Raw genomic sequence first — 40596 nt, 5'->3', positions numbered from 1 at the left:
ATTATATTTCGATCTATGAATATTTCAGGTTTAAATCTATTTATTAGACTATATCCAGAAAAACATTAAAAGTCAATGAGAAAAAAGAAAGTGAACGAAGCAAATCGATAGGCATTGATATTTAAGCGGGATGGAGGCGGGATCTCAATCCCGCAGGAATCCTGCTTATAGTTCAATGCCTGATTTGCGGAGTTGTCCTAAGGCTCGGCGGGAAAAAGAAGTGAACGAAACGATTTGCTAGTTTTGAAAAAAACAAGCGGTATGGAAACGAGTTCTTGCGGCTAGTTTGTGCCACAAGAATCGACAACGTACAGAGAATGGAAACTTTCGGAACGAAAGGAGTGAACAAAAGTTACCCTAAAAATTCAGCTGAAAGTTGACATTTATTATCCAAATAGAACAACAAAGAATTTATTCATAATCATGGTATAATGTAAAAAATTATTGAGAAGGAAGGTTTTCATAATTGAACAAACATTGTTAATTGAAGATCTATCTTCTGTGGGCTCGGTATCTTTAAGTATTGCAATGCCAATAATGACGGCGTTTGGAGAGCAACCGGCAATCATGCCTTCAATGATTTTATCAACACACACGGGTGGGTTTGGACAACCGGCAACGATTTCGATGGCGAAAAACTTACCCAGTTTTTTCGCCCACTGGCATAAAGCAAATGTGACATTTTCCAATGTTTTGATAGGTTACCTTGGAAGTGAACTGAAAGTTTATGAGGAGATTAGTTCGTTTTTAAAGGAAGATCCCACGAAACTAGTCTTGCTTGATCCAGCATTTGCCGATCATGGTAAATTGTATTCTGGAATGTCAACTGCAGTGGTAACCCGTTATTTGAAGCTGTGCCAAAATGCACAAATATTATTACCTAACTTAACTGAGGCATGTTTTTTGCTTGAACAAAATGTTTCGGATACAATCAACAGACATTACTTAACAAGTATTTTGAAAAAATTGTCGCAAAAAACTGGGATTGATAATGTCGCAATTACTGGTATTGAATTAGATAATCAAATTGGGACAGCTTTTTTAACTGCTGATGAATTTCATTATGTCAGTTCAGAAAAAGTGGTGGGCGATTTTTTTGGAACTGGCGATCTATTTTCAAGTTTAGTTTTGGGCTTTCTTCTCAATAAAGAAACCTTTCAAACGGCATTAAAACTCGCAAATAAATGGACGAGTGAGGCTGTGTTGGAGACAGCTGAACAAGGTCAGCGAGATTCACGCATGGGAATTACATTATCATCTGTTTTATCAAATATTTTGGCATATAAGGGGAGTTAGCATTATGCGTAATAGTCAACTAAGAAAAATTATTGTCACAGCATTGTTTGCAGCCATTATTTTTATCGGAATTTCTGTATTTCAAATTCCCATTCCAGCGTTAATAGGACGACCGTTCGTTCACTTTGGTAATGCATTGACCGCATTGGCCATTATGTTTCTGGGGTTTGGTTACGGGACATTAGCGGGAGCCATTGGATTAGGCTTGTTTGATGTCACACATGGGTATGCTAGCACGGCATATTTAACGGTATTGGAAGTTGTTATCGTGGCAGCTGTTGTGACACTTGTTTTTCGTTTACTACGAAGAGATGATACTAAAAAGTGGCATATTGTCATTGTGGCATTTGTGGCAGGATTTACTAAAATTTTTACTTCATTTGGGAATTCGGTTATTGAAGGTGTTGCCTATCAAGGGATGCAGTGGCATGCGGCTGTGGTTGGTGCAATTGCAAGTGAACCGGCAACAATTGTGAATTCAATTACGACATTCGTATTGGTGATGATTCTTTACTATCCATTAAAGAAAGTTTTGAATCGATCAGGCTTAATTTAAAAAAACTAGGACACTAACCGTTGTAATCTGTGAAGATACGAGGTTGTGTTCTAGTTTTTTAATTGCTTAAGCATCCTGCAAATTTTCTTGAATAGCCATAATTGTTTTTAAATTGTGAACAGCAGATTCAATTGTAATGCCAGTCGCTTCAAAGGCAGGGTTCGTCTTATCGTTAGCGATAAAAACTTGTTTTTCTGTATCGAGTGCAATGGTGAACCAATTATTACTGTATTTTTCAAAGGTCATAATGATAACCCTCCTCGTTTTTATTTTTAAGTTGAAAAGATTTCAGAAAATTAAAGAAATCGCTTACATTTAACTTTATTTTTTTATTCTACAGCATGTTACAATAAAAGACAAATGAAATAATCATGGAGTGGAAAAAGGATGAATAAAATTATCGTAATTACTGGTGCGACAGGTACTGGTAAAACAACTGTGAGTGACTATTTGAAAACTTATTATCATGTTCCGCAAGTTATTACCCATACAACGCGCCCGGCTCGCAAAGGCGAAATTAGTGGCAAAGATTACTATTTTGAAACGGAACGCAGCTTTTTTAATAATCACTATCTTGAAAATGTGGTCTATTCGGGCTATCATTATGGTTCCTCATATGAAGGATTGGAACGTGGGTGGCAACGAAACACACTTGTCAGTATCGTTTTGGATACCAAAGGTGCAGTAACCTATGAACAACAGTTAGGTGAACAGGTAGTCATTTTATATTTAACGGTTTCTAATCATGAAAAATTAGTCAAACGGTTGAAAAAGCGTGGAGATGACACTGAAATGGTTCGTCAACGTATTGCTAGTGAAGAATATCAGCGTGATTTACAATTGCCAGCAGAGTTAAAAACTAAAGCTCATGTGATTTTGAATGATGATTGGCAAACAGCGCGAAAACAAATTGACCAAATTATGCAGAGATTAACGAATTCTGTTGCCAATCAATAATCTGTCATGTTTTGCCTAATTATGATAAACTTTTAAAGAGTAATTGTTACTATTTAATGTTAGGGGAACAAATATGGATACAAAAGTAGCACAAGCAATTGAAATTTTACAACAAAATCATTTTAAAATAACCAAGCAACGACAAACGTTAATTGAAATTATGTCTCAACATGAAAATAATTATGTGGATGTGACCCAAGTTGATAGTCAAATGCGTGCCAATTATCCCAAGATGAGCCATAATACGGTTTATCGAAATTTAAAGGAATTTGAACAAATCGGATTAGTGGAACAAATTATTAAGGATGAGCATGCTCAAGTTAAGTATCAATGCGATGTGACTCAACAGCATCACCATCATTTTATTTGTACCAACTGTGGCAAGGTAGAAGAAGTTGAAATGTGTCCGTTAGATTTCTTCGAACGGCAGTTACCCGGTTACGAAATTTCCGGTCATCGATTTGAATTGTATGGATTATGTGCAGATTGTGCCAAAAAAGCGCATACGGTTTAACGCGCAACTAATAAATTTAAAGAATTAATATGGTTTTAATGTTTGGCCTTTAAAATAACAGTCAGTTTGGTAAGATTTAACTAACCATTTAAGAAAAGGGGAGGAGAAGCGGTTATGGCATATCGTACGCCACCATTTATCACACCATTTGCAATTGTCAGTGTTTTGATTGCACTTAGCGCCACCAATGTTGTGGTGAATAAGGTGACCGGCACAACAGACGGCGGTTCTGTACGGACACAGACGGAATCGACCACCAAAACTTCGGCATCAACAGATTCAAGTAAAAATTCTTCTAAAAAAGATAGCTCGAACAGTAGTAGTAAAGATAGCAGTTCAAGCTCAGATGACTCCAGCAGTTCGTCAATGGACAGCAGCTCATCTAGTTCAGATGACACACAAAGTAGTTCAACTGACAGTTCAACGACACCAGCTAGTTCAAGTAGCACTTATTCTAGCAGTGCATCGACAGCTAAAAAAGCAAGCAGTTCAAGTGCTGCAACCCAATCATCTAGTGCAGCAAGCTCGGCTACTAAGACTAGTGCGTCAAGTAGCAGTGCAACTACGACGCAGGATGATACGACTAATTAATTGCGAAAGGAGTGAAGAGTTTTGTTTACAGTTATTGATATGATCAATCACTATTTGGGCTATATTAATGTAAATGTAAAACTGAAAAACCGCATTTATACGATCATTGGGTTTGTCGGTAATTTCTATATGCTGTATCTAGCTTTCCGTTTCTTCGAGAATGGTCGCTGGGTGCGGGGCTTAGGCTTCATTGCCGTTTTTCTGATTTTTCTTTACTTTTTGATCATGAATATTTATTTTTATTTCACGACTAAAAAAGCACCATTTGATATCTCACCAAAAATCGAAAAATTACTAGGTGGAAAACCTCGTGAAGTTGCGGAAAATGAAAATTTACGTCAACGTTTGAGTCAAAGAGAACGTGGTCATCGCGCAATTGTTCCTTCAACTGGAATTTTTGAAAAAAATACAATTCTACCGGCGACCATTAAATCTAGTCAACGAGAGATCCATAATATTAATCAGTTAGCAGAGCAAATGATTCAAAATAATTTTGCGATGGCAGATTATGAAGGCCTTTCAGATGATGAAATTCTGGCACACTTACAGGAGTCTAATGAAACTGAATTGTACGCCATTGGACAAGGAATCCCGTTCCCTTATTTTGAACTTCGAGAAGAAAACGGCGAGGCTAATATATATGCCGGGATGAATCAGATGAATCTGTATCGAATTGGTCAGGTGGCAAGTGTGGGCCTATCTAATTATTTTGAAGTAAAACAACAATACCAGCTTTATCTGGCGCAGGCTGTTTTGATTGGCGGTCAACGAAAATTTGCCGGTCGTTCAAGTTTAATGACTGAAGATTCGCCATATAGTGCGAAAATTCAAATGGCATATCAAAAACGCGACGATACGCCAACGCAAACGCGACGCAGATCATACTAGACAAAACCTTATTGTTTGATAAATATGAGAAGGAACCTATCAAAATCATTAAAATTTTGACAGGTTCTTTTTTGTACTTTAAAATTGATATAATGGATATACGTATAACGCTTTATTGACTTAAAAATGATTATAAAAGTCACTGGTATTCCCAGCATAGAGTGCTAACGTAATACATAGAAAGAAAAAAGAGGTAAGACTTATGTCAATGATTGAATTTCACGATGTTGAAAAGTACTACGGAAAATTTCATGCGCTGCACAATATTAATTTGACGATTGAAGCCGGTGAAACTGTAGTTTTAATCGGTCCTTCTGGTTCTGGTAAGAGTACTTTGATTCGTACAGTTAATGGTTTGGAACTCATTAATAGTGGTCAGTTAATCGTTGATGGGTTTGATTTAGCCGATAAGAAGACGGATATGAATAAGATCCGTAAAAATGTGGGAATGGTTTTCCAGCATTTTAACCTCTATCAAAATAAAACGGTGCTTGAAAATATCATGATTGCACCGCGAATTGTTTTAAAACGAGACGAAACTGAAAATAAGAAAGTTGCTATGGAACTTCTTGATCGTGTGGGTTTGGCAGATAAGGCTGGAAGCTATCCAGCACAGCTTTCTGGTGGCCAATCACAACGAATTGCGATTGCAAGAAGTTTGGCAATGCACCCAAAGTGTATTTTATTTGATGAGCCGACTTCCGCACTGGATCCTGAAATGATTGATGATGTTTTGAATGTTATGAAAGATATTGCCCGTGATTCAAGTATGACAATGTTAGTGGTAACTCATGAAATGGGCTTTGCTCGTGAAGTGGGTGACCGGGTTATTTTTATGGCTGATGGACGAATTTTGGAAGACGATACCAAAGAAAGTTTCTTTGACGGACAGCCGACAAATGAGCGTGCTCGTCAATTCCTTAGCAAAATTATTAAGCACTAGAGGAGGAGAAGCATGAAAAAAATAATTCGATATTTAGGATTGCTGACCTCACTGTGTTTACTTGTCATGGTTCTCAGCAGTTGTGGAAGTAAAAAGGCTTCTGATCAAAGCGTATTAAGCCGGGCCAAACAAACGAACACGATTGTTTGGGGTGTTAAGGCGGATACCAAGTTGTTTGGATTAATGGATGTTAAAGATTCACAAATTAAAGGATTTGATGTGGATATGGCTAAAGCATTGACTAAACAAATTCTTGGTCCTACTGGTAAAGCAAGTTTTATTCAAGTTTCTAGTCAGACACGAATTCCACTTCTAAAAAACGGTAATATTGATGCCGTTATTGCCACAATGACAATAACTCCTGATCGTCAAAAAGTAGTTGATTTTTCGAATCATTATTTTAATGCTGGACAATCTTTACTGGTTAAAAAAGGCAGTCCGATTAAGAGTGTCAAGGATCTAAACAAGAGTGGCACCCAGGTTCTGGCGGTCACAGGAGCTAATTCGGTAGCTAATTTTCAAAAGGTCGCTCCAAAGGCAAAGGTCTTGGAATTACAGGATTATGCACAGGCCTTACAAGCTTTGAAATCCGGTCAAGGTAAAGCTCTAACAACTGATAATGGTATTTTGCTTGGGATGGCTGTTGAAAATCCTGGCTATAAAGTTGTCGGTGGTGCGTTTACGAAAGAGCCTTATGGAATTGCTGTGAATAAGGGTCAAAAGACATTTGTTAAGAAAATTAATCAAGCCTTAAAACAACTTCGAGCTAATGGCGAATATGACAAAATTGTTAAGAAGTGGTTTGGCAATATTTCAGGATTTGACTATAAGGAGGCAGAAAAATGATTAGTATTATCACAAATCATTGGCAAGACCTTCTCTATGGTTTAGGCCAAACTTTATTGTGTAGTATTTTAGCGTTGTTCTTTAGTTTAATCATTGGGTCATTCTTCGCCATTTTTGAAGTTGTCCCAAGTAAAACTTTACGAATTATTGCCCGTGTTTATATCGAGATTTTCCGAAATATTCCTTTACTAGTTATTACCATGTTTTTCTATGTGGTAATTCCGATGTTCTTTGTGAAGGTGAACGGGTTTACAGCTGGTACGATTGGGCTCACGATTTACACCTCTGCGTTTATTGCAGAAACCGTTCGTTCAGGAATTCAATCCGTGGATCCCGGCCAAATGGAAGGTTCACGTGCTAACGGAATGACATTTTCACAAGCTATGCGGTATGTGGTTTTACCACAGGCTTTTCGAATTGTGATCCCACCATTGGGAAATCAATTTATTAACTTGGTCAAAAACTCGTCTGTTTTGGCCTTTGTGGCTGGTTTTGATTTGATGTATCAAGGAAATACCATCGCTTCAACCAGTTTTGATACGCTTAATGCTTATTTTGTGGTTGGTGTCTTGTATCTAATTATTACAATGCCGTTGAGCTATTACATGCGTTATCTTGAAAAACGTTTGAACTAAGGAGGTGAAGAAAAATGCAAAACTTTGTTAATGCGTATTCGTGGATTAATTTTCGTTACCTGTTAGAGGGCCTTTGGATTACCATTGAAGTGTCTGTGGTTTCCATCGTGTTTAGTTATATCTTAGGCGCAATTCTAGGATTAATTCGGTATATTAAAGTAAAATACCTTTCTGCCACTGTCGGTTTTATTATTGATTTAATTCGAAATTTACCGTTACTGTTAATCATTTTCTTCACCTACTTTGGTCTGCCAAACATCGGCATTCGGTTGAATCCGATCTGGTCGTCAATTCTTGCAATGAGTATTTTTGAATCAGCTATGCTGGCTGAAATTATTCGAAGCGGGATTGGGGCGGTTGATCCTGGTCAAATGGAAGGTGCACGAGCTAATGGACTGTCCTATTGGCAAGCCATGTGGCATATTATGCTTCCTCAAGCTCAGAAAAAAATGATTCCCACAATTGTTAGTCAATTTATTTCCTTGATCAAGGATACTTCGTTGGCCACAATTATTGTTTTGCCTGATTTGATGTATCATGCCCAAATTATTTACGGACAGAATAGTAATTATATTTTGCCAATGTTCTTGGCATTAGCTGTGATGTATTTTGTGGTTTGTTACTTACTTTCGATTTTGTCGCATTATTTGGAACGACGGTTAGCTTAATAAAAATATTATTAATTTATGATAGAAAAACTCGTAATGTTAATTCATTATGAGCTTTTTTATTTTCTTTTAAAACATTGAACACAATGCATAGAAAACGCTTACCACATTTTTAAAAATGCAATTGTTATCTAAATTAAACCTTGCATTTTAATGTAACAGCACTATAATATTATCAAATCTTAATTTTCTTAATCAATTTTTAATTTGTTGCTAGAACGGGGGAAGTGTTCAATATGGGAGAAGAACTTTTAACGATTGATCATCTACACACGTCATTTAAACGAGGTACTAAATATTATGACGCTGTGGATGATGTTTCTTTAAAAATACATAAAGATGAAATTCTGGCAATTGTCGGTGAATCTGGTTGTGGAAAGACAACTTTAGCAAAAAGTATTATTGGCTTACATGATTTAAAACGAACAAAAATCAGTGGTCATATTGGATTTGAAAATCAGGAATTAGTAGGAGCGTCACCTGAAAAGTTTGATAAGTTACGCGGTAGTGAAATGGGGATGATTTTTCAGGATCCATTAGCAGCTTTAAATCCACTAATGAGAATTGAAGATCAAATTCAAGAAGTTTTGGATTACCACACAGATTATTCAAAGAGTAAGAAACACAAAATTGTTTTGGAACTTTTGGATCAAGTTGGCTTGGAGAACCCAGAACGAGTTGCACGTCAATTTCCACATGAATTATCTGGTGGTATGCGACAACGAATTATTATTGCAATTGCGATTGCATGTAAACCGGAATTAATTATTGCTGATGAACCTACCACTGCTTTGGATGTAACCATTCAGGCACAAATCCTAGATCTGTTAAGAAGCATTCAAGCACAAAATCATGCCGGAATTATTTTAATCACCCATGATCTTGGGGTAGTTGCAGATACAGCAGATGAAGTTGTGGTGATGTACGCTGGACAGGTTGTTGAACGTGGAAGTGTTTCACAAATTTTTAATCATCCATTGCATCCGTATACTCGTTCACTATTGAAATCAATTCCACAAGCTGATCGTGCAGGTGATCGTTTATATGCGATCGAAGGTTCGGTACCGCCATTAACGAAAATGCCACATGATGGCTGCCGTTTTGCGCCCCGAATTCCATGGGTACCAGAGAGTGCTCATGAAAAAAAGCCGACCATGCATGAACCAGAAAAAGGACATTTCGTATTGTGCACCTGTTATCAAACGTTTGAATTTGAGAATGGGGAGGTCGTTTAATGAGTTTAGTTGAAGTCAAAGATTTAAAAGTACATTATCCAATTCGATCGGGATTCTTTAATCGAATTCACGATTATGTCTACGCAGTGGATGGTGTGAATTTTGAAATTGAACCTGGTCAAACATATGGTTTGATTGGTGAAACTGGATCGGGAAAAACAACGATTGGCCGTTCGATCATTGGACTGGAAAAAATCACTTCCGGTAAGATTCTGTTCGATGGCCACGACGTTTCTACTAAAAAAGAACGTAATGCATTACATTACAATCGAGATGTCCAAATGATTTTTCAGGATTCCTTATCTAGTTTGAATCCTAAAAAAAGAATTTACGATATCATTGCGGAGCCATTAAGAAATTTTGAAAAGTTGAGTGATACTGAAGAAAAACATCGTGTACGTGAATTGTTAGATACAGTCGGTTTAGGCGACGACGATCTATTTAAATATCCATTTGAATTTTCAGGTGGTCAACGGCAACGAATTGGAGTTGCGCGGGCAATTAGTACCAATCCTAAATTAGTGATTGCTGATGAACCAGTTTCTGCATTGGATCTTTCCGTGCAAGCCCAAGTCTTGAATTATATGCAAGAAATTCAAAAACAATTTAACATTAGTTATCTTTTTATCTCACACGACTTAGGAGTGGTTCGTCATATGTGTGACAGTATGGCGATTATGCATCGAGGACGTTTTGTTGAATTAGGAACGCGGGATGATATTTATAACCATCCGCAACATATTTATACGAAACGTTTATTAGCAGCGATTCCAGATGTGAACGTTGATGAACGGGATGCTCATCGTAAGCATCGAAAAGAAGTTGAAAAGGTGTTTGATACAGAACAAAGTCGTTATTACGACAAGAACGGACGAGTTTTACCACTACAGAAAGTTTCTGAAACACATTCGGTAGCTCTGCCAGAAGATCAAGTGAAGGGGGAGTGAGCTTATGTGGAAAACGATTTTACGGCGGATTATTATTATGATTCCGCAAATCATCATTTTGAGTTTATTAGTTTTTATCTTAGCAAAGTTCATGCCGGGTGATCCCTTTACAGGGTCAATCACACCACAAACTGATGCGTCACAATTACATGCTTTAAAGGTTCAAGCAGGACTATACGATCCTTGGTACACACAATATGCTCATTGGGTTGTCAATATGTTCCATGGTAACTTCGGAACAAGTTATCAGTTTAAGGAATCGGTTATGACAGTTATCGGTGGTCGAGCGATTAATACTTTATGGCTATCACTGTTTACGGTTATTTTAACTTACTTAATTGCTATTCCCTTAGGCTTACTTGCCGGACGTTATGAAGACACAAATTTAGATCGTGGAATTATGTTTTTTAACTATGTTACCTATGCGATTCCACTATTTGTTTTCTTAGTTTTAGGACTCTGGTTGTTTGGATATGTATTAGGTTGGTTTCCAAGTGGCGGTTCTGTTTCACTTAGTGCAAGTGGGGCTTTTGGAAATATATTGAGTAGGCTTTACCATATGATTTTACCCGGAGTTTTAACAGCGCTGTTATCCACCACAAGCACTGTTCAATATTTGAGAAGTGAAATTGTTGATCAAAAACATCAAGATATGGTTGCAACTGCACGTGCCAAAGGAGTTCCGGAGCGTAAAGTGTTTTCACGCCATATTTTACGAAATTCGCTTTTACCAATTGCAGCATTTATGGGATATTCGATCACGGGTTTATTGGGAGGATCAGTCTTTGTTGAACAAATCTTTACTTACCCTGGAATGGGACAACTGTTTCTAAATTCTATCAGTAATCGTGATTTTTCAGTGATTACTGCATTGGTTATGATTTATGGTATTTTAGCGTTATTTGGAACTTTGTTATCAGATATTATTATGAGTATTGTCGATCCACGAATTCGGATAAAATAGGAGGGAGTAAAAATGACAAATTCAAAGGAAACAACAGCCGTTAAAACTCCCTCAAATTTGAAGGTGATTTGGCAAGAGTTTAGACATGATCGTTTAGCAATGTTTTCGTTAATTTTTACAATTGTTCTAATTTTAGTGATTTTTGTTTATGCAGCTAGTTTAAATCTTGAAAAAGTTACAAATGTTAATATCTTTGCTCAATATGACAAGCCAGGACAAGATGGTTTTATTCTTGGGGCAGATGAAGGCGGCCGTGATGGTTTAAAAATGCTAGTCATTGGTGCTCGAAATTCAATTATGATTGGCTTTGCAGTAACGGTAATTTCTTCGCTTTTTGGAATCATATATGGAATGATTTCAGGATTTTACGGTGGATGGTTGGATAATGGTATGATGAGAATTTATGATTTTATTAATATTTTACCAGAGATTATGATCATCATCGTTTTAGTTACAATTATTCCTAAATATAATGCTTGGAACTTTATTGTTATTATGTCGTGCTTTATGTGGTTAAGCACGGCTCGCTTAATTCGAAGTAAAGCTTTGGCAGAGTCAAAACGAGATTATGTTTCTGCATCACGAACTTCGGGTACAAACGATTTTATGATTCTATTTCGTGAAGTCTTACCTAATTTAAGTTCGATCATTATTGTAGATACTACTCTAAGTTTTGCCGGTAATATAGGTATTGAAACAGGGTTAAGTTTCTTGGGATTTGGGCTACCTGATAGCACTCCTAGCTTAGGAACATTGATTAGTTATGCGCAGGATCCAGACGTCATTGGAAGCAAGCCATGGGTTTGGTTGCCAGCTGCAATAGTTATTTTAGTTTTAACTTTAAGTATTAGTTATATTGGTCAAGCGTTACGTAGAGCAGGAGATGCTCAACAAAGACGGGGTTAGAAAATATAAAAGCAGCGAGAGAAGGGATGCTTAAATTAGAGACAATTGAATGATACTGGCACCAAAGAATGATGTATTTAAATTATTACATAAAAGGGGAGATACGTATGAGTAAAAAATGGAGCGTTGGAGCAGTGGCTGTTTTAGCAGCATTGACACTAGCAGCTTGTGGAAATAGTAAATCAGCATCAAGTACTAGTTCAAGCAAACCCACATTACCGCTTACCTATTCATCAAAAAAATCGGCAATTAAAGGTGGTACTTTAAAAGTTGCTGAAGTTAATACGGCCGCATTTAAAGGAATCTGGGATAATGCTTTAACAACTAATGCTGAAGACGCTGATATGATGCAGTTTGGTAACGAAGGACTATTTGCAACAGACAAGAATTTTAAGATTGTTAAGGGTGGTGCAGCTAACCTAACACTTAACCAGAAGTCTAAGACGGCAACTATTAAAATTAATCCAAAAGTTAAATGGTCTGATGGAAAACCTCTAGTTGCTCAAGATGTTGCTTATGCTTATAAAGTTCTGGCAAATAAAGGTACTGCTTCACAGTACTATACTGGTAGTATTGCAAATATCAAAGGTATTGCTGCTTATCATGCGGGCAAGGCAAAAGATATTTCTGGAGTTCAAATTAAAAATAAACGTACAGTTGTTATTCACTTCAAAGTAATGAAACCTGGAATGAAAACTTCTGGGAATGGTTACTTCTGGGAGAATGCTGAACCTTATCACTACATCAAAAATGTGTCATTCAAGAAACTTGCAAGTTCTGATCAAATTCGTAAACATCCCCTATTTTATGGACCATATAAGCTTTCCAAGGAAGTTTCTGGAGAGTCGGTAAAATGGGTACCTAATACCTATTATTACAAGGGAACTCCTAAGTTGAAAGAGATTGACGTTCAAGTAGTTTCACCTGATTCAATTGCTGCAGCACTAAAAGCACATAAGTACGATGTCACTTATGGTCTTGGTTCATCTACCTATGCCAAAGTTAAAAATGTTTCCGGTTATACTATGACTGGTAAAAAGGCATTGGCGTATGATTATCTTGGCTTTAATCTAGGTAAATATGACGCTAAAACTGGAAAAAATGTTATGAACAAAAATGCTAAGATGGCGAATCCAAGTCTCCGTAAAGCAATTGCCTACGCCATGAATATTGATGCCGTTGAAAAGAAATTTAGTTATGGTTTAGGTAGTCGAATGACGACTCTCATCCCATCTGCTTTCTCTAAGTATCAAGACAAGAGTGCTAAAGGATTTCCTCTAAATCTTAAGAAGGCTAATGCACTTTTGAATAAAGCTGGATACAAAAAAGGAAAAGATGGATATCGTACTGATCCAAACGGTAAAAAGTTAACAATTCATCTTGCTGAAATGCAAGGGAATTCTAATACCCAAGCTATTGTTAAGAACTATATTCAACAATGGAAGAAGATTGGCCTTCGTGTGACATTAACTAATGGTCGTTTTTTAGATATGAATAATTTCTATGAAAAGGTTCAGGCTAATTCAAGTGATGTTGATATGTTTGAAGCAGCTTGGTCACTTTCAAGTGAACCTTCACCAATGGATTTGTATAGTGAAAATGCACCGTTTAACATGGGACGTTTTGTTTCAAAAGAAAATACAAAACTATTGAATGATATTGATTCACAAAAAGCTTTCAATACAAGTTACCGTGTTAATGCATTTAAAAAATGGCAAGATTATATGAATAAGGAAGCCGCTTACGTTCCTGAAATTGAAGTTGTTCAATCATATGCGGTCAATAACCGTGTAAAGAATTGGAGCTTAAGTAATGCTTCTAAAGACTTTAACTGGGCTAAGGTTCAGGTTACATCTAACAGTTTATCGAAGTAAGTTTAGCCAACCCCTGAACCACACAACTGTTAGATGAAAAATAAATAACCCATCAAAGATTAACTTGATCTTTGATGGGTTATTTTATATGCAAAAAATAAAAAACATCTCATTAAAATGGATGTTTTGAAAGCTTGATTTATATTGAATGATGATTATGCAAATAAATAATTAGGATTAGCATCAAGACACCTGTAAGAACAAGTGAAGCTAACCAGGCTAACGAGCCGTCAACTAATGGTAAATGCATATTCATGCCATAAAAGCCACTGACAATCGGTGGAACAGCCAATAAGAGTGACCAAATTGTGAGAAAACGCATAATTTCGTTTAAGTTATTATTAATCAGACGATCAAAGGTATTACTTAGTTGTTCCACGCTTTCAGAGATTAAACCGATCATGCGATCAGCCTGATTAGTTTCCAATTGAACGTTGTGCAGTTTTCGATAACATTTTTTATCAAATGAAATGTCAGTATCTTGTGAAATAGATTTGATCTCCTCAAAACAACTTGAGTTTTCTTGGATTGCTGATCGTAAATAAATGGCATCTTGATTAATTAGAGTTAAATCATCAAGATGTTTGGCCCGACTATGAACGCTCAGATTTCCTTGAATTTGATCGGCTTGATATTCTAGTCTGGAAACTCGACCAATGTATTTACGAACAATTGGTAAAATGAGATCTAGAAGAAAAGCCATTCGTTTTTCATAGGTGTTTTGCCAAAGATCTTGAATGGTTTCATTGATAACTTCCATTGTAGAACTTGTAAAAATAAAGAGTTTTTCGTCGTAGAAAATTACAGATACTGGTTCGGAGTGGGACGTTCCTTTAACTGGTGCCCAAAATACTAAAAGGACATACTTCCCGTCCACACCAATTTCAATTCGTGCTGGTTCGTCTTTATCGTCTACATATTCAAGTAAAGTAGCAGGAATACCAAATTTTGCGACTAGTTGCTGTTTTTCAGAGTTGCTACAGTCTTTGACATGAGTTAAATCGAATTTATGTTTTTGATCTGCCAAGTAGCTATTGATCAAAATGAGAACCTCCAGTATTAGATCTGATTTCGATAATGATGTTTACAATAATAATATACTGGAAATCCAACTAAAACAAATACAAAGGAAAACAAAACCCCCACGAGATCAGATTGGATTTCACTGACGATCACGAATAAAGAACCTAAGATGGCTACAATTGGCGTAAAGGGAAACAGTGGTGTGCTAAATGGACGTTTTAAATCTGGATTTCGTTTGCGTAATAGAAAAGCACCTACAAAGGTCATAACATAAAAACAGTAAACTGTAAAAATACATAATTCAGACAACCGATCGGCATTAAAAAAGAGAATCATAATAGCGGAAATTGAAACGGTTGTTAAAACAGAAATAATGGGTGTCTGAGTGTTGCGGTTTAAGTAGGAAAGCTGTTTGGCAAAGGGTAATTCATGATCACGTGCCATTGCATACATGATCCGTGGGAACGTCATGATTTTTCCGTTCATGCAGCCGACGATGGAAATGATGATGCCGATACTTAAAACTTTTCCACCAATTGCGCCGAAGTCCTTTTCGGCCATATAAGGAATTGCGCCAATACCTAGTTTGTGAATCAAGGTAGCTGGCATACTGCGAAAGACGCCAAAGCTTACCAACATATAAATGGCAAGAACTAAAACGATTCCTAAAGTAATGGCTTGTGGCAGCCGTTTTTCTGGATTTTTAATTTCGTCGCCTAAATTAGCTACCAAGATCCAGCCGTCAAATGCAAAAAGGGTGGCAAGAATGGCAACACCAAAATTACCGGCTGATTGATTAGCTGTGGAAAAAGTTTGAGCAAACGCATTTTCTTTACCATAGAATAAACCAAACCAGATAAGTGCGATTACGGGAACCAACTTACAGATTGTGGTGATAATTGCAAAGGTTGCGCCATAGCGATTGGATAGTAAGTTGAGTCCAGCGACAAGAACAACGGCAATAAGTGCAATGGGCACGGTCCAACTTTGAGGCATGTCGAAGAAATCGACTAAGAGGATGCCAAGATAGGCTGCTAATGAAGCGATCATTGCGGGACCATAGATGATGATTTGCATCCAACCAGCTAAGAATCCCCAAACTTTACCGTAAATTTTTTCCATATAATAGTAGAGACCACCGGTTTTGGGCATTTGGGAGGCAATCTCAGCGATGGTTAACCCGGCGGTCAAGGTGATGATACCACCTGCAAGCCAGGCTAACATGGCGTTGGTGGTGGAACCAGCATCGTCTAAGACGGCTGCTTGACGAACGAAGACGCCGGAGCCAATGATGGTGCCGATGACGAGTGCAAGTGCGGACCAAAGACCAAGTGAGCGATTGAGGGTCACTTGGTCGGTTTCATTGTTCATAAGAATACCTCCCTAAAATTGTTAAGTAGTATTGTAACGTAAAAAAGTGAACGGAGCAAATCGGTAGTCCTTCAAATGTAAGACAGGTGTAGGCGGGATCGCAATCCCGCAGAAACCTGTCTTACATTTGAAGGACTGATTTGGGTAGTTGTCCTAAGAAAAAAATGAGTAAAAATGTTTTGAAATGCAAGTGCGCTGTATGTGAGATGCAGTCTCGCAGTAAGCGTGCTTAGGTCGATGACTCTGGTTTGCCGAACCGTCCTAAAAAGTGAACGGAGCAAATCGGGTAGTCCTTCAAATGTAAGACAGGTGTAGGCGGGATCGTAATCTCGCAGGAATCTGACTTACATTTGAAGGACTGATTTGCATAGTTGTCCTAAAAAGTGAACGGAACAAATCTAGCCTACCGAACTGTTTAAAAACAGCATTTATTGATATTCTATAACCTATTTTTAAATTAATATGAATAAATATTCACAAAACTATTGATATATTCACAGTGCGTGTATATAATGAGTCTTGTTAATTTAAAAAGAGGAGCGGAAACTATGAAAAAACAAGAAAAATTAAAGGTGTCAGGGACTGCGGTCCTGATTGCTTTAACTTTAGCAGGATGCGGTCAGACAAAGGCAGCTAGTAAGAAGACGATTAGTATGCCAACTGGTACAGAAATTACCACATTAGATTCTTCTAAGGCCATTGACGATACCAGTTTGACACAGATTTCAAACTTTAATGAGGGGCTTTATCGAATTGGCAATAATAGCAAAATCCTACCAGGAATTGCGACGCATGTAACAGAAGCAAAAAATGGTAAAAAATACGTATTTACACTCAGAAAGAATGCTAAGTGGAGTAATGGTGATGCTGTAGTTGCACAGGATTTTGTGTATGCTTGGCAACGAACAGTTAGTCCCAAGACAGCTTCTGAGTTTGCTTATTTATATTCGGGTATTCATAACGCTGATAAGATTTCCGCTGGAAAGGCACCAGTAAAGACGCTTGGAATCAAAGCAACTGGCAAGTATAAGCTAACTGTTACACTTGATACACCAATTCCATATTTCAAATTGCTAATGGGTTTTCCTAGTTTCTTTCCACAGAATAAAAAGACGGTTGATAAGTATGGAAGTAAGTACGGCTCTACTTCTAAAGACATGGTTTATGATGGTCCCTTTGTTCAGAAAGGATGGACTGGTAGTAATTTAAGTTGGAAACTAGTTAAAAATTCAAATTATTGGGATAAATCAGATGTTAAACTTGATCAAATGAATTTTCAGGTTATCAAAGATACAACCACTGGTTTGAATTTATATAATAGTAAAAAACTAGACACCGTGACACTTTCTGGAAGTCAGGTAGCGCAATACCAATTAAACAAAAGCTTTGTAAGTCGTAAATTAGCACAATCTTCTTACATAGAATTTAACCAGTCTAAGAACAAGGTTTTGCAGAATAAGAAAATCCGTCAGGCACTTTCATTAGCGGTTGATCGAGAGCAGCTTACTAAAAAAGTACTTGCAGATGGATCAGAACCACTAAAAGGGTATGTTTCAAGTGGCTTAGCAAAGGATCCAACTAGCGGGAAAGACTTTGCCACAGAAGCTTCAGTCCCTTCTGCTGTATCTTATAATTTAAAACAGGCCAAAAAACTTTTGGCTGAAGGCTTGAAAGAAGAACATAAAACATCTCTAAATTTGGATTTACTAAATAATGATAGTGACATTGGTAAAAAGACTTCAGAATTTTTACAAACAGAATGGCAGAAATTGCCCGGCGTTAAGATTTCATTAACTAATATTCCCTACAAATCATTTTTAACCGACGAAGCAAATAAGAAATTTGATTTAGCCTTATCCGGTTGGGCAGCTGATTTCTCTGATCCAATTTCATTTTTACAGATTTTAACATCGAACAATGCACAAAATAATGGTGGTTGGAAAAATAGTCAGTTTGATGCCGCAATTAAAAAAGCCGACACCGCTGATGCAACAAATCCTGAAAAACGATTTGCAGATATGGTTCAAGCTGAGAAAATCTTAATGAAGGATCAAGGTGTAGCACCAATTTATCAAAGCACGCAGGCTCAACTTTGGAAATCAAATATCAAAGGACTTGTGTATAATTCAGCGGGGATTTATTACGATTACAAAAATCTTAATGTGACAAAATAAGTGACAAACTAAAAATTGTTAATTAGTTAAGTTGGTTTTTACCAATTTGATAGTTAACAATTTTTTTGCAAAAAAAAACAACTATCACGAAAATTCGTAGTAGTTGTCTGTAAATGTTTGTTAATTTTCAACCTCAGCCACCAAGTAATCATGGAAACGTTGATAATCTTCACTGCTAAGTTCAGCAGTAATCTCGGTACCTTCAGCTTTGTAATCAGTTTTTAAGACATTTGTGTGTTGATTTAAATAATCAACAATTTGACCCTTATCAAATGGTATGAGGAAAGTAGCTTCACGATAACCAGTAAATACCTTTTGTTTGATCATATTGGTTAACAGAACGAGTGATCGCTTATCCTTAGCGGAATAAGTAATTTCTGCATTGCCTTCCAGAGTTGGAAATTCAACACCTGCAATGTCAGCCTTGTTAAATGCGACAATCATAGGGACCTTAGTCACACCGATTTCTTGCAAAGTTTCGTTTGTGGTTTGAATCATTTCACGAAAATGTGGATCGGAGACGTCTACCACTTGAACTAATAAATCAGCTTGTGCAGCTTCTGCTAATGTGGAACGAAACGCCTTGATTAGCTGATGGGGAAGGTGACTTACGAAGCCGACAGTATCACTAAGCAATAACTGCTTTTGATCAGGAAATGTTAGCTGGCGAACACTTGTATCTAATGTGGCAAAGAGCATGTTCTTTTCAAATACTTGTTTGTCATCACTTTTGCCATACATGTGAACTAAACCATTCATAGTGGTAGATTTACCAGCATTAGTGTAACCAACTAATGCAACACTAGGAATACCAGTCTGATCACGTTTTTGTCGTTGAACGGCAGTTGACGTGGTCATCTCTTTCAATTCATGATTTAAATTGTTAATCCGTTGTTGAATTGTGCGTCGGTTCATTTCCAGTTTAGTTTCACCGGCACCACGGTTTGTATAACCACCGCCAGCATCACCAGCAGATTGCTGATCAAGTCGTTGCGATGAACTGGTTCGTAATCTTGGCATTTGGTAATTTAATTTGGCGATTTCTACTTGCAGTTTTGCTTCTCGTGATTGGGCACGATTGGCAAAAATCTCTAAAATTAAACCCGTTCGATCAATTACTGAAAGTTTTGATTCCTGCTCTAAGTTTCTAATTTGGCTGGGAGAAAGCTCAGCGTTAACGATTAAGGTATGCACATCAATGCTGGTACCTAACTCATGTAACTCAGTAACTTTACCACTACCAAAGTAAGTTGCAGGATTTGGACGATCTAATTTTTGAATAACCTTTTCGGTTGCTTCCATGTTATTTGCTTCAACTAAAGCCGCTAGTTCTTGCATAGCATAATCAATGTTTTGATTAGGCAACTCAAGACCGGCAATAATAACTTTTTCGGTCATAATGAACACCTCGAATTCTTTAATGCCTCCAGTATAGCATAGGTGTACGTTTTCATAGATTAATCAGCATTGTTAGTAATGAAATAACAAACAACTTATATTCTTATTAATGAGATTATCATTAAAAATATTATTTTTGTAACATTATGAAACCAAACGCTAGTATTAAACGAATGTAAGGGCTTTTTGGCTTAAAAGCATTTGTCAACATTAAAAATAAATTAGTATTTAATATTGTATTTCATTTTTCTTTAACCTATAATGAAGTCGCTTTTAAAAAAGAGCACTAAAAACAGCATAAATGCTAGAAAGAAAGATGAATTTTATGAAAGTAAAATCAGTCGTAAAATTGAGCGCAGTTGCGTTGGCTTCCACATTTGTCCTGGCCGCATGTGGGGCTAAGAGCAGTTCAGCAAAGAAACAATCAGTTAATTTTATGGAGTCAGCTGAAATTTCCACTATGGATACCTCTAAGGCCGATGATGTGGTCAGCATGACCCAATTATCAAACACCGAGGAAGGTTTGTATAGATTAGGTAAGAACAGTTCAGTACATAATGCTTTAGCTACTAGCACCAAAGAGTCAAAAGATGGTAAAACATGGACCTTTACCATTCGTAAAGGGGCTAAATGGAGTAATGGTGATAAGGTGACCGCCAAAGACTTTGTTTATTCTTGGCAACGGACTGTTAATCCAAAGACAGCTTCTGAATATGCATACCTATTTTCAGGAGTCAAAAACGCGGATCAAATCATGGCAGGAAAAGTTAACTATAAGAAACTTGGAATTAAGGCCGATGGCAACTATAAGTTGACAGTAACACTTGATCGTCCAATTCCATACTTCAAGTTGTTAATGGGCTTCTCAGTATTCTTCCCACAAGATCAAAAAGCGGTTGAAAAGTACGGATCTAAATATGGAACAGCTTCAAACAAACTGGTTTATAACGGTCCTTACAAACAGGTTGGATGGAAAGGAACTAACTTAAGCTGGAAGTTAGTTAAGAACCCTGAGTATTGGAATAAGAAGAACGTTAAGATGAATACGATTAAGTATCAGGTTGTAAAGGATTCATCAACAGCTTTAAACTTATATAATAGTAAGAAACTCGATGTAACCACTATTAGTGGTACGCAGGTTGCGCAATACAAGAACAACAAAGCTTATGTATTACGTAAAGAAGCTTCAACCTTCTATCTACAATTAAATGAGAAGAGAAAGATCTTCAAGAATAAGAAGATTCGTCAAGCAATCTCAATGTCAATTGATCGAAGTCAGTTGACTGGAAAAGTCTTAGCCGATGGTTCACAAAATGTGAGTGGACTCGTTTCAAACGGTTTAGCTAAGAATCCTTCAACCGGTGAAGATTTTGCTAAAGAATCAGCAGTAAAATCTGCTTCAACTCAAAACTTAACTGAAGCTAAAAAGCTTTTGAAAGAAGGATTGAAAGAAGAAGGATTGACCAGTTTGAAGTTCACCTTGATGGCTGATGATACAACTGCAGGAAAAGCCACAAATGAATTCTTACAGTCACAAATTGAAAAATTAGGCAGTAACGTTAAGGTTACCGTTCAAAACATTCCATTTAAGACACGTTTAACAGATTCAAGTAATGGTAAGTTTGATGCTGTTGTTTCTGGCTGGGGTGCTGACTTCTCAGATCCAATTTCATTCTTACAACTCTTTGTCACAGGTAATGCACAGAACAATGGGGGTTACAGTAGTAAAGAATATGATGCTTTGATCAAGAAGTCTAATACTACTGATGCTACTCATCCACAAAAACGTTGGAATGACATGGTTAAGGCAGAAAAGATTCTTATGAATGATCAAGGAATTGTACCTCTTTATCAACAAGCAACTTCACAACTTTGGAATACAAAACTGAAGGGTGTGGTTTATAACACTGCTGGTAATGAGTACGATTATTCAAAACTCAACCTTACAAAATAATTGAATCATTATTTTCACACAAAAGATATCGAATATAAAGTTCGATATCTTTTTTTATGTGAATTAAATTAAAATAAATTAGAACTTATTAATTACTTATTTTTATATTAAACACGGGCACACACGACTTTTTAGATAATTTTTTTTTAAAAAACAGATGAAATATTAAAATAAAATAAGTTTTTCTATTGTATTTAATCTTAATTTAATGTAAGATGATATCAGCTTTTAAAAAGAGTAAAAACAGGACAAAAAGGAAATGGAGTTGTAAGTTATGAAAGTCAAATCAGCAGTTAAGCTTGGCGCTGTCGCGTTAGCCTCAACATTTGTACTAGCTGCGTGTGGTTCAAGCAATAGCAGTAGTAGCTCGAAGAAACAATCCGTTAATTTTATGGTGGCTTCTGAAATTCCTACTATGGATACCTCAAAGGTAACAGACACAATTGGTTTAACTCAGTTAGCTAATACTGAGGAAGGTCTTTATCGCTTAGGTAAAAACAGTTCAGTGCATAATGCTTTGGCAACCAAGACTGTTGTTTCAAAGGATAAGAAAACTTATACATTCACTTTACGTAAGAATGCTAAATGGAGTAACGGCGACAAAGTAACCGCTAAAGATTTTGTTTATTCTTGGCAACGTACTGTAAATCCTAAGACAGCTTCTGAATATGCATACTTGTTCTCAGGAATTAAGAATGCTGACAAGATCTCGGCTGGAAAAGTTAACTACAAGCAATTGGGAGTTAAGGCTGAAGGTAATTACAAGTTAGTCGTTACTTTGGATCGTCCAGTTCCTTACTTTAAGTTGTTAATGGGATTTGCACTCTTCTTCCCACAAAACCAAAAAGCAGTTGAAAAGTATGGTTCTAAATACGGAACGGCTTCTAACAAGTTGGTTTATAACGGACCATACAAGTCAGTTGGTTGGACTGGAACTAACTTGAAGTGGAAGTTAGTTAAGAACAAAGATTACTGGAATAAGAAGAATATCAAGATGGATACAATTAACTATCAAGTAGTTAAGGACTCATCTACTGCATTAAACCTATATAATAGTAAGAAACTTGATGTGACAACCATTACTGGTAGCCAAGTTGCTCAGTATAAGAACAACAAGGCATACAAGTTACGTAAAGAAGCTTCTACATTCTACCTACAGTTGAATGAAAAGAAAGACAAGTATTTCCAAAACAAGAAGATTCGTCAAGCAATTTCAATGTCAATCGATCGTAATCAGTTGACTGGTAAAGTTCTTGCAGATGGTTCTCAGAATCCGCTTGGCTATGTCTCTGCTGGATTAGCAGAAAATCCTAAAACTGGTAAAGACTTTGCTAAAGAAGCAGAAGTTAAATCAGCAGTTACCCAAAACTTGACTCAAGCTAAGAAGTTATTAAAAGAAGGCTTGAAAGAAGAGGGTATGACAAGCCTTAAATTTACTTTGATGGCTGATGATACACCAGCTGGTAAGTCAACAAACGAATTCTTACAATCACAAATCGAAAAATTGGGTAGCAACGTCAAGGTTACTGTTCAAAACATTCCATTTAAGACTCGTTTGACTAACTCAACTAATGGTAAGTTTGATGCCGTTGTTACTGGTTGGGGCGCTGATTTCGCTGATCCAATTTCCTTCTTACAACTCTTCGTTACTGGTAACTCAAACAATAACGGAAGTTGGAGTAACAAGGAATACGACAAGTTAATCAAGGCTTCAAACACAACCGATGCTAACAACACACAAAAACGTTGGAATGACTTGGTTAAGGCTGAAAAGATCTTAATGCAAGAACAAGGTATCGTACCACTTTATCAACAAGCTGCTTCACAATTGTGGAACACTAAGTTGAAGGGTGAAGTTTACAATACTTCGGGTGTTAACTTTGATTACTCTGGTCTTTATTTAGAAAAATAGACTGAAGTGAAAATTTAATTGAAATCTTAGAGAGAAGAGCATTTATGTTGTTGCTCATCTCTCTATTTTTTCAAATGTGATCTCTCTAAGAATTAGATGATTATAATCGTCGAAAATTAAGTTTATACGGTCAATTACATGAGCTAAAAATGAGCAATTTTAAAAATGTAATAAAAAACGCATACATTCAATAACGACGGTGCCTCGTAAAGTGTGAGTATTAACAAAGTAGTGCTAAAATCTTGATATAATTAGAACAAGCGATTGAATTTAATCTTCTTCTAATATATAATAAGAACAACTTTTGTTAAGAAAGTACATAATGATGAAATCAGTTAAGATTTCACAAAGGGGTTGGAAAAATAATTATGAATGTCAGATCAGCAGTGAAGGTTGGAGCGGTCGCGCTAGCTTCAACATTTGTTTTGGCTGCATGTGGGTCCAAGAATAGTAGTTCGTCAAAAGAATCAGTTAACTTTGAAGAAAGTGCTGAGATTGCTACGATGGATCAGTCGAAGGTTACCGATGTTGTTGGTTTTACCCAATTAGGTAACACGCAAGAAGGACTTTATCGTTTAGGTGCTAAGAGTAAAGTCAAGAATGCCCTTGCTACAAGTACAAAGGAATCCAAAGATGGTAAAACTTGGACCTTTACACTTCGTAAAAATGCTAAATGGAGTAATGGTGATGCTGTTACGGCCAAAGATTTCGTTTATGCATGGCAACGGACTGTTAATCCAAAGACAGCTTCTGAATATGCTTACTTATTCTCAGGTATTAAGAATGCTGACAAGATTGCTGCTGGGAAAGCTAATTATAAGACGTTAGGAATTAAGGCCGATGGTAACTACAAACTAGTTGTTACGCTCGATCGTCCGATTGCTTACTTCAAGTTATTAATGGGCTTCCCAACATTCTTCCCACAAGATCAAAAAGTTGTTGAAAAGTATGGTTCTAAGTACGGAACCGCATCTGATAAGCTTGTTTATAATGGACCATACAAGCAAACTGGTTGGACAGGTACTAACTTAAGTTGGAAGCTTGTTAAGAACAACAATTACTGGGATAAAAAGAACGTCAAGATGGATACCATTAAGTATCAGGTTGTTAAAGATGCAAGTACTGGCTTGAATCTTTACAATAGTAAAAAACTTGATGTCGCTAATATTACTGGTAACCAAGTTGCACAATACAAGAACAACAAGGATTACATTTTACGGAAACAGTCTTCTATGTTCTATCTGCAATACAATATGAAGAAACAAAAAGTTTTCCGCAATGCTAAAATTCGTAAAGCTATTTCATTAGCAATTAATCGTAAACAATTGACTGGTAAAGTTTTAGCTGATGGTTCTGGTAATCCTAAGGGACTTGTTTCAACTGGTTTAGCAAGCAATCCTAAGACTGGCGAAGACTTTGCTTCAGAAGCAGAAGTTAAATCAGCAGTTACCCAGAATTTGACAGAGGCCAAGAAGTTAATGGCTGAAGGACTTAAAGAAGAGGGCAAATCAAGCCTATCATTTACACTTCTTGGTGATGATACAGCTTCAACAAAGCAAATCACAGAGTTCTTACAGTCACAAATCGAAAAGATTCCAAATGTTAAGGTTAGTCTTCAAAACGTTCCATTTAAGACACGTTTAACTAACTCATCTGATGGTAAGTTCGACGTTGTCCTTTCTGCTTGGGGTGCCGATTTCTCTGATCCAATTTCCTTCTTACAATTATTTGTTACAGGAAATGCACAGAATAATGGTGGATTTAGCAATAAACAGTATGACAAGTTGATTAAAGCTTCTAATACAACGGATGCCACAAATCCTCAAAAGCGTTGGGATGACATGGTTCAAGCTGAAAAGATTTTGATGAACGAACAGGGAGTTGCACCAGTCTTCCAGCAAGCACAATCACAACTTTGGAGCTCTAAGTTAAAGGGTGTTGTTTATAACACTGCTGGCGTTAACTTTGACTATAAGAGTTTGTATCTGACAAAATAATGTTCCATTAATTAAGCGTTAATTTTTTGGACAGAAGGGTAAGGGTTCGCGTAACTGCTGGCTCTTACCCCTTTGTTATAAAGGCAATGTTGGCTTGAGGTAAAGAAAGATAGGGAGGAATATAAATGGCAAGATATTTAGTAAGACGAATCTTTTATCTGGCATTAACGCTATTCTTGATTGCAAGTATCACCTTCTTCTTAATGAAGTTGATGCCCGGAACACCGTTGAATAACCAGGCAAAACTAACACCACAGCAAATCAAAGTAATCTATGAGCATTATGGTTTGAATAAACCAGTTTGGCAGCAATATGTAAGTTATATTGTGGATGCAGCACACGGTAATTTTGGACTTTCATTCCAATTTAGTGATCAACCTGTATCTTATTTAATCTCAAGTCGAATTGGACCATCATTACAATTAGGTGGTCAAGCTATGATTGTCGGCGTTGTTGTTGGAATTATTGTTGGCTCTTTAAGTGCTATTCGTAAAAACACTTGGGTTGATGGAACTTCAACATTTATTTCAATTTTAGGAATTTCTATTCCCAGTTTCGTACTTGCTATTTTACTTCAGTATTATTTGGGACTTAAATTACAATTGTTCCCAATTGCTGATTGGGGCGGCTTTTCATACACAGTGTTACCAACACTTGCATTAGCTGCTTCACCATTTGCGGAAACATCTCGATTTGTTCGAACAGAAATGGTCGATGTTTTGGGGAGCGACTATATCGAACTTGCTAGGGCCAAGGGATTGAGCAGAATCGGAATCGTCTGGCACCATGCGCTGCGTAATAGTTTAATTCCGTTAGTAACAGTTATTGGACCTTTAACGGCGGCTATTATGACTGGTTCTATGGTTGTTGAAAACATCTTCTCAGTACCAGGAATTGGTGAACAATTTGTTAAGTCAATCTTGGTAAACGATTATCCAACTATCATGGGTGTCACTATGTTGTACTCTGCTTTACTATGTGCAATGTTGTTGTTAACCGATTTAGTTTACGGAATTATTGATCCACGTATCCGAATTGCTGGGAAAGAGGGGTAAATAAATGGAAGAAAAAATGAAGTTAGCACCGGACGCTTTTGAGCCGGTTTCTAAAAAAGATGAATTAGACGACGAAAAAATCGTTGCACCTTCCCGGACATTTATCCAGGATGCTTGGCGACGGTTACGTCAAAACAAGGCTTCTTATGTTTGTTTATGGATCTTGGTTGTTATTGGTTTGATTGCTTTTACATCACCTATAACAGCTTCACACCCAAATACTTCAAATCCAAACTATGCTAATTTACCACCAAAAATTCCTGGTGTGAATATCAATGGATTTAATGGTACCTCTGTGGTTGCCGGCAAACGAGTTGATGCATATAAACAAAACCATGTGCCAAGTAAAGTGCATTATACTTTGGGAACTGACTATTTGGGTCGTTCACTTGCACAACGTATTTTACGAGGAACTTTGGTTTCCTTATTAATTGGTTTATTTGCCACCTTGATTGATTTAATCGTAGGTGTCGGGTACGGGGTTATTTCGGCTTGGAAAGGTGGGATAACGGATATTATCCTTCAACGGATTATTGAAGTTATTTCATCTGTTCCAAATATCGTTATCATGGTCTTGTTAATGCTGATCTTAAAAGGTGGTATGTTACCAATTATCTTGGCAATCGCCTTTAACGGCTGGACCACGATGGCGCGACTAACGCGTGCTCAAACACTACAATTGAAATCACAGGAGTATGTTTTAGCAGCTAGAACGTTGGGTGAATCAACGTTTAAGATTGCTGTTAAACATTTATTGCCTAACCTTTCAAGTGTCATTATTATTCAAACGATGTTCACTATTCCATCAGCAATTTTCTTCGAAGCATTCTTGAGTTATATCGGAATTGGTATTCAAGCACCAACAGCTTCACTAGGAACATTGATTAGTGATGGACAGAAGAACTTTCAATTCTTACCATATCAAATGTGGTACCCCGCAATTATGCTTTCAATTATCATGATTGCATTCAATATTCTCGCCGATGGCTTGCGTGATGCGTTTGACCCTCGGACAGCTCGTAGATAGGAGGAAGATACAATGGAAAATGCAGAAGAAAACATTCTGGAAGTAAAAGACTTAACCATTGACTTCCACACCTATGCAGGTACGGTTAAGGCGATTCGCGACGTTTCTTTCCATTTGAAAAAGGGAGAAACATTAGCAATTGTTGGCGAGTCTGGTTCTGGTAAAACTGTTACAACCAAAACAGTTATGGGATTGTTAGCGAACAATGCTGAAGTTGTTGAAGGAACAGTTAAGTTTCGTGGCAAAGATATTTTAAAAATGACTCAAAAACAGTTGGAAGATATTCGTGGTAAAGATATTGCGGAAATTTTCCAGGATCCTATGACTTCTTTGGATCCAACGATGCGGATTGGTAAGCAAATTGCTGAACCTTTGCGTATTCATAAGGGTTATAGTCGTGAAAAGGCTAATAAGCAGGCTCTTGAAATGCTTAAATTAGTCGGTATCACAAATGCTGAAGAACGAATTAATGATTATCCGCATCAATTTTCAGGTGGTATGCGTCAACGAATCGTAATTGCGATTGCGTTGGTATGTTACCCAGAAATTCTAATTGCTGATGAACCAACGACTGCTTTGGATGTGACCATTCAGGCTCAGATTTTGGATTTGATGAAAGAATTACAAGAAAAAATCTCAACTTCAATCATCTTTATTACTCATGATTTGGGTGTTGTTGCAGGAATGGCTGATCGGGTGGCTGTTATGTATGCTGGAAAAATTGTGGAATACGGAACGGTTGATGAAATCTTTTATAATCCACAACATCCTTATACATGGGGACTGTTGAATTCAATGCCTACGTTGGATACAGCTAAAGGTAAACTGGAATCCATTCCAGGAACACCGCCAGATTTGTTGGACCCACCAGCTGGAGATCCATTTGCTGCTCGTAATCCATATGCAATGAAAATTGATGAACAAAAAGAGCCACCATTTTTCAAAGTTTCGGATACACACTATGCTGCAACTTGGCTTTTACATCCAGATGCACCACATGTTGAGCCTCCAGTAGAAATTAAACGTCGTCAAGAAGTTTACAAGAAGCGTTTACAGGAAGGTACGATCAATCAAGGTCATATTCATTCCACAGGTAATACGAGTTTTGGAACTGACGATGATGACGCAATTGGTGAGTAGAGGAGGCTAATCATGGATACACGAGAAAAAATTCTAGAAGTAAAACATTTAAAGCAATACTTTAATGTTGGAAAAAAAGATGAAGTACGTGCCGTTGATGATGTTTCCTTTGATATTTATAAAGGTGAAACTTTCGGTTTAGTTGGTGAATCTGGTTCAGGAAAGACCACTACCGGACGTGCAATTATTCGGTTGCTTGACCCAACTGACGGTCAGGTGCTGTTTAACGGGCGTGATGTTGCTTCATTGAAGAGTAAAACTGACATGATGGCCTTCCGTCGTGAAATGCAGATGATTTTCCAGGATCCATATGCTTCCTTAAATCCCCGTATGAAGGTTAAGGATATTGTGGCTGAAGGAATTGATATTCATCACTTAGCTAAGAATGATCAAGATCGGACTAATCAAGTTGAAGATTTACTTGAAACGGTTGGTTTGAACCGAGATCACTCAAGTCGTTATCCAAATGAGTTCTCAGGTGGACAGCGTCAGCGTATCGGAATTGCGCGTGCGTTGGCTGTTCAACCAGATTTCATTATTGCTGACGAACCAATTTCCGCTTTGGATGTATCTATTCAGGCGCAGGTGGTTAACTTGATGAAGGAATTGCAGGAACAAAAGGGTTTAACTTATTTGTTTATTGCACATGATTTGTCAATGGTTAAGTATATTAGTGATCGAATTGGTGTTATGCATTATGGTAAGTTGCTTGAAATTGGACCTGCGGAAGAGGTATATAATCATCCTCTGCATTTATATACGGAGAGTTTGGTTTCGGCGGTGCCACAGCCGGATCCTGAGTTTGAACGAAACCGTCGTCAGGTGGTTTATGATTCAACACCAGAATTTGATGGTAAGAAGCGTCAGATGGTGGAGATTACGCCGCAGCATTTTGTCCGTGCGAGTGAAGATGAGTTAGATACTTATCGAAAACGAGCGACTGAGGCGGGATTGAAGACGTTGATCTAAAAAATAGAGTGTAACAAAAGGCGATTAAGCTTCGAGTATAGCCTAGGAACTTAAATAATTCGTATTTGGAATTGTTTAAGTTTCGTAGCTAAACGGAGAAGGTTGCCTTTTTTTACACGTTTCGGCTATAAAGATAGGTAAGACGGAAAGACCCCGATGATTCGTATTTGGAATCGTTGGTGAACTTTTGTTTCTATTTCACAAATAAGGAAGATTATTATCAAAAACGCCTTGTACAAACACGTTTCAGCTACAAAAATAACTAGAATAAAAAAATACAGCCCAAACTCATTTACTGAGTTTTGACTGTATTTTTTTGATATCATTTCAAATTTAAATACTGCTACCGCGAATAATCAGTGAAGTTCCCACCGTAACCTTACGAGAAGCCATGTGACGCTTTTGAAATTGCTCATTTAACAAGTCAAAGGCTGACTTGGCCATTGCATTCCGGGGCACATGAATAGTGCTTAGCCCCGGGGTCACGTACTGCGCAGAAGTAATATCATTAAATCCAATAATTGAAACACGTTTAGGTACAGGAACCTTCTCTTCTCTTAATGCTCGCAGCGCACCAATTGCAATTGAATCGGAACCGATCAAAAAGGCCTTTGGCAACTTATTGCCTAACTTTTTAATGATTGCCTTCATTTCTGTATATCCGGATTCTGCAGTATAATCTTCGGCCATAAAGAAATAGTTTGGTTGATAGATTTCTTTACAGTTTAAAAAACTACTTAATAAAAAGCGCTGTGGGTCGTTTTGCAGGGTCACCAGTTGATGCTGGTACTTTCGTCCAAACAGCATGCCAATATCGGTTATACCGCCTTCTACAAGGTGTGTAGTGGCACGCAAAATAGATGAAGTAAAATCTGCAGTCACACAATCTTTGTCATATTGCAAAGTATCAGTATTTACAAAGACCATCGGCTTGTGAAGGTTGCCGAGGTCTAATATTGTCTCTTCATCAAAAAAACCAACAGCAATAATGCCAATATATTTAGAGTCCTGTAAGTCTGATGAATTATAGTCGGCACGAAAGAAATTCTTGAATCGATAATTACTGTCAGTTAATCGATTATCAATAGCAATTCGAAGAGACATAAAATAGGCATCGTCAAGTTCTTCAGATTCCTTGTAGGAAAGCACAACCGCAATTGTGCCGTTAGTTTTGTGTTTAGTTTTGTATTTATCGTATGATAGCTGTTCAGCTGCTTCAAAGATATTTTTTCGAGTGCTTTGCGTGACGGACAGAGTTACATCACCGTTTAAAACTCGGGAAACAGTAGATTTAGAAACACCAGCTAATTTGGCGATATCATTGATCGTTGCGATAGGATCACCTCATTACTTCTAGTCTTTTAAGTATATGAGATTATTAATGGTTGTGCAAGTAAATTAATGGAAGGGTTTACAATATAAAAAAATCGTGTAAAATGAAGTTTGTAAAAAGTAAAAAAGTTTACTAAACTATTTAGGAGATGTGCTGATTATGAAGCTATTATTGATGAGTCACGGAAACATGGCAACTGAAACTTTAAAGAGTGCAGAGATGATTTTGGGACCAATTAATGGTGCCGCTGCAGTTGGATTACAACCAAATCAAGGACCAGAAGATTTACAAGCAGCTGCCGAAAAATTTATTACAGATAATCCAAACCAGGAGCCAGTAGTTGTGATTGTGGATCTTTTAGGAGGAACACCTTCCAATGTGGTGGTTCGTTTAATTGCGGCTCATCCGGACTTACAGGTTGTTAGCGGGTTAAATTTACCTATGGTGATTAATTATGCTAACCAAATTATGATGGGCAGTGATTTTGACAAGACGGTCATGATGAATGAAGCCAAGGCCGGTGTAATTGATGTTAATGCCAAATTAAATGAATGAGGAAAAACAAATGACAGCAAACTTTAAATATTCGCTTCGTTTTACGCTTGATCCCGAAAATTGGGATGACATAAAAGAATCTAAGTTGCTGGATTTTTGTCAAAAAGGTCGCATTGATGATGTGGCCTTTTTTATCAATCCAGAAGAACTAAATCAAAGCCATCTAACTGCTGAGCAAACTCAGGTTTGGTTGGATACAATCCAGACGGTTGGCTTGAAACTGAAACAACTTGGTATTACCACGAGTCTAAATCCGTGGACCACACTGATGCATAGTGATCGCGGTCGGACGATTAATCCCAAACTGGGATTCGATACAATGGTTGACTATCAAGGCAAAAAAGCCGAGTCCATTGCTTGCCCCGGAGATCCTAAATGGCAGAGCTACATCGCCGACTGTTATCGGCAATTTGCCAGCATACAACCCAGTTTTTTATGGCTTGAAGATGATTTTCGGCATTATAATCACACACCTTTAAAACTAGGCTGTTTTTGTGATCGTCACATGCAGATCTATAATCAAAAATTGCATGAAAATTTAAGTAGAACTGACTTTATTGAAAAAGTTTTACAACCTGGTAAACCTACCAAAGCAAGACTAGTTTATTTAGAAACTGCTCAACAAGAAATGATTACGGTTGCTAGAAAAATTGCTGATGCGGTGACCGCATTTTCTCCTCATACCAAGATGGGATTAATGAGCTCGTTTCCTAATTGGCATGCACTAGAAGGCCGTGACTGGAATGGCTTGTTTGATGCGCTTAGTGGCAATCACCCACGGGTCAACCGACCACATTTGCCGGCGTATAACGAAGTTTCACCTTTAAAATACAGTCGTGATTTTGAAGCATTTACCCGCACAACAGCTGAGTTTGTTTCAAATGGACCACAAACTGAGTTTTATCCTGAACTAGAAAACTATATGTATTCGCCATTCGCTAAATCAAATCTGTTTACACAGTTTCAACTAGAAAGTACTGCTTTAATTGGTGCGTCAGGAATCTTTTTAAACTTATTCGATATGATGGGCAACGGCATTGATGAAACTTATCATTATGCCCGTTTATTGGCTGATTCTAAGACTTGGTTAAATCACATCAGTAGTTCAGAAACTAAACTGAATCGAGAAAATTTGAGTGGTGTCATGGTATTGGTAGACCAAAATTCTGCTCAGACGATGCATACGAATTTTGGGAAAGATCCCGAAGAATTATTACCAACCGAAACTAATTGGCTTTCTTTGCTTGGCAGTTTAGGAATTGCTAGTTTTCCCAAGAAAGATGACCATAAAACACAATATCATCAGCAAACCATCGCCGTTAGTGGGCAATTTTTACGTAATTTAAATAATGCTCAAATTAGACAATTAATTACTGATAATACCGTATTTCTGGATGGTGAGAGTGTTCAAGTACTTCTTGATCGAAACCTAAATAAGGAGTTACTAGGTGTTTCAAACGGTGATTGGCACAAGGCACGTACTGGCTACCAGTCCTTTGAACAAGCAGATGGACAAACGATTGATGGTATTGAAAATCCACGAATGACTATGCTGCAACATATGGGAGATTATTTACAGTTAACATATGCTAAAGGTGCAAATGTAGAAACCATTTCGAATGCCTACAATGAATATCACAAATGTCTTGGTCCAATGATGACAGTGATCAATGAACATATTTTCGTATTACCAATAAACACAGATTCTAAGTACGGATGGGAGTCACAATATTATTCAATCAAGGAAGGACTTTTCAAGCAATATTTGGAAAAACATACACCGGTTGGTTTTGCAGTTGAAATGCCTGGTGTGAAGCTTGTGACGGAACAAAAGAATGGGTTTAAAGCTTATTTCTCTAATTTTACAATTGATGAACAACCAAAAATCAAATTTCATGTGGCAGAACAATACCAATTTACGCATTGGATCTTGCATGCTAAAAGTGGTTCGGATCTAAAAGATGTTTCGGTACACTGTTCATGGGATGCCGATGGAATTGGTACAATTGATTATTCGTTAAAAGGGTTAGAGACCATTTTGCTAACAGCAGAAGTTTAGTAAAAAAATAAAACTTTTTGTTGACATTTTGTGAAAACGCTTTATTATTATAGGTGGTTGGTACCAGTTAATGTTAATCAGGTGCGCACCTGAATTAATAAATTTTCAGCAATTATTTTATTTTTATTAAAGCTATAGGAGTGGTGGATAATGGCAATTACAGCAGTACGGATAGACGGAAGGCTGATTCATGGCCAAGTAGCAAACCTATGGACAACAAAATTAGGTGTTTCCCGAATTATGGTAATTGATGACAAGGTTGCAGCTAGTGACATTGAAAAATCTGGGTTGAAATTAGCACGACCAACAGGAATTGATTTGAGTGTTTTACCAGAGAAAACAGCTGCCGAACACATTAAACGTGGCGGTTATGATTCACAAAAAGTCTTTATTGTAGTCAAACGTCCCCAAATCTTATTGGATTTGGTCAACGATGGGGTCAAATTAGATACCATTAACGTCGGTAATATGTCACAAACTGAAGAAACTACACAGTTAACGAATTCAATTAACGTCGTACAAGATGATGTGGATGCTTTTAATGGTTTACACGAAAAAGGTATCAAAATTACTTCACAGATGGTTCCTGGCGATACTGCACAGGACTTTATGGATATTCTGAAGAAGTTTAAACCGAAGAAATAGGGGAGGGTTCAGCTATGGGCACGAGTATTGCTTTATGGCAAGTGATTGTTTTAACAATCTATTCCATGTATCAAATTATGGATGAATTAACGTTACAGACCAGTTTGAGTCAACCTGTTTGGGCCGGATTAATTGCCGGTTTGGTCATGGGGGATGTCAAAACTTGATTAATTATTGGTGGTAGTTTACAGTTGACTGTTTTGGGTGTTGGAACCTTTGGTGGTGCATCAAAAATTGATGCCAACTCAGGAACAGTTATGGCAACCGCCTTTGCAATTGGTGCTGGTATGAAACCAGAAGTTGCGGTTGCAGCTTTAGGTGTGCCAGTTGCAAGTTTGATGATTCAAACAGATATTGTTGCACGTTTTGCGAATACATTCTTCCAGCATCGTGTAGACAAGATGATTGATACCGAAAATTACAAAGGAATTGAACGAAATTATCTTTATGGTGTTTTACCATGGACCTTATCACGTGGAATTCCTGTCTTTCTTGCATTAGCATTTGGTGGACCATTCGTTCGAACAGCTGTTTCTTACATGAACGAAAACCTGGCTTGGTTGAGTAATGGACTTGCTACAGCCGGTGCATTGTTACCAGCCGTTGGATTTGCAATCTTGCTCCGTTACTTACCAGTAAAGAAGCATTTCCCATACTTGATTCTTGGCTTTATTATCACAGCTTTGTTCTCGACTGTTTATGGAAACATTGGTTTATTGGGAACAACCGTTGCCGGAATTGATTCAAAATTCACCACAACCTTTGCAAGCTTACCAATGTTAGCAATTGCCTTAATTGGTTTTGCATTTGCTTTACTTGAATACAAACGTAATACAGAAAAAGAAAATAATGTAGTTGAGAGCACGACTAATACGACCGAAACAAAAGACACACAAGAACAGGATGGTGAAATTCATGGAGACGAAATCTAAGGAAACACCAAAAGTAACATATAAATTGAATGCGAAAGATTTTCGCCAAATTAATTTCCGTAGTTTAGTTTTCAACCAATGGGGTTGGAACTACGAACGGATGCAAGGATCTGGATATCTTTACATCATGATGCCACAATTACGTAAGATGTATGGCGATCATACACCAGAATTAAAGGGCATTATGAAAATGCAAAACCAGTTCTTTAATACAAGTAACTTCTTCAATACGATTATTCAAGGAATTGATTTAGCGGTTGAGGAAAGAGAAGGTTATAAGTCATTAGAAACAGTTGCTGGTCTTAAGGCTGGTTTAATGGGACCTTTTGCTGCAATTGGTGATTCATTGTTTGCTGCTTTGGTACCAGCCATCATGGGAGCTATTGCAGCTAACATGGCTGTTCAAGGTAATGCACTTGGTGCTTTCTTATGGATGGCAGTTAACTTCGTTATTATGTGGTTCCGTTGGATTCAACTAAAATTTGCTTATAAACAAGGTGTCAATTTGGTTACCTCTATGCAGGGGCAATTAAGCGCCTTAACTGATGCTGCAACCTTACTTGGTGTTTATGTTGTGGGAGCATTAGCTGCAACCATGGTTAACACACAAGTTATTTGGGTAGCTCACTTAGGTAAAATGACAGTTAACTTCCAGAGCCAAATTGATATGATTATGCCAAAATTGGTTCCTGCTTTGATTGTTGGTGGTATTTATTGGTTATTAGGAAAGAAACGAATGACATCTACACGAGCAATTTTCATTGTGATTATTGTGGCCGTTGTGCTTTCAGCTCTTGGTGTTATTGGTAAGGCTGCTTAAAAGGCACAACTAGAATCGTTTTGGTACTTTCAACCTTTGTTTAATAGATAAGATCTTTTGTATTCCTATCATATTGTGCATAATTAAAGTTTTCTTTGCGCAGATTGTTAATAAAAATGAAAGATCTGGTATGATAAAGTCACACTCAGATCTTTTATCATGTACAGGAGAAAATATATTATGAGTATTAAATATGATAAGAAACAACCTTTATACGAACAATTAATGGATAAGTTAAAAACCAAGATTAAAGAAGATTATAAGCCAAATGACAAGCTGCCATCTGAACGTGAAATTATGCGTAATTATGCAGTAAGTCGTAATACTGTTCGTCAGGCTTTAAATGAACTTGAAATTTTAGGTTTCATTTTTAGACAGCATGGTAAGGGAACCTTCGTGGCCAATGCGATCAGCAATCCGGCTACTTTAGGAAATGAACACAGCTTTACCAAACAAATGAAGGCGTTAGGACGAAAACCAGAGACTAAAATCATGGAATATTCAGTTCGTCAGGCAAATCAATATTTTGCTGAAAGACTGCATATTGCGGAAGGCAATCGCATCATTAAATTGAAACGTTTACGGTCAGCAGATGGGGTTCCTGTAATGATTGATCGGACATATTTACCGTATGAAAAATTTGCGGGGCTGTCACCTGATGAATTAGAGGTTAAACATCGTTCTTTATATGGTGTGTTTGCGGAAGATTATGGTGAAGTTTTTCATATTGCCGATGAGGCTTTGTCCGCCGGAAGAATTAGTGATAAGGATGCTAGTGTTTTAAAAGTGCCACTGGGGACGCCGGGATTGATGCTGAAACGAACCACTTATAATCAGAAAAATGAAATTATTGAATTTACGTTAAGTAGTACTCGCAGTGATCAATATGTTTATAACATTAGGTATAAGAATGCCAATATATAATTTATTGGTGTATGGAAAGATGAAAGGGGATTCAACATATGTTTTCTAAAAATGATGCAGAATTAAAAGAATTAGGCGCAATCATTACAACGCGCGAAATTCAACAACAACCTGAACTTTGGCATGAGGCTTGGGCAAATTATCAAAATGATAAGGAAAAAATTGTTGAATTTTTATCAACAATTACCAAAAGTACAAATGAACCTGTTCGAGTTGTATTTGTTGGAGCTGGCTCTTCAGCTTATGTGGGGGACACTTTAGTTCCTTACTTACAATTAAATGGCGATCGCAAACAATTTCGATTTGAAGCGATTGATACAACCAAAATTGTGTCAACACCTTATGATTATTTGGAGTCGGATACACCAACTTTGCTGGTTTCGTTTGCTCGTAGTGGAAATAGTCCTGAGAGTGTGGCCACCGTTGATTTGGCTGAAAAACTAGTTAAGAACTTATGGCAATTGACCATTACTTGTGCCCCAGAAGGAAAATTAGCTCAGCATGCTGAAAGCGATGCGAATAACCTGGTGTTGTTACAACCAGCACGTTCTAACGACAAGGGTTTTGCCATGACCGGCAGTTTTAGTTGCATGATGTTGACGTCCCTGTTTGTGTTCGATACTAAACATACGGATGAGCAAAAGGCAATTTATGTCGATCAAATCACTAAGATGGGTTCTGAGGTGATTGACCGCGAAAACGAAGTTCAATCAGTTGTGGATACAGATTTTGAGCGCATTATCTACTTAGGTTCCGGTGGTCTCACTGGTTTGACTCGTGAAGCACAATTAAAGGTTTTGGAATTAACTGCAGGCCAAAAAGCGACGATGTTTGACTCTTCCATGGGCTTTCGTCATGGTCCTAAATCGTTTGTAAATGACAAAGCTTTGGTTTTTGATTTTGTCAGCAACGATCCTTACACACGTCAATATGATGTTGACATTTTAAATGAGGTTCAGGGTGATAAGATTGCTCCCGTAGTCTTTGGCATTGGTGTTTCAAGCAAACAGAATTATGAAGGTCAAGGTTTTACCTTTAAGACAGGCAATGATCAAATTCCTGATGGTTATATGGCATTTCCTGATATCTTGTTTGCACAAACACTTGCATTAATGACATCTGTAAAAGTTGGCAATACACCTGATACACCATCGGCAACTGGAACTGTTAACCGGGTAGTTAAAGGCGTAACCATCCATGCGTTGGACTAGGAGGTAAAAACTTGAGCTATTATATTCATGCAGATAAATTTTTCTTAGATAATACAACTGAAAATGGCGGCTACTTAGAAATCACGGATGATGACAAGTTTGGCGCATATACAAGTGCTAAGCCGACCGGTAAAATTGTGGATTATTCGGGTTACTATGTTTCACCAGGTTTAGTTGACACTCACATTCATGGACTTTTAGGACATGATGTGATGGATAATGACTGGAATAAAATTCAAGAGACGTCCGAAGGCTTGCTACAAGCAGGGGTCACCTCTTGGTTGCCAACGACGTTAACGGCTTCAGCTGATCAATTAGATGCAGTCTGCAAAACGATTGGTGCTAACTATACAGAAGCTAAGGGTGCAAAAATTCAGGGAATTTACTTTGAAGGACCATTCTTTACTACTGAACATAAAGGTGCACAGAATCCAAAGTATTTTGGTGATCCAGATGTTGAAACCTTTAAACGTTGGCAAACTTCAGCTAAGGGTTTGATTAAAAAGATTGCAATTGCACCTGAACGAAACGGTGCCGTTGAATTTACCAAGGCTGTTAGTCAAATGGGTGTCAGTGTTGCTTTGGGTCATAGTGATGCTACTTTTGAGCAGGCAAGGGCGTCTGTTGAAGCAGGAGCAACCGTGTTTACGCATACGTTTAATGGTATGAGTGGCTTAAGTCACCATGCACCAGGGATGGTTGGTGCCGCAATGAGTATGCATAATGTGATTGATGAATTAATTTGTGATGGCCATCATGTTGAGCCCGCTGCTGCTCGAATTTTGATTGAGGATAAGCGTCCAGATCATGTAGCCTTAATTACGGACTGTATGCGTGCCGGACTCATGCCAGATGGCGATTATGTTCTTGGTGAATTTCCGGTTTATGTGGCTGATGGCATGGCACGGTTGAAAGATGGTGGCAGCTTGGCTGGCAGTATTCTTCAACTAAAAGAGGCTGTTAAGAATATGGTAGATTGGAATATTTCCACACCAGAACAGGCTGTACAAATGGCAAGTAAGACTGCTGCAATTAGTAGTAAAATTGGTGATCAATGCGGAAGTATCCTACCAGGACGCGATGCTGACTTCTTGATTTGGAACCATGATATGGACTTGAAAGAAACTTATTTAGATGGTGAGTCCCGTTATCAAGCTTAAAAAAATTAGCTAAAAAAAGCGTAAATCAATGTCAAAACTGGCATTGATTTACGTTTTTTTATTGGTTAAATTTTGGTGTCCCTGAATACGAATTGCAAAAGCATCTAAGAAAATACGCGTGAGAATTTGTAATGGAAGCCGTGAACGAATTTCATACTTTGGAAAATAAGATTCGGCCGATTTGACACCTAAAAAAATAAGATCCGAGTAAGGAATGATGTCACTGGTGCTGTTACAGGTAAAGGTAATTGTAGTGACTTCATTTTTGGATAACGATTGAGCGGCCTTAACTAACTCAGGTGTGTTTCCGTTTAAGGTTAAAAATAGAACCACGGTGTCACTACCATTGATTTGTTTACTTAACGTTTTAATAATATTGGGATCGTCATGGAGCTGAACATCTTTTCCAAGCAACTCAAATTTCAGTAAAATATCTTCACCAATTAGATTGGAAAGGCCACGCGCAAAGATGTAAACGTGTTTTGCGTTATTGACCTTTTGAATGGCATCCTCCATCACACCAATATTTAAATTACTAATTGTGTTGTCAACTTCATATTGATTCTTTAAAATAGCGGCTCGAATTTCGTGATCGGTTTCTTTTAAAACTTTGAAATCTTGCGTTTTATCTGTTAGTTTGCGAATGGCTTCTTGTCGAAAGGGTGTATAGCCAGAGTAGCCCATTTTTTTCATGGTTCTTACAATCGTGGCAGTTGAAACGTTAGCTCGTTCACTAAGTTCAACTATAGAAGTATCTACAATGTCACTGGCGTGTTCTTGGACGTATTGCCATAAATATTTTTCAGATGTACTTAGAGATTCACTCAAAATGCTGCCTCCAAAGTTGTAAAGAAATTTTCAGGTTTGAATTCATGATAGCATGTTTTGAAAACATTTACATTTATCAAAATGTTATTCTTAAAAAGAAGACAAAGAGAGGAGTGATGAAATGATTTACACATTAACACTAAATCCAGCTATTGACTTATTTATTGATACAAAGACGATGCAACCTAATGTTGTTAATCGAACTGAAAACTATGATATTCAAGCCAATGGAAAGGGGATCAACGTTTCCTTCATTCTAAAGAGATTGGGTATTGAAAATAAAGCCTTA

37 protein-coding genes and 2 pseudogenes (1 of these 39 only partly in view) are annotated in these 40596 nt (G+C 37.4%); 32 read left to right on the top strand and 7 right to left on the bottom strand.

The window, feature by feature from the left end:
* The first annotated feature begins 501 nt into the window (after positions 1–501).
* Entirely contained in the window at positions 502–1296 is a 795-nt protein-coding gene (locus IV87_RS01585; RefSeq protein WP_147156958.1) for a PfkB family carbohydrate kinase, read from the top strand.
* A 4-nt stretch (positions 1297–1300) separates the two neighbouring features.
* A complete protein-coding gene (locus IV87_RS01580) occupies positions 1301–1852 on the top strand; it encodes an ECF transporter S component (RefSeq protein WP_057805154.1) in 552 nt (183 codons plus the stop codon).
* Positions 1853–1918: 66 nt separating this feature from the next.
* Here the strand turns inward: IV87_RS01580 and IV87_RS01575 are convergent, their stop codons facing one another.
* Positions 1919–2098, bottom strand: a complete 180-nt coding sequence (locus IV87_RS01575; protein WP_057805153.1) for a hypothetical protein — start codon at positions 2096–2098, stop codon at positions 1919–1921.
* Positions 2099–2239: 141 nt separating this feature from the next.
* Between IV87_RS01575 and IV87_RS01570 the strand changes: the two genes are divergently transcribed.
* The 13 genes from IV87_RS01570 (at position 2240) to IV87_RS01510 (ending at position 13820) form a co-directional block, all read left to right on the top strand.
* Positions 2240–2809 (top strand): hypothetical protein, encoded by a 570-nt coding sequence (locus IV87_RS01570; protein ID WP_057805152.1) that lies wholly within the window; start codon positions 2240–2242, stop codon positions 2807–2809.
* A gap of 73 nt (positions 2810–2882) precedes the next feature.
* Positions 2883–3323, top strand: a complete 441-nt coding sequence (locus IV87_RS01565) for a Fur family transcriptional regulator (RefSeq protein WP_057805151.1) — start codon at positions 2883–2885, stop codon at positions 3321–3323.
* A gap of 114 nt (positions 3324–3437) precedes the next feature.
* Positions 3438–3914, top strand: a complete 477-nt coding sequence (locus IV87_RS01560) for a hypothetical protein (RefSeq protein ID WP_057805150.1) — start codon at positions 3438–3440, stop codon at positions 3912–3914.
* Between the two features lie 21 nt (positions 3915–3935).
* The gene (locus IV87_RS01555; RefSeq protein ID WP_057805149.1) at positions 3936–4802 is read left to right on the top strand and encodes a DUF6681 family protein; all 867 of its coding nucleotides are present in this window, start codon (positions 3936–3938) and stop codon (positions 4800–4802) included.
* Positions 4803–5004: 202 nt separating this feature from the next.
* Positions 5005–5745 (top strand): amino acid ABC transporter ATP-binding protein, encoded by a 741-nt coding sequence (locus tag IV87_RS01550; protein WP_057805148.1) that lies wholly within the window; start codon positions 5005–5007, stop codon positions 5743–5745.
* Between the two features lie 12 nt (positions 5746–5757).
* The gene (locus tag IV87_RS01545) at positions 5758–6591 is read left to right on the top strand and encodes a glutamate ABC transporter substrate-binding protein (RefSeq protein ID WP_057805147.1); all 834 of its coding nucleotides are present in this window, start codon (positions 5758–5760) and stop codon (positions 6589–6591) included.
* Complete coding sequence (locus IV87_RS01540) at positions 6588–7226, top strand: amino acid ABC transporter permease (protein WP_057805146.1); 639 nt, start codon at positions 6588–6590, stop codon at positions 7224–7226. The genes IV87_RS01545 and IV87_RS01540 overlap by 4 nt, the downstream gene beginning before the upstream one ends.
* A 14-nt stretch (positions 7227–7240) precedes the next feature.
* Positions 7241–7894 carry an amino acid ABC transporter permease gene (locus IV87_RS01535; RefSeq protein ID WP_057805145.1) on the top strand — a complete coding sequence of 218 codons (654 nt, stop codon included), beginning with the start codon at positions 7241–7243 and terminating at the stop codon, positions 7892–7894.
* A 236-nt stretch (positions 7895–8130) separates the two neighbouring features.
* On the top strand, positions 8131–9129 hold the full coding sequence (locus IV87_RS01530) for an ABC transporter ATP-binding protein (RefSeq protein WP_057805144.1): 999 nt from the start codon (positions 8131–8133) through the stop codon (positions 9127–9129).
* Positions 9129–10076: an ATP-binding cassette domain-containing protein gene (locus IV87_RS01525; protein WP_057805143.1), complete on the top strand. Its 948-nt coding sequence runs from the start codon at positions 9129–9131 to the stop codon at positions 10074–10076. Before IV87_RS01530 ends, IV87_RS01525 begins: the two co-directional genes overlap by 1 nt.
* 4 nt (positions 10077–10080) lie before the next feature.
* Positions 10081–11040 (top strand): oligopeptide ABC transporter permease, encoded by a 960-nt coding sequence (gene opp4B / locus IV87_RS01520; RefSeq protein ID WP_057805142.1) that lies wholly within the window; start codon positions 10081–10083, stop codon positions 11038–11040.
* Positions 11041–11052: 12 nt separating this feature from the next.
* Complete coding sequence (locus IV87_RS01515; RefSeq protein WP_057805141.1) at positions 11053–11946, top strand: ABC transporter permease; 894 nt, start codon at positions 11053–11055, stop codon at positions 11944–11946.
* Positions 11947–12053: 107 nt separating this feature from the next.
* Positions 12054–13820: an oligopeptide ABC transporter substrate-binding protein gene (locus IV87_RS01510; protein ID WP_057805140.1), complete on the top strand. Its 1767-nt coding sequence runs from the start codon at positions 12054–12056 to the stop codon at positions 13818–13820.
* A gap of 139 nt (positions 13821–13959) precedes the next feature.
* Here IV87_RS01510 and IV87_RS01505 read toward each other — a convergent pair whose 3' ends face one another.
* On the bottom strand, positions 13960–14862 hold the full coding sequence (locus IV87_RS01505; RefSeq protein ID WP_057805139.1) for a magnesium transporter CorA family protein: 903 nt from the start codon (positions 14860–14862) through the stop codon (positions 13960–13962).
* A gap of 17 nt (positions 14863–14879) precedes the next feature.
* Positions 14880–16214, bottom strand: coding sequence for an APC family permease (locus tag IV87_RS01500; RefSeq protein WP_057805138.1), 1335 nt, complete (start codon positions 16212–16214; stop codon positions 14880–14882).
* Positions 16215–16762: 548 nt separating this feature from the next.
* On the opposite strand from IV87_RS01500, the gene IV87_RS01495 reads away from it, so the two are divergent.
* Positions 16763–18388, top strand: coding sequence for a peptide ABC transporter substrate-binding protein (locus tag IV87_RS01495; protein WP_057805137.1), 1626 nt, complete (start codon positions 16763–16765; stop codon positions 18386–18388).
* Positions 18389–18508: 120 nt separating this feature from the next.
* On the opposite strand, the gene hflX is transcribed toward IV87_RS01495, so the two are convergent.
* Entirely contained in the window at positions 18509–19786 is a 1278-nt protein-coding gene (gene hflX / locus IV87_RS01490; protein ID WP_057805136.1) for a GTPase HflX, read from the bottom strand.
* Positions 19787–20111: 325 nt separating this feature from the next.
* Between hflX and IV87_RS01485 the strand changes: the two genes are divergently transcribed.
* From IV87_RS01485 to IV87_RS01455, 7 genes are all read left to right on the top strand, one after another.
* The gene (locus IV87_RS01485) at positions 20112–21740 is read left to right on the top strand and encodes a peptide ABC transporter substrate-binding protein (protein WP_057805135.1); all 1629 of its coding nucleotides are present in this window, start codon (positions 20112–20114) and stop codon (positions 21738–21740) included.
* A gap of 274 nt (positions 21741–22014) precedes the next feature.
* The gene (locus tag IV87_RS01480) at positions 22015–23652 is read left to right on the top strand and encodes a peptide ABC transporter substrate-binding protein (protein WP_057805134.1); all 1638 of its coding nucleotides are present in this window, start codon (positions 22015–22017) and stop codon (positions 23650–23652) included.
* Between the two features lie 368 nt (positions 23653–24020).
* Positions 24021–25649, top strand: a complete 1629-nt coding sequence (locus IV87_RS01475; RefSeq protein WP_057805133.1) for a peptide ABC transporter substrate-binding protein — start codon at positions 24021–24023, stop codon at positions 25647–25649.
* Between the two features lie 125 nt (positions 25650–25774).
* Positions 25775–26704 carry an oligopeptide ABC transporter permease gene (gene opp3b, locus IV87_RS01470; RefSeq protein ID WP_057805132.1) on the top strand — a complete coding sequence of 310 codons (930 nt, stop codon included), beginning with the start codon at positions 25775–25777 and terminating at the stop codon, positions 26702–26704.
* A 4-nt stretch (positions 26705–26708) separates the two neighbouring features.
* Positions 26709–27731 (top strand): ABC transporter permease, encoded by a 1023-nt coding sequence (locus tag IV87_RS01465; protein ID WP_057805131.1) that lies wholly within the window; start codon positions 26709–26711, stop codon positions 27729–27731.
* A 12-nt stretch (positions 27732–27743) separates the two neighbouring features.
* Positions 27744–28871: an ABC transporter ATP-binding protein gene (locus tag IV87_RS01460; protein WP_057805130.1), complete on the top strand. Its 1128-nt coding sequence runs from the start codon at positions 27744–27746 to the stop codon at positions 28869–28871.
* A gap of 9 nt (positions 28872–28880) precedes the next feature.
* Positions 28881–29840, top strand: coding sequence for an ABC transporter ATP-binding protein (locus IV87_RS01455; RefSeq protein ID WP_143053150.1), 960 nt, complete (start codon positions 28881–28883; stop codon positions 29838–29840).
* A 333-nt stretch (positions 29841–30173) separates the two neighbouring features.
* On the opposite strand, the gene IV87_RS01450 is transcribed toward IV87_RS01455, so the two are convergent.
* Both IV87_RS01450 and IV87_RS11355 read right to left on the bottom strand, forming a co-directional pair.
* Positions 30174–30944 carry a substrate-binding domain-containing protein gene (locus IV87_RS01450; RefSeq protein WP_057805128.1) on the bottom strand — a complete coding sequence of 257 codons (771 nt, stop codon included), beginning with the start codon at positions 30942–30944 and terminating at the stop codon, positions 30174–30176.
* Between the two features lie 102 nt (positions 30945–31046).
* Positions 31047–31157 (bottom strand): annotated as a pseudogene (locus tag IV87_RS11355) (LacI family DNA-binding transcriptional regulator); the annotation flags it as partial.
* Positions 31158–31332: 175 nt separating this feature from the next.
* On the opposite strand from IV87_RS11355, the gene IV87_RS01445 reads away from it, so the two are divergent.
* The 8 genes and pseudogenes from IV87_RS01445 to nagA all read left to right on the top strand — a co-directional run bounded on the left by IV87_RS01445 (position 31333) and on the right by nagA (position 39479).
* Positions 31333–31728: a PTS sugar transporter subunit IIA gene (locus tag IV87_RS01445; protein WP_057805127.1), complete on the top strand. Its 396-nt coding sequence runs from the start codon at positions 31333–31335 to the stop codon at positions 31726–31728.
* A gap of 10 nt (positions 31729–31738) precedes the next feature.
* Entirely contained in the window at positions 31739–33787 is a 2049-nt protein-coding gene (locus IV87_RS01440) for a hypothetical protein (protein ID WP_057805126.1), read from the top strand.
* A gap of 150 nt (positions 33788–33937) precedes the next feature.
* Positions 33938–34432: a PTS sugar transporter subunit IIB gene (locus IV87_RS01435; RefSeq protein ID WP_057805125.1), complete on the top strand. Its 495-nt coding sequence runs from the start codon at positions 33938–33940 to the stop codon at positions 34430–34432.
* A 14-nt stretch (positions 34433–34446) separates the two neighbouring features.
* A pseudogene (locus IV87_RS01430) lies at positions 34447–35364 on the top strand (PTS mannose/fructose/sorbose/N-acetylgalactosamine transporter subunit IIC).
* Positions 35348–36184 carry a PTS system mannose/fructose/sorbose family transporter subunit IID gene (locus tag IV87_RS01425; protein ID WP_057805123.1) on the top strand — a complete coding sequence of 279 codons (837 nt, stop codon included), beginning with the start codon at positions 35348–35350 and terminating at the stop codon, positions 36182–36184. The pseudogene IV87_RS01430 and the gene IV87_RS01425 overlap by 17 nt, the downstream one beginning before the upstream one ends.
* Positions 36185–36364: 180 nt before the next feature.
* Positions 36365–37108: a GntR family transcriptional regulator gene (locus IV87_RS01420; RefSeq protein WP_057805122.1), complete on the top strand. Its 744-nt coding sequence runs from the start codon at positions 36365–36367 to the stop codon at positions 37106–37108.
* A gap of 38 nt (positions 37109–37146) precedes the next feature.
* Complete coding sequence (locus IV87_RS01415; RefSeq protein WP_057805121.1) at positions 37147–38319, top strand: SIS domain-containing protein; 1173 nt, start codon at positions 37147–37149, stop codon at positions 38317–38319.
* A gap of 11 nt (positions 38320–38330) precedes the next feature.
* Positions 38331–39479: an N-acetylglucosamine-6-phosphate deacetylase gene (gene nagA, locus IV87_RS01410; protein WP_057805120.1), complete on the top strand. Its 1149-nt coding sequence runs from the start codon at positions 38331–38333 to the stop codon at positions 39477–39479.
* A 48-nt stretch (positions 39480–39527) separates the two neighbouring features.
* On the opposite strand, the gene IV87_RS01405 is transcribed toward nagA, so the two are convergent.
* Complete coding sequence (locus IV87_RS01405; RefSeq protein WP_057805119.1) at positions 39528–40310, bottom strand: MurR/RpiR family transcriptional regulator; 783 nt, start codon at positions 40308–40310, stop codon at positions 39528–39530.
* Between the two features lie 118 nt (positions 40311–40428).
* Between IV87_RS01405 and pfkB the strand changes: the two genes are divergently transcribed.
* Positions 40429–40596, top strand: the start of a protein-coding gene (pfkB, locus tag IV87_RS01400; protein WP_057805118.1) for a 1-phosphofructokinase. Its footprint extends 771 nt past the window's final position; the window shows 168 of its 939 coding nt (coding positions 1–168); the start codon lies at positions 40429–40431; its stop codon lies off the right edge, out of view.

The organism is Pediococcus ethanolidurans, from assembly GCF_001437405.1.
Lineage (GTDB): Bacteria > Bacillota > Bacilli > Lactobacillales > Lactobacillaceae > Pediococcus > Pediococcus ethanolidurans.
The sequence above is the reverse complement of the archived record's forward strand: the minus strand, read 5'-3'. Positions and strand labels throughout refer to the sequence as shown.

Bases quoted from the DNA above. Each gene is read 5' to 3' on its own strand.
- IV87_RS01515 (WP_057805141.1), top strand. From the start codon at position 11,053: ATGACAAATTCAAAGGAAACAACAGCCGTTAAAACTCCCTCAAATTTG.
- IV87_RS01560 (WP_057805150.1), top strand. From the start codon at position 3,438: ATGGCATATCGTACGCCACCATTTATCACACCATTTGCAATTGTCAGT.
- IV87_RS01460 (WP_057805130.1), top strand. From the start codon at position 27,744: ATGGAAAATGCAGAAGAAAACATTCTGGAAGTAAAAGACTTAACCATT.
- IV87_RS01420 (WP_057805122.1), top strand. From the start codon at position 36,365: ATGAGTATTAAATATGATAAGAAACAACCTTTATACGAACAATTAATG.
- IV87_RS01495 (WP_057805137.1), top strand. From the start codon at position 16,763: ATGAAAAAACAAGAAAAATTAAAGGTGTCAGGGACTGCGGTCCTGATT.
- IV87_RS01540 (WP_057805146.1), top strand. From the start codon at position 6,588: ATGATTAGTATTATCACAAATCATTGGCAAGACCTTCTCTATGGTTTA.
- IV87_RS01580 (WP_057805154.1), top strand. From the start codon at position 1,301: ATGCGTAATAGTCAACTAAGAAAAATTATTGTCACAGCATTGTTTGCA.
- IV87_RS01530 (WP_057805144.1), top strand. From the start codon at position 8,131: ATGGGAGAAGAACTTTTAACGATTGATCATCTACACACGTCATTTAAA.
- IV87_RS01445 (WP_057805127.1), top strand. From the start codon at position 31,333: ATGAAGCTATTATTGATGAGTCACGGAAACATGGCAACTGAAACTTTA.
- opp3b (WP_057805132.1), top strand. From the start codon at position 25,775: ATGGCAAGATATTTAGTAAGACGAATCTTTTATCTGGCATTAACGCTA.
- IV87_RS01475 (WP_057805133.1), top strand. From the start codon at position 24,021: ATGAATGTCAGATCAGCAGTGAAGGTTGGAGCGGTCGCGCTAGCTTCA.
- IV87_RS01465 (WP_057805131.1), top strand. From the start codon at position 26,709: ATGGAAGAAAAAATGAAGTTAGCACCGGACGCTTTTGAGCCGGTTTCT.
- IV87_RS01525 (WP_057805143.1), top strand. From the start codon at position 9,129: ATGAGTTTAGTTGAAGTCAAAGATTTAAAAGTACATTATCCAATTCGA.
- IV87_RS01450 (WP_057805128.1), bottom strand. From the start codon at position 30,944: ATGTCTCTTCGAATTGCTATTGATAATCGATTAACTGACAGTAATTAT.
- IV87_RS01535 (WP_057805145.1), top strand. From the start codon at position 7,241: ATGCAAAACTTTGTTAATGCGTATTCGTGGATTAATTTTCGTTACCTG.
- IV87_RS01415 (WP_057805121.1), top strand. From the start codon at position 37,147: ATGTTTTCTAAAAATGATGCAGAATTAAAAGAATTAGGCGCAATCATT.
- IV87_RS01480 (WP_057805134.1), top strand. From the start codon at position 22,015: ATGAAAGTCAAATCAGCAGTTAAGCTTGGCGCTGTCGCGTTAGCCTCA.
- hflX (WP_057805136.1), bottom strand. From the start codon at position 19,786: ATGACCGAAAAAGTTATTATTGCCGGTCTTGAGTTGCCTAATCAAAAC.
- IV87_RS01440 (WP_057805126.1), top strand. From the start codon at position 31,739: ATGACAGCAAACTTTAAATATTCGCTTCGTTTTACGCTTGATCCCGAA.
- IV87_RS01500 (WP_057805138.1), bottom strand. From the start codon at position 16,214: ATGAACAATGAAACCGACCAAGTGACCCTCAATCGCTCACTTGGTCTT.
- opp4B (WP_057805142.1), top strand. From the start codon at position 10,081: ATGTGGAAAACGATTTTACGGCGGATTATTATTATGATTCCGCAAATC.
- IV87_RS01510 (WP_057805140.1), top strand. From the start codon at position 12,054: ATGAGTAAAAAATGGAGCGTTGGAGCAGTGGCTGTTTTAGCAGCATTG.
- IV87_RS01565 (WP_057805151.1), top strand. From the start codon at position 2,883: ATGGATACAAAAGTAGCACAAGCAATTGAAATTTTACAACAAAATCAT.
- IV87_RS01550 (WP_057805148.1), top strand. From the start codon at position 5,005: ATGTCAATGATTGAATTTCACGATGTTGAAAAGTACTACGGAAAATTT.
- IV87_RS01545 (WP_057805147.1), top strand. From the start codon at position 5,758: ATGAAAAAAATAATTCGATATTTAGGATTGCTGACCTCACTGTGTTTA.
- IV87_RS01485 (WP_057805135.1), top strand. From the start codon at position 20,112: ATGAAAGTAAAATCAGTCGTAAAATTGAGCGCAGTTGCGTTGGCTTCC.
- IV87_RS01575 (WP_057805153.1), bottom strand. From the start codon at position 2,098: ATGACCTTTGAAAAATACAGTAATAATTGGTTCACCATTGCACTCGAT.
- IV87_RS01435 (WP_057805125.1), top strand. From the start codon at position 33,938: ATGGCAATTACAGCAGTACGGATAGACGGAAGGCTGATTCATGGCCAA.
- IV87_RS01425 (WP_057805123.1), top strand. From the start codon at position 35,348: ATGGAGACGAAATCTAAGGAAACACCAAAAGTAACATATAAATTGAAT.
- IV87_RS01570 (WP_057805152.1), top strand. From the start codon at position 2,240: ATGAATAAAATTATCGTAATTACTGGTGCGACAGGTACTGGTAAAACA.